This window comes from Clostridium fallax (assembly GCF_900129365.1).
Classification (GTDB): domain Bacteria; phylum Bacillota; class Clostridia; order Clostridiales; family Clostridiaceae; genus Clostridium_AH; species Clostridium_AH fallax.
Window position 1 is genome coordinate 115343 of the sequence record NZ_FQVM01000002.1, and the last position, 57671, is coordinate 173013.

Below are 57671 nucleotides of genomic sequence, written 5' to 3' on the forward strand. Positions count from 1 at the left end.
GATTGCTTTAAGTATAAACTTGTACAAGAACTACTTTTATTATTTTTCCAAAATTCATCATCAAATATGATAGGTGAGAATGTATCATATTTAATTTTCTTTTCTGATATATATTTAGTAATTTTATCAGAAGAAGTAAATAGATTATGAGGAGGAGATAGTTTATTTTCTCTCCAAAAGTAACTAGCATTTTTTATTTCATCTATTGTTTTTGAAGAGGTATCACTTGATATAGAAGCTAGAGCTTCTTCACTACCGCCACAATGAGCTATAGGAAGATTATATTCATTAGATATATCAAGAAAATAAGGTCTTATACTTCTTATAGGACCTATTTTATTTGGCTGATTTTTATAAAATAAAGCTAAAAAACGAGGTATTCCTCCTTCAGCTAAAGTTTCATATACAATTTCAGCTTGTGATAGACCAGATTGAGGTCTTGCAGCTTTAGAATTTTCTATAATAGCCATAAAGGGAATGTTATTTTTACTATTATCATTTAGTAGACTTCCTGAGTAAGGAGATATATTATCTATTAAAGATTTAGGCGCTGATTTATCCTCTGATATTGCAGGAGGAGCCTCTCTTCTATATATTACAGGGCTTGTTTCTTTTGGCTTTTTAGATCTTTCTAAGGAACATCCTAAAAATGTAGTTGAAACTATTATAGGTATTAATACCAAAGCTTTATTCATATATATCACTCCTACTATATTAGTTAATATTAATATTTATTAGTGATACAAAATTTTTATGATAATATTAATAAATTTAATATTTATTAATATTAACTTTAAAATATATTATTTTTATGATAAAATTTTTATTTTTATTAGTAATAAAAAATAAATTTTAAATATTTATTTTATGAAATGAAATTTTAATTTTGCTATATTAGTAAAGACAATATTTGTATCTAATAATATATTTTTAGTGTTTATGTCAACATAGAGAAATATTCAAAAAAACGAAAAAAAAGAAGAATGAGTGATGTAAAACAAAATACTATGGAAAGAATCTATAATGTAAAATTGCTATAAAAAATATTGTGAAGTATAATAAGTCGGTACAATATATAGTGTTGTGGGGGTAGTGAGTATGCTAAATGTTGTAAAACGTGACGGTAGAGAAGTAAATTTTAATGCTGAGAAAATTGCAAAAGCAATAAGAGGATCAGCTAGAGAAATAAGATATAATTTAAAAGAGAGTCAAGTATTAGACATTGTACAAAAAGTTATTAATTATATAGAAATGTCCGAAAAAGAAAAAGTTACTGTTGAAGAAATTCAAAATTTAGTACAAAAAGCTTTAAGAGATATGGGATTTTCAGAAATAGCTATTGCATATTCTGCATATAGAACTGAAAGAACAAAAGTAAGAGAAATTAAATCAGATCTTATGAAAGCTATAAGTAAAATCGGTGTTGAAACTGATAGAGATAATGCTAATGTAGGAAATAATTTCTCATCAAAGCTTTTAAGAATAGCATCAGAATCAAATAAGTGGCATAATCTAGCTATAATGCCAAAGCATTTAGCTAAGGCTCATGAAAATGGAGATGTTTACTATCATGATTTAGATAGCTATAATTTAACAACAAACTGTCTTCATATTCCAACAAGGGAAATGCTTGAAAATGGATTTAATACTGGATATGGAACAATAAATAAACCAAGAAGAATAGAAACAGCAGCAGAACTTTCATGTATACTTCTTCAATCAACACAAAATGATATGTTTGGAGGTCAGTCACATCCTGACTTTGATAATGATATGGCTATTTTTGTTGAGCCAACAAGAAAAGAAGTCAGAGAAGAGTTAGTGGAATTAGGTATAGAGGAAGAAAAGCTCGAAGAATTAGTTGAAAAAAAGCTTAGAAAAAGAGTTGCTCAAGCTATGCAAGGAGTAGTTTATAATCTTAATACAATGCATTCAAGAGCAGGTTCTCAAGTGCCTTTTAGTTCAATTAATATAGGAATTCCACATTCTGAAGATGCTGCTTTAGTATGTGAAGTATTTTTAATAGAGTATGAAAAGGGATTAGGAAAGGGAGAGCAACCGATTTTCCCAAATATAATCTTTAGAGTAAAAGAAGGAGTTAATAGAGAAGAGGGAGATCCTTATTTTTATTTATTTAAATTAGCTTGTAGAGTTGCAGCTAAAAGAATGAATCCAACTTTTATGAATATAGATGCGGACTTTAATAAGGAATACTATGATAAGGGATATATGCCAGCTACTATGGGATGTAGAACTTATATAATGAAAAATGTAAATGGAGATCATGGATGTAAAGGAAGAGGAAACATAGCTCCAACTACAATAAATTTACCAAGGATAGGAATATTAGCAAAAGGTGATGAAAAGGTATTTTTTCAATTATTAAAAGAAAAACTAGATCTTGCAAAAGAATCATTAATGCATAGATATTCAATTCTTAAAAACTTAAAAGTAAAAGATTTACCTTTTGTTGCAGGACAAGGACTTATGAAGGGCGCAGAGGGACTAGGTTCAGAAGATTCAATAGAGCCAATATTAAAACAAGGAAGTTGGGCTATAGGATTTATAGGACTTGCAGAAACTTTAATAGCTCTAACAGGTAAGCATCATGGTGAAGATAATAAATCTAAGGATTTAGGAATTAAGATAATTTCTTTTATAAGAGATTATACAGATAATCTAACAGAGGAAACTAAGCTTAATTGGAGTACTTATGCAACACCAGCAGAAGGATTATCAGGTAAATTTATAAAGCAAGATCAAAAAAGATTTGGTAAAATAGAAGGTGTTACAGATAAGGATTATTATACAAATTCATATCATATACCTGTTGGTTACCCTATATCAATAAGAAAGAAGATTGATATAGAAGCACCATATCATAAATTATGTAATGGTGGACATATAAGTTATATTGAAGTAGATGGCTCACCAGAAGATGAAGATATAATGAATATAATCCATTATGCATATAAGCATACTAATATAAGTTATGTAGGTATTAATTTTCATATAAGGTATTGCAAAAATTGTGGTACTTATTTAAATAATGGAGAAAGTAAATGCACAAACTGTGGAAGTTATGATATACAGGGTATTTCAAGAGTTACTGGATATTTAAGTTTAGATGAAAGATTTGGTCCAGGTAAATTCGAAGAAAGACAAGATAGAGTAACTCATACAGAAAATCATGTTAATACTTATAATTAATATTTGATAAAATAACTAAAATTTTTAATAGAGATTAATGCTATATAGAAGCTTTAATCTCTTTTTTATATAATTTAAATTATTAATAAAGAAACAATTATATTTTAATAAAAATTAATAAATATGGGATGTGATATTTTGAATAATAAGGAGCTAAGATTAGCTGGTATAACTTATGAAAGTCTCGTAAATGGACCTGGAATAAGAAGAGTGTTTTTTGCTCAAGGTTGTAAACATAATTGCAAAGGATGTCATAATCCTGAAACACATGACTCTAACGGTGGAAAAATATTTAATATAGATGATCTTGTTAGAGAGGTAAAGGATGACTTTATTATTAAAGGAGTCACTTTTAGTGGAGGAGATCCTTTTGAGCAGGCAGAAGGATTTTACTATTTAGCAGAAGAGCTTAAAAAACTTAAAATAAATATATGGTGTTATACTGGATATACTTTTGAGTACATATTAAAAAATAAAATTAATAGGGCTTGCTGGAATAAGCTACTTAACAGTATAGATATATTAGTAGATGGAAAGTTTGAAGAAGAAAAGATGAATGAAACATTAAAATTTAGAGGTTCTAGTAATCAAAGAATTATAGATGTAAAGGAAAGTATTAAGTTAGGTAGAGTAATAACATTAGATTATTAAAAAGTCGGTAATTTACCGACTTTTTTACTTCAATAATAAGTTTTTTATTTATATAGAGTAATATTAAATATAAATTTTATCCACTTATTTTTTATTTATAATTGAGAGATTTGTGGATTATTTATCTAACTTGTGGATAATTTAGAGAAACTTATTAACTTCATTTACAAATAAAGTTGGTGATTCTATAAATGGAAAATGACCACAATTTTCAATAAATATTAGTTTGCTATTAACTATATCATTCTTAAAATTATATGCAAAATCTAAAGGTATAGTGGAATCTTTTATTCCCCAAATTATTAATGTAGGGATTTGTATATTTTTTATATTATCTTTTATTAAGTTTGTATCATTCATTTTAAAAATCTTTTCTATAGATTTAGTGCTTAAATTTAAATTATTATATAGATTTTCCTCAAATATATCATAATCTAATGTTTTTTTATGAAAGAATTGAAAAGAGTATTTCAATAATTGAACAGGATAATTTAGATATAGTGGTTTCATAATAAATCCTGGAATATTTGATTTACTAATACTTTCATAACCTGAACTATTTACAAGTATAAGTTTATTTATATTGTTTTGAAAATCTAAACATAAATTTAGTGCTACCTCTCCACCTTCAGAATGGCCCAAAACAGAATAATTGGTATACCCTAAATAATTCATAAGGGAGTTACAAATAAAAGCCATATTCTTCTTTGAGTAATCTATATCAGAATCTTTATCAGAAAGTCCAAATCCTATAAGATCTATAGATACAACCTTATGATTAATACTTAATTCATTAGCAATGTTATCAAAGTCTTTAGAGGATTGAAAAAAATCATGTATTAATAATATGGGAGATCCATTTTCGCCAAACTCTTTATAATTTATATTTATATTATTTAATTTTATTTGCTTTGAGTTTGTTGAGTTAAGGGAATATGTATCTATAATAAAAAGATTACCTATAAAACTTATTATGGCAAAAAGTATTATAGTTATAGATAAAAAAGTAAATAAATTTTTTATAAGGGTTTTCATTTAAAAACTCCCTTCATATTTTTAGAATTTATATTTCTATAAATATTATACAAAATTCAATTAAAAATTGGAAATAATAAAATATTGTGCTATAGTATGGATAAATACTGAATATTATGAGAATTTATATTAAGAGGTGATTTTATGAAAATAACATTTAATAATTTTTCATGTTTACAAGGGGATGGAGTTATAGTTCCTATTTTAGAGGATAAATTAATTACACCTAATGATGAAATTAATAATATGTTAGCTCATCTTAAAGACTCAGAGAAATTTGAAGGTAAAAAAGGAGAGATTTTTACTTTTACAAGAACTTGTGGCGAAGGAAAAATTCAAGATATTATAGTTGTAGGCCTTGGAAGGGATAAAGAACTTAACAATGAAATAATAAGAAAATCTTTAGGTTCTGCTTGTAAAAAAGCTATAGCATTAAAATGTAAGAAGGTATTTATTAAGATTATAAATTCTACAGTTATTAGTGAAAAAGATATTATAAAAAGCATGGTAGAAGGATTAGGTCTTGCAGAGTATAGCTTTAATAGATACAAAAAGGATAAAAAAGAAAATTCTTTAGATTTTACATTAGGAAATACAGAAAAAGAAAATCAAGAAGATAATAAGATAAATGAATATATAAAAGAAGCTAAACTTTTAGTTGAAGCTACTATTATAGCAAGAAATTTAACTAACGAACCAGCAAATATTTTATATCCAGAAACATTAGTTGAAAGAGTAGGAGAAATAGGAAGAGAAAGTGGTTTTGAAGTTGAAGTCTTTGATGAAAAGCAAATAAAATCATTAAAGATGGATGCTTTTCTTTCAGTTGCAAAGGGTTCTGATAACCCACCTAGATTAATAGTTATGAGATACAATGGAAATCCACAAGACAGTAATATATTAGGTCTTGTTGGTAAGGGATTAACTTATGATTCAGGTGGATATTCTATTAAACCAACAGATGGTATGGTAACTATGAAAGGTGATATGGGTGGAGCTGCTTCTGTTATAGGTACAATGTCAGCTATTGCTAAAAGTAATTTAAGGATTAATGTAGTTGCTGTAGTTGCAGCTTGTGAAAATTTAATTTCTGGAAGAGCTTATAAACCAGGAGATATAATTGGATCTATGGCTGGAAAAACTATAGAAGTTTTAAATACTGATGCAGAAGGAAGATTAACTTTAGTAGATGCTGTAAACTATATAATAGAAAAGGAAAATGCTGACGAAGTTATAGATATTGCAACATTAACTGGAGCTGCAGTAGTTGCTTTAGGAGATAAAGTAACTGCAGTGGTTTCAAATAATAATGAATTTTATAATGAATTAGAAGAGGCAGCTAAGGTTACAGGAGAAAAGTTCTGGAGATTACCTTATTTTGATGAATATAAAGAACAAATAAAATCAGAAATAGCAGATTTAAAAAATCTTGGTGGAAAGTATGGTGGAGCAATAACTGCTGGAGCATTTGTTGGTGAGTTTGTAAAAGATAAGCCATGGCTACATCTTGATATAGCTGGTACTGCATGGGCAGATTCAGCAAGTGAATATTCAATAAAAGGTGGAACTGGAGTCCCAGTTAGAACAATATATCAATTAATAAAAAATAGACAAAAATAGGATTATATTAATTAAGGATTTCTAAATATATGAAAAGGAGTATCTTTTGATGAAAAAATTCATTAAAAGATACTCTTTTGTATATGAATAATTAGAATTCACATTGTCCAGTTGTTCTTGGGAATGGAATTACATCTCTTATATTTGACATACCAGTTATATACATTATTAATCTTTCAAAACCTAGACCATATCCTGAGTGAACAGTTTCACCGTATTTTCTAAGTTCTAAATACCACCAATAGTCTTCTTTATTTAAGTTAAGCTCTTCAAGTCTCTTTTCAAGAAGATCAAGTTTTTCTTCTCTTTGGCTACCACCTATTATTTCTCCAATTCCTGGAACTAAGCAGTCCATAGCAGCAACTGTTTTTCCATCTTCATTTAACTTCATATAGAATGCCTTTATTTCTTTTGGATAATCAATAACAAAAACAGGCTTTTTAAATATTTCTTCTGTTAAATATCTTTCATGTTCTGTTTGAAGATCTATACCCCACTCAACTGGATATTCAAATTCTTTTTGAGAATTCTTAAGTAAGTTTACAGCTTCAGTATAAGTAACTCTACCAAAGTCTGAGCTCACAACGTGATTTAATCTTTCCAATAATCCTTTATCAATAAATTGGTTAAAGAATGCAAGTTCCTCAGGACATTGTTCCATAACGTATTTTATAACGTATTTTAACATATCTTCAGCTAATTCCATATTGTCTTGAAGATCAGCAAAAGCCATTTCAGGTTCTATCATCCAGAATTCAGCAGCGTGTCTTGCTGTGTTTGAATTTTCAGCTCTAAATGTAGGACCAAAAGTGTATATATTTCTGAAAGCTAAAGCATAACATTCACCATTTAATTGACCAGAAACTGTTAAGTTAGTTTCTTTACCAAAGAAATCCTTTGAATAGTCTACAGCACCATTTTCAGCTAAAGGAGGATTTTTTGGATCTAGAGTTGATACTCTAAACATTTCTCCTGCACCTTCACAGTCACTTCCTGTTATAAGTGGTGTATGAACATATACAAAGTTTCTTTCATTAAAGAACTTGTGTATAGCATAAGCTGCAACTGAACGTACTCTAAATACTGCTGAGAAAGCATTACTTCTTGGTCTTAAATGAGCAATTGTTCTTAAGTATTCAAATGTATGTCTTTTCTTTTGAAGTGGAAAATCAGAAGATGACATACCCTCTATTGATATTTCTTCTGCATGTATTTCAAATGGTTGCTTTGCATCAGGAGTAGCAACTAATTTACCTGTAACTGCTATAGATGAACTTATAGGTAATTTTGAAACCTCTTTAAAGTTATCAAGTTTTGAATCAAAAACTATTTGAACGTTTTTAAAGAAAGAACCATCATTTACTTCTATAAAACCAAAGGCGTTTGATGATCTTAAAGTTCTTATCCATCCTGAAATTTTTACTGTTTTATCAAGATAATCATTAGTATTTCTATATAATGATTTTACTAATATTGATTTTTCCATTTATAAATCCTCACTTTCATAATAAATTGCAATAAAAAAACCCTTCATCCCATAATGGGACGAAAGGTATAATTTCGCGGTACCACCCAAATTGTCATTATAAATGACCAACTCGTAAGCACAAAATGCTGTTCATAAATTAACGGTATGAACCCGTCTAAGCCTACTTGTTATAAATTATAAGGTTCGGTTAGAAACTCAGAGATGTTTTTCAACATAGGCTTTGTGTAAACCTCTCACCATCGTTTACTCGCTGAAACTTAGTCCTAAATTTACTCTTCTCATCATAGTTTATACTTTTATAAAGTTATGAATATATTAATTTTACAACAAAATTTTAATATTTGCAAACAATATATAATAAATATATAAGTATATTATGTATGTTAGCAGGGGAATATACTATTTATGAATGAAATATTAAAATCTAAACTTAATCAAGTAAATATAGTAAAAAAAACATTAATTTACTGTGAGGATAAAAATTTAAAAAGTATTACAGTTGAAAAATTAAAAGAACTACTTTTAGAAATAGAAAAGCTAATATTTTCAAGTGATAAGAAAGATAAATGTAGAATTATTGAGATAAAAAGGGAATTTACTTTAAAAGAATTGGTTAAATACAATGGTCAAGGTGGAAAGAATGCTTATGTTGCAATAAAAGGAACAGTATATGATTTAACATCAGAGAAGTCTTGGATAAATGGAGTCCATCATGGTTTAATTGCAGGAAAAGATCTTACTGATGAATTTATGAAGTGTCATAAAAATGATATAAACTTAAAAGATTTAAATATTATAGGAACTATAAAGGAATAAAATTTTACAGAAAAAAATTTATAAATATATAAAAAGATATGAGCTAGCTCCTTTTTCTAATATAAACTTTAAAAAATATTATATAGAAAAAGGAGTATCTCTAAAGTTACCATTTATTTTAAAATAAAAGAGAATATTTTTATTCTAAACCAGTTCTATAAGAGTTAATAAGAGAACTAGGAAAATTTTTCATTTCCATATCTTTTATTGTCTTATGGAAATCATATGAAAGCTCTTTTATTTCTATTTTTGTATTTGTATCTTTATTTAAGTCTATAATTACATAAGTAGAATTTGGTCTTCCTATCTTAGGTTTTCCTACACTACCGTCATTTATAAGAATCTTATTTCCGAAATTTTTAGTGTAAGGTATGTGAGTATGAGCACAAACTAAGATATCTCCTTTAAAATTATTCATGATTTCATCTAAGTCACTTTTATTTTCTAACATATATTCATTAATTGCTCTAGGGCTACCATGTACAAAAGTTATAGTTTTATCTTCAAATTTTAAAGTGATGTTTTCTGGTAAAGAAGCTAAATAATATCTGTTAGAAGCTCTAAGCTCTTCTACAGTCCAAGGAAGTGAAAATGAGTTTATTGTTGTATCTCTTATAAATGTAAATCCATTATCTACAACTGATGCATCATAGTTTCCTTTAAGACAGATAATATTTCTTCTTCTTATCATAGCTATGACTTCATTAGGATGTGGACCATAACCTACTAAATCTCCTAAGCAAATTATTGTGTCTACTTGCTGATTATCAATATCCTCTAAAACCTTAGTTAAGGCATATATATTTCCATGTATGTCTGATATAACTGCTATTTTCATCTAAAGTCTCCTCTCAACTTTCAAATTAATAATATTATATCATCAAAAGATGCTATAAAGCTTTTAAAAAAATTAATTTAAAAAATATTTAAACCTTTATATTAATGTTATAAACAGATATAATTTTATTATAGATAGATTTTTTTGGGAGAGGAGAAAGATTTATGAATAAAAGTAGAATAAACAAAGTTCTTTGCTGTATGGAAAAAGAGGGATTAAAACAAATGATAGTTTCTTCCCCAGCTGCTATATTTTATTTAACAGGTAAATGGATTGAGCCTGGAGAAAGAATGCTTACATTATACATAAATGCTAAAGGGGATAAAAAATTAATTATAAATAAGTTATTTCCAACAGAACCTCAAAGTGGGCTAGATTTATTATGGTACTCAGATATAGAGGATCCTATAGAATTATTAAGTACTATCATAGATAAAAATGATGTATTAGCTGTAGATAAAACTTGGCCAGCACATTTTTTAATAAAACTAATGGATAAAAAAGCTGCAAGAGGATTTGTAAATGGATCACCAATAATAGATAGGGTAAGAATGATAAAGGATGCAGAAGAAATCGAATTAATGAGAAAAGCATCTTTAATAAACGATAAAGTTATGGGAGAAATTTTTAAAGAGATTTCAAAGGATAATAGCGAAAAGAAAATGTGTTCATTATTAGGAGAATTTTATGAAAAAGAAGGAGCACAAGGTTTTTCTTTTGAACCTATAGTTGCATATGGAGCAAATGGAGCAGATCCACATCACAGTAATGATAATTCATTGCCTAAAAAGGGTGACTCTATAACTATAGATACAGGATGTAGAAATAAATTTTATTGTTCAGATATGACAAGAACATTTTTCTATGGAGAACCATCAGAAGAAAGCAAAAAGGTTTATGAGATAGTAAGAGAAGCTAATTTAAGAGGTATAGAAAAAGTAAAAGCAGGAGTTAGATTCTGCGATATTGATAAAGCTGCTAGAGACTATATAGAAAGCTTTGGATATGGAGAATATTTTACTCATAGAACTGGTCATAGTATAGGTATTGAAACTCATGATTTTGGTGATGTAAGTTCTATAAATAAAGAGCAAGTAAAACCAGGAATGATATTCTCAATAGAACCAGGAATATATCTACCAGGTAAAGTAGGAGTAAGAATTGAAGATTTAGTTGTAGTGACAGAGGATGGCTGTGAAGTTCTAAATCATTATACTAAAGATTTAATAGTAGTAGAGTAGTAAAATAAAAGTAATAGGATATGTTGCTAAATGACTAAAATTAGTTATTGTAACTCTCTTTTTTAATAAAACTATAATAAAATGGCTTAGGATTAAATCTTATATTTTGTAAAATTAAATAAAAGCAACAAAGTTTTACTTTGTTGCTTTTATTATTTTAACTCTTATGCATATATATTTCTTTATTATTTAAATAATATTCCAGCTATTGTAGCTGTCATAAATGTAGCAAGTGAACCACCGATAAGTGCTTTCACTCCAAGTTTAGCTATTATAGGTTTCTTTTCTGGTGCTAAACCACCTATACCACCGATTTGAATAGCTATAGAACTTATATTAGCGAATCCGCAAAGAGCGAATGTTAATATAGTAACTGTTTTAGGTTGTAAAACTGACATTTTTTGAACTAAGCCAGTGTAAGCTATAAATTCATTAATTGCAAGTTTTTGACCTAATAATTCTCCAGCAGTTATTATATCTGATCCAGGAACACCCATTAAGAATGCTATTGGAGCAAATAATCTACCAAGGATCCAATCTAAGCTAAGTTGAGGGAATCCAAATAATCCACCACAAGCACCTAATATTGCGTTAATAAGAGCTATTAAAGCAACGAATGCTAAAAGCATAGCAGCAACGTTTAATGCTAATCCTAAACCATCACTAGCACCTTGAGCAGCAGCTTCAATAACGTTAGCCTTTTTCATATCAACATTAAGTTCAGCACCAGCTTTAGTAGCTGATTCTTCAGTTTCAGGAACCATTATCTTAGCTAAAACTAATCCAGCAGGAGCAGCCATAATACTAGCTGCAAGAAGTTGACCAGCGTCAACACCCATAGCAACGTATCCAGCCATAACTCCACCGGCAACAGTTGCCATACCACCTACCATAATAGCCATTATTTCAGATTTAGTCATGGTAGCTATGTAAGGTTTTATTAATAATGGGGCTTCAGTTTGACCTAAGAATATATTACCAACAGCACTTAAAGTTTCAGAACCACTTGTTCCTAATAACTTAGCTATACCTGATGATATAACTTTAATTACTGCTTGCATTATTCCTAAGTGATAAAGTATTCCCATTAATGCTGAGAAGAATATAATAGTTGGTAATACTTGTAATGCAAATATCATACCATAAGTTTTTTGATCCATAAGATTTCCAAATAGGAATCCACTACCTTCTTTAGTAAAGTCTAATAGTTTAGTTATGGCATCACTTAAAACTTGGAAGACCATTCTTCCAGGAGGGAACTTTAAAATTATTAGTGCGAATACAACTTGTAGGCCTAATCCAGTAAAAACAAGTTTCCAATTTATCTTTTTCTTGTTTTCAGATAATAGAAAAGCTATACCAATTAGAACTACTAATCCGATTATACCTATAAATTTATCTAAAAATATGTTCACTTCATTTGTACTCCTTTTTCTTAAATTTGAGTTTCTTAAAAATTTTAGTGATGGTTAGTGTATTAAAGTTCTTTTATTATATTAGTCATAAGAGTTATAAACTTATCTTTCACTAATGCTGAAGTTTCCATAACTTCTTCGTGATTTAAAGGTTGAGCTAATATTCCAGCTGCCATGTTAGTCATACATGAAACTCCAATAACCTTCATTCCACAGTGATTAGCGATAACAACTTCAGGAGCAGTTGACATTCCAGCAGCGTCTCCACCTAATATTCTAGCCATTCTTACTTCAGCAGGAGTTTCGTAAGTTGGACCTGAGAACATGCAGTAAACTCCTTCTTGAAGATCTATGTTAAGTCCTTTTGCAATCTCTTTAACTCTGTCTCTTAAATCTTTATCATAAGCATTTGACATATCAGGGAATCTAGTTCCAAACTCATCTAAGTTCTTACCTAATAAAGGATTAACTCCACATAAGTTTATGTGATCTGATATAAGCATTAAATCTCCAGGTTTATAACTTGTATTAACAGCACCAGCAGCGTTAGTTACTATAAGAGTTTCAACTCCTAAAAGTTTCATAACTCTAACTGGGAAAGTTACTTCATTCATTGGATATCCTTCATAGAAGTGGAATCTTCCTTGCATTGCAACAACTTGTTTTCCTTGGAAAGTTCCGATTACTAATCTTCCAGCATGACCTTGAACAGTTGAAACAGGGAAGTTTGGAAGTTCTTCATAAGGATAATATTCAGCATTTTCGATTTGGTCTGCTATAGCACCTAATCCTGAACCTAATATTAAACCTAACTCTGGTTTGTACTTAGTTTTTGATAATATAAAATCAGCAGCTTCTCTTATTTTTGTTGATAAATCCATTTTATTCACCTCATAATATAATTTATTAATTTAATTTTTTATTAACTTAATTGTTTTATTTAATTATTTCGTTTAAGAAACTCTTACCATTCTTGATTTTTTCAGTATCAAATATATCACATACTGTTTGACCTATATCAAAGAATCCAGTTCTTTCTCCCATGTTGTGGTTAGCTTTTAAAGTTTTACCATAAGCTAAGAATGGAACATATTCTCTAGTATGATCTGTTCCAGGGTATGTTGGGTCACATCCGTGGTCAGCAGTTATAAATAAGACATCATTTTCATTCATATTTTCTATTATTTCTGGTAATCTCTTATCAAAATCTTCTAATCCTTTACCATAAGCAGCAGGATCATTTCTATGTCCCCACTTCATATCAAAGTCTACTAGGTTAGTAAATATTAAACCTTTTTTATTTTCTTTTAAGTAATCTATAGTTTTATCAACACCGTCCATGTTGTCTTTAGTGTGTACAGCATCAGTTATACCTTGGCCAGAGAAGATATCTTCTATTTTACCAACACCCATTACACTTAATCCTTTTTCTTTTAGCATATCAAGAGTTGTTTTATATGGTGGTAATAAAGCATAATCTCTTCTATTAGGTGTTCTTGTGAAATTTCCTGGAGTTCCTACAAATGGTCTTGCGATTACACGAGCAACTGAATGGTCGCCAGTTAACATTTCACGAGCTATCTTACAATATTTATATAAATCTTCTAATGGAACGATTTCTTCATGAGCAGCAATTTGGAAAACGCTGTCTGCTGAAGTATAAACTATAAGAGCACCAGTTTCCATATGTTCTTTACCAAGTTCATCTAATATAACTGTTCCAGATGATGGCTTATTTCCTATAACTTTTCTTCCAGTAAGTTTTTCAAATTTTTCTATTACTTCGCTAGGGAATCCGTTAGGATAAGTTGGGAAAGCAACCTCTGATTCTATTCCAACCATTTCCCAGTGTCCTGTTACAGTATCTTTACCGTTTGATTTTTCATGTAATTTACCAAAGCAACCTATTGGTGCATCACATTTATCAATATTTTTCATTCCGTCTATATTTCCAAGACCTAATTTAACCATGTTAGGTAAGTTTAATCCTTTGTTAAATTCAGCAACGTGACCTATAGTATTTGCGCCCTCATCGCCATATTTCTTAGCATCAGGAAGAGCTCCCATGCCTACGCTATCTAATACAATCCAAACTACTCTATTAATCATAACAATCACCTTTCATTTCTCTAAATTATTTAAAAGTATTTTACCCATTATAGTGTTAATTAATAATAAGTAAGAGAACTTGTAAAAAAGTTCTAAAATTTGAAAGCGGTTACTTAAATATCATTAAACAACTTTGAAGCTGCTTATTATTTTATAAGTTTTTCAGAACCTAGAAGAACTAGTTCTGGTGTTAAGGTTATCTTTTTAAGTTCTAAATCTTCTGGTTTTTGTAATGAATCTAATAGAAGATTCATTCCTATTCTTCCAAGCTCAATGCTTGGACCATTTATATGACTAATTTTTAATCCTAAGATATTTAAAAGATCAATTCTATCAAAGGATATTAATGACATATCATCTGGAATTTTATAGTTACTCTCAAAAAGTGCATTAATACAGCCAAGAGTCATTAAGTTATTACTTACGAAAATAGCAGTTGGCTTTTCTTTTAGACTTAAAATCTCTTTAGTAAGGTTATATCCACTTTCTTGTCTATAATCACCATAAAAAATATATTGAGGATCTAGAGGAATGTTGTTCATAATAAGAGCCTTCTCATAGCCTAAAAGTCTATCCTTTGCAGGTTTTGAACTCATTCTACCAGTTATTATCGCTATTTTTTTATGACCTTCTTTTATTAATGCCTCTACTGCGTCATAAGAACCTTTGATATTATCAACAAAGATTCCAGAAAAATTAGAGTATTTTAGTTGTCCATCAACTAAAATTACTGGAATTCCTAAACTATTAAGAGTTTTTAAATATTCACTATTTACATCGTTATCTGCAGATGTTGGAGATATTATTAATCCTCTTATTCTTTGTTCCCTTAAAGCTTTTATTGATTTAAGTTCTTTTTTTATAGATTCATTAGAATCACAAAGAATAATATTAAGATTAGTATTATCTGCGACTTCACTAATTCCTCGTATAACTTCTCCAAAAAATGGATTTGCTATATCAGGAACAATTACTCCTATTGTTGAAGTTTGATTTTTTGACAAACTTCTTGCTATTGCGCTAGGTGTATAATTAAGTTCCTTAATAACAGCTAACACTTTTTTTCTAGTTTCATCTTTTACATACCCAGAGTTATTTAGAACTCTTGATACTGTGGCTAGAGAAACACCGGCCATTTTTGCTATGTCGTTTATTGTTACTGCCATGTCTCTACCCCCCTTTAAAAGATATTATAATGTATACATTATAATATTGAAACAAATATTTCTAAAAAATGAACAAAATAATTAATTGAAAAGCTCATTGAAAACGCTTTCCATTAATAAAGATACAGTATTTTATAGAATAAATCAATAGATAAAATTGATAATTTTTTGTGAACTTACATTAAATAAATTAAATTGCAACTAAAAAAAATGCGAAGAATGGCGATATAACAAGAAATATAATAAGTTGCAGAAAATAATAATAACCATAAAATTACTATAGAAATATCAAATAAATATTATAGGTGTTATATATAATACCTATTGGATTAAAATTTATTGTAAAGATATTGTTATCTTGTGTTATAAAAAATCTTTGATAATAATAATAAAGAGTTTAAATTATGTAACTTATTTATAAGAAATTTATATTATTAAAATAAGGAGAAATTTATTATGAAGAAGAAATTAAAAATGATAGTATTCCTTTTTATTATTATATTTTTTCTATTTGAGATTTATATTTTTTCTGTTCCTATGATTTTAGCACCTAAAAAAAGTGATGCTATTATAATTTTAGGCTGTAGAGTAAATGGAGAAACTCCTAGTAAATTTTTAGTTGATAGAACTATGGAAGGAGTTAAACTATATAAAGAAGGATATGCTCCTTATATAATAGTATCTGGTGGTCAAGGGGATAAGGAGAATATATCGGAAGCGGAATGTATGAAAAGAATATTAGTAAAGGAAGATATACCTGAAGATAAGATAATATTAGAGGATAACTCTAAAAATACTAATGAAAATATAAAAAATTCATCAAAGATAATGAAAAATGAAGGATTTAAAAGTGCTATATTAGTTTCAAATAGATTTCATTTAGGAAGAGTAAAGATGTTAGCTAATAGATATAAAATAGATGGTAGTTATACAGGAACATTTAATACTAAATATCAATATTTACTTCATGAAATTTTTGGGGCTATTAGAGAAATTCCTGCTATAATTAAAGATTTTATTATAAGATGTTAATAAATATATTATTTATAATAAAAAAATAAAGGTGTATGAAAGCATAACATAAACTTTCATATACCTTTATTTAATATTATTTCAAAAATAGTTCTCCTACCTTTACAACATCGCCAGCTCCTACAGTTAGTAGAAGGTCTCCTTCTTTTGCAATGTCCTTTACATAATTACAAGCTTCTTCATGTGAATGAACATTGGTACACTTAATACCCTTAGCTCTTAATGCATTACCTAATTCATCAGAACTAACTAAGCCAGTATCTTTTTCTCTTGCAGCATAAATGTCCATTAAAACTAATTCATCAGCTTTATCAAAGCAGTTTGTAAATTCATTAAATAAGCTTTTTGTTCTTGTATAAGTATGTGGTTGGAAGACACATATAATTCTATTGTGATCTATTTTTTCAGCTGTATTTAAAGTTGCGTTTATTTCTACTGGATGATGTGCATAATCATCTATTACTGTAATATTATTTTTGGTGCCTTTAAGTTCAAATCTCTTATGGGCATTTTTAAAGGACTCAAGACCCTTAATAATATCATCATTAGAAATACCAAATATTAATCCAACACATATTGCAGAAAGGGCATTTAATATATTATGTTTACCTGCTGCATTAAGATGAAGTGTGAATAAATTTTCGCTATCTTTATAAACATCAAAAGTAGGGCATCCAGCTTTATCAAAGACTATATTTTTAGCAGTTATATTTCCATTCTCTAGACCATAGCTTAAAATATTACATTCAGCTTTATCTAAAATTTCTCTAACTCTAGAATCATCTCCATAACCTATAAGATATCCATCTTTAGGAATTAACTTAGAGAATTTTTCAAAAGCTTTTTGTATATGATTTATATCTTTATAATAATCTAAATGGTCAGCATCTATATTTAATATAATGCCTATATATGGATAAAACTTTAAAAAGGATTCTTTATATTCACAAGCTTCGGTAATAAAATATTCACTATTACCAATTCTGTAGTTACCTTCTATAACATCTAAATTTCCACCTACTAGTATTGTAGGATCTACATTGGCTTGTAGTGCTATATGAGAAATCATAGATGTACATGTAGTTTTTCCATGAGTTCCTGCAACAGCTACATTATACTTATGACCTTTCATGATTTGTCCTAAAAATTCAGCTCTATCCATCATGCTTATGTTTAATTTTTTTCCTTGTTGAATCTCAGGATTGTCACTTGAAATTGCAGCAGTATACACTATAAGGTCAACATTTTTTATATTTTCAGCCTTATGACCTATGTATATTTCAGCACCTTTTTCTTTTAATTTATTTGTAGTTTCTGATTCCTTAGCATCAGAACCTGAAACTTTATAACCTCCATTTAAAAGTACAGCAGCTAAACCACTCATACTTACTCCGCCAATACCTATAAAATGAACTTTTTTATGTTTATCTTTAATAAAATCGAATGACAAAATATCAACTCCTTTTTAGATACCATCTTTTATATATCATTTATAATTATATACATTTTTTAAAAAATGAACACAATTAAAGGATAGATTTACAATAATTTTATGAAAAAGATGTAAAAATGGTTACTTAAAATTATTTATTTTTTAATATGAATTAAATTTATGATAAATAGAAATCATAAATTTATGAAAGAGGTGATTAATATGAATAAAAATAAGATTAGAAACAATGTTACAGATGATGGAGAAAGAAGACAAAGAATTAAGGAACATCAAAACAATAAAAGAGAAAAACAAAATCCTGCAGAATATAAAGATTTTGAGGGAAATGAAATTAAATAATTAAAATTTTAGCCATTATTAGCTTTTATGAAAGTTAATAATGGCTTATTTTATATTAATTATAAGTAAGCTTTTATTAAACTTATGCATAAAATATATTAAAAATTAGTATAAATATATAGTTAATTTTTAATATATTTAGAATTATAGTTTAATAAAAACAAATATAATATATTTAAATTAATGAAATTTAATACCATAAATCAATAAAAATAGGTAATATTTATGAATAATTTTGAATAATATAATAAGTATGAAGTTTATATGATGAGAAGAATAAAGCAATAATATGAAAAGAAGAGTTAAAATAATTTATATATCAAAATAAAGATTACAAGAGGTTTTTCAAATATTAAGAAAGTTTGTAAAAAATATATTGCTATGCTATATTCAATTATAATTAATAAAATATTATAAACTTAAAAAACAAGGGGGTTTTTTATAATGGATTCTGGGCCTGTCGGGAGTATGCTGATACAGTTAATGTTAATTGTTATTTTAATTTTGGTGAATGCATTTTTTGCATCAGCAGAATCAGCTATACTTTCTATCAATAAAAATAAAATAAATTCTTTAATAGATAAAGGAGATAAGAGAGCAAAAGATTTATTAGCTATTATAGAGGAACCAAACAGCATTTTACCTACCATACAAGTTGGTATTACAACTGCAGGTTTTTTAGCATCAGCTATAGCTGCTACTACAATCTCTAATAGCTTGGCTTCGATTTTAAGTAGAAATAATATTCCGTTTAGTAATACTATATCTATGATTTTCATAACATTAATGCTTTGTTATGTAACATTAGTTTTTGGAGAAATTATTCCTAAAAAAATGGCAATTAAAAATCCAGAAGGAATAGCTTTAAATTCTATGAAGCCAATTAAGATAGCTTATATTTTGATGAGACCTTTTATTAAGATTTTATCTTTTACATCTAATGCTTTATTAAAAATTATCAATATTAAAGAAACTCCAAGGGAAGAAAAGGTTTCTAAAGATATTATTAAATCATTAATAGAGACTGGTGAGGAACAAGGCGCCTTAAATTCTTCTGAAAGAGATATGTTAGAAGGTATAATTGAATTTGATAACAAAATGGCAAAAGAGGTCATGACTCCTAGAACTGAAGTATTTAGCTTAAGCGTAGATGCACCTATAAGAGAAATATCTTCAAAATTATTGTATGAAAATTTCTCAAGAGTTCCAGTATATGAAAAAGAGATAGATAATATAATTGGTATTCTTTATATGAAAGACTTTTTCTATGAGGCAAATAGAAGTGGAATAGACAATATAGATTTAAAGAAGATACTTAGAAAACCATATTTTGTTCCACAATCAAAGGCTATAGATGAGCTTTTTTTCGAATTAAAAGATAGTAAAAATCATATGGCTGTATTAATAGATGAATATGGTGGATTTTCTGGTATTGTTACTATAGAAGATTTAATAGAAGAAGTTATGGGAGATATTTTCGATGAGTATGATGAAGCTCAATGCGATATAAAAAAGATAGATGAAAAAACTTATGTTGTAGACGGTCTTTTATCTATTAATGAGTTGAATGAAAGGTTAAATGTCAATATAGAAACTGATTGCTTTGAAACAATAGGTGGATTTGTTGTAAGCTTAATAGGAAATATACCTAAAAAAGATGAAAGCAAAAAGATAAAATATGAAGACATTATTTTTGAAGTTGAAGAAATTAGTTCGAAAAGAATTGAAAAGATAAAACTTTGCTTAGCAGATTAAAATTAATATAAATAAAAAGCTTGTAGAATTCTACAAGCTTTTTATTTATTAATCCATTGTATGTATAAAATCATAAAAAGAGGGTTAAAATAAATAGTGGACAGATAGAAAAATCGCCTAAATATAATAAATACCAATGAAAGATATTGATATTAATATTAATATTGAATACAATATGAATAATAACATAATTATTTATAAGATAATTCGTGATATAAATTTATATATGTAGGTGATGTTGGTGGAAAAATTAAGTAGAAATAGCCGTGTAGTCGCTATTACAAAGATTTTAATAGAGAATCCTAATAAAGTAATTGGATTGAACAGATTTTCGGAATTATTAAATGCAGCAAAGTCTACTATAAGTGAAGATTTGGTAATAGTTAGAGAAGTTTTAGAAAAGTTAAATATGGGAAAAGTAGAGACTATATCTGGAGCTGCTGGAGGAGTAAAGTTTATTTGTGATATAAGTGAAAACGATAAGTTAGACTTTGCAAATGAATTATGTGAAATTTTAAAGAATAAAGAAAGAATTGTTCCAGGAAATTTTATTTTTATGACTGATCTAATGTATAATCCTCAAATAATAAGTAGGGCAGGTAAAATTCTTTCTACATACTTTATAGGAAACGAGATAGATTATGTTGTAACAGTTGAAACCAAAGGTATTCCTCTTGCTTATGAAGTAGCTAGAAATTTAGGGGTGCAACTTGTAATTGCAAGAAGAGAAAATAAAATAACAGAAGGTTCTACAGTTACAATTAATTATGTTTCAGGATCATCAGGAAGAATTCAGCAAATGACACTTTCAAAAAAATCATTAAAATCTGGAAGTAAGTGTATATTCATAGATGACTTCATGAAGTGTGGTGGAACTGCGAAGGGGATAAAAGATTTATTAAAAGAATTTGATAGTGAACTTATTGGAATTGGTGTTTTGGTAGATAACATAATAGCAGAGAAGAAGCTAGTGAATAACTATGTTTCTATAGTTGAACTTTCAGGGGTAGATACAGATGGAATTGTCAATATGACACCATCAAAGTTTGTTAAATAAAAAATTTTCAAAAAATTCTAGTAAGAAAAAGAGGATTTTTTATTTTAATATAGAAATATATATCATAAAAGCAACTGGAGGTGTAGTGAAGTGCAAATCACAGACGTTAGAATCAGAAAAATTGCTACTGAGGGAAAAATGAAAGCCATAGTATCAGTTACATTTGATAACGAGTTTGTTGTTCATGACATTAAAGTTATCGAAGGTCAAAATGGATTATTTATAGCAATGCCTAGTAGAAAGACTCCAGACGGAGAGTTCAAAGATATTGCTCATCCAATAAATACTGATACTAGAGAAAAAATTCAATCAGCTATTCTAGCTGAATATGAGAAGGCTAAAAATTCAGAAGTAGAAATAAGTGAAGAATAAATAAAAGGAAGTTTAAACTTCCTTTTATTTTTTTTTATATTTTTCTAAAAAAACTCATAAAAAGACATAAAAGACGAAAAATATTAAATAAATTCAATTTATAGTTTATGTATACCCTTTCAATGGTTGAAATACTTTCGGTAATAAAATATAATTAAATAGGTGAATTTGTATCGGCTTTTTTTAAATTAAATTGTATACTCTATTTGCCAAATGTTTATCACAAAGAGGTGATTTAATGTATAAATGTGCTATGATATTAGCAGCAGGTCAAGGAAAGAGAATTAAATCAGACCTTCCAAAGGTATTACATAAAGTTTGTGGTAAGGAAATGGTTAATCATGTTATTGATACTATGAGAGCTGCAGAACTTGATGATGTAAATGTAATAATAGGAAAAGGTGCGGAGCTTGTTAAAGAGAGAACTGAAAGTAGAAAAGTTTCTTATTCTTTACAAACTGAACAATTAGGAACAGGTCATGCTGTAAAGTGTGCTAAGGAGTTCTTAAAAGGTAAAAAAGGAGTAGTAGCTATTTTTACAGGAGATGCTCCACTTATTATGGAGGATACTGTAAAAAATTTAATTGATACTCATATATCAAACAATAACTATGCAACTATACTAACTTCTGTAATAGAAAATCCAACAGGATATGGAAGAATAATAAGAAATAAAAATAATGAAGTAGAAAAAATTGTTGAGCATAAGGATTGTAATGAAGCTGAATTAAAAGTAAATGAAATTAATGCAGGTATGTATTGTTTTGATATAGAGGAATTAATGTTATCTTTAGATAAACTTTCTAACAATAATGCTCAAGGAGAATATTACCTAACAGATGTTATAGGAATATTAAGAGCAGAAAATAAGAAAGTTGGAGCGATGATAACTGACTTTCAAGAGACTATAGGAGTTAATTCAAGAGTAGAGCTTTCTATTGCTGAAGGTATATTAAGAAAAAGAATAAACAAAAAACATATGGAGAATGGAGTTACAATTATAGATCCAAATAGTACTTATATAGGTGCTGATGTTGAGATTGATAAAGATGTAATAATTTATCCAGGTAATGTTATAGAGGGAACAACGAGAATAGGGTACAATACAGTGCTTTATCCTAATTCAAGAATTAAAGATAGTATTATAGGAGAAGAAGTAGAAGTTCAATCTTCTGTAATATTAGATAGTAATATAGGAAATAACACTACAGTAGGACCATTTGCTTATATAAGACCTGAATCTAATATAGGTAATAATGTGAGAATCGGTGATTTTGTAGAGGTTAAGAAATCAACAATAGGTAATAATACAAAAGTATCACATTTAACTTATATCGGAGATGCTGAAGTTGGCAGTGGATGTAATTTTGGATGTGGAACAGTAGTTGTTAACTATGATGGAAAAACAAAGAATAAAACTATAATAGGTGATAATGCATTTATTGGATGTAATACAAATCTTGTATCACCAGTAGAAGTTAAAGATAATACCTATATAGCAGCTGGATCTACTATAACTAAAGAAGTGCCAGAAGGAGCTTTGTCAATAGCTAGAGCAAAACAAGTGAATATAGAAGGTTGGGTTGAAAAAAAACGACTAAATAAAAAGTAGTAAATAACAAATTAAAGCTTTGATAAAATTTAAGGAGGGCTTCATAAATATGATAACTCATGGCAAAAATATTAAAATTTTTACTGGAAATTCACATCCAGAATTAGCAAAGGAAATTGCGGAATTCTTAGGTGTTCCAGTAGGAGAGGCTAAGGTTAGAACTTTCAGTGATGGAGAAATCTGCGTAGACATTAAAGAAACTGTTAGAGGTGCTGATGTGTTTGTAGTACAATCAACTAACTCACCAGTAAATAATAATCTTATGGAATTATTAATTATGATAGATGCTTTAAAGAGAGCATCAGCAGGTAGAATAACAGCAGTAATACCTTACTATGGATATGCAAGACAAGACAGAAAGGTTAAGTCAAGAGATCCTATTACTGCAAAACTTGTAGCTGATATTATAACAGCAGCAGGAGCAGATAGAGTGCTAACAATGGATCTACATGCGGCTCAAATTCAAGGATATTTTGATATCCCTGTGGACCATTTATTAGGTGCACCAATACTTGCAAAGTATTTTGTAGAAAAAGGATTAGAAGACAGAGATGATGTTGTTGTTGTATCACCAGATTTAGGAAGTGTTACAAGATCAAGAAAGTTTGCTGATAGATTAGGAGCACCAATAGCTATTATAGATAAGAGAAGACCTAAAGCGAATGTTTCAGAAATAATGAATATCATAGGAGATGTTAAGGATAAAACTTGCATCCTTGTAGATGATATGATAGATACAGCTGGAACAATTGCTAATGCAGCTAATGCTTTAAAGGATTTAGGTGCTAAAGATATTTATGCTTGCTGTACTCATGGTGTATTATCAGGACCAGCTTTTGAAAGAATAAATCAATCAGCTATTAAAGAATTAGTAATGTTAAATACAATTGCATTACCAAATAGAGATGATCTTCAAAAGTTTACATCACTATCAGTAGCTCCATTAATTGCTGAAGCTATCCAAAGAATATATGACGACCAACCATTAAGTAAATTATTCGAAGTGTAATAAGTATAATAAAAAGACCATCTTATTTTAAGATAAGATGGTCTTTTTATATTTGTACATTTATTGATAAATTTTTATGACAATGAATAATTTGTAACATTTTATTAAATGTATATAATGAATAAAATAAATATGTTAAATTTAATATATGATATAAAGAATAATAAGGAGTGTTTAGAATGGATGGAGTATTAGGCAAAATTTTAATAGTAGATGATGATGAAAATATATGTGAAGTTATAAATATGTATCTTCAAAGTGGAAACTACGATACTAAGGTAGTTCATAATGGAAAAGCTGCTGAAGAAGCATTTTTAGATTATAAACCAGATTTAGTGTTGCTTGATATGATGCTACCAAATGTTGATGGAATAGATGTATTAAAGTGGATAAGAAGGGAAAGTGAAACCCCTGTTATAATGCTTACAGCAAAGGGAGAAACTTTTGATAAAGTTTTAGCTTTAGAGCTAGGAGCAGATGATTACATAGTAAAACCTTTTGAACCAAAAGAAATGATAGCAAGAGTTAAGGCTGTTATGAGAAGATATACTGCAGATTCAACAAGCAAAGAAACTTTATATTTTTCAGATCTTGTTATTGATGCAAATTCATATAGTGTTGTATATAAAGGCAATGAAATCAAAATGCCACCTAAAGAGTTTGAATTACTTTATTATTTAGCTAGCAATAAAAATAGAGTATTTACAAGAGAGCAACTTTTATGTGAAGTTTGGGGATATGATTATCCAGGAGATTCAAGAACTGTAGATGTTCATATTAAAAGGCTAAGAGAAAAGTTACATGAGGGACCAAATTGGCAACTGGAAACTGTTTGGGGTGTTGGATATAAGTTTGAGGTGAAATAGATGAAAAAGAATAGTTTGGTTGCAAAGTTATTAGGAACATTTACGTTAATCATAGGTATAAGTTTTATAATAATTGCAACTACACTTTCAGTATGGTTTCAGAACTATTTCTTTAATCAGAGAAAGATTCAATTAGATAATCAAGGAAAGCCTATAGCAGCAGCCTATATATCTCACTTAAAACATCCAAACCCTAATTTAAATGAACTTATGTCCATAATGAATGTAGTTAGTAATTCAATTGAATCAGATATAGTATTAGTAGATAGCATGGGGTATGTTTATGCAGTAACAAATCCTTTATATAAGGATTTAGAGTTTACTCGTCTTAATATGAGGATGGATTTGCTCTCTAAAGGTCATTCATATGAAGAAAAAGGTATACTTAGTAAAAAGGTAGATCAAGAAGGTTATATTTATTATAAACCTATATTTTATGGAGATACTTTTAAGGGAGTAATAGTTACAGTAACACCTTTAGAGAAAATAAAAGCGCCACTTAGAAAAGTATATGCTATTGTTTGGATAACAGCACTAATGGCATTAATAATTTCAACTATAATCATTCGATATGTAGCTCAAAAAATGTTAGTAAAACCTATAGGAGAGATAAATCTTGCAGCAAAGAGGCTTGCTAAAGGTGATGTAGATAAAAGAGTTGTTATAAAATCTAATGATGAAATTGGAGAGTTAGCATCTTCTTTTAATACTATGGCAGATTCTATCCAAAAGGTTGAAAATAATAGAAGAGAATTTATTTCTAATGTTTCTCATGAATTAAGATCTCCAATAACTTCTATAAAGGGATTTATAGCTGGAATTTTAGATGGAGTAATTCCTAGGGATAAAGAAAACTATTATTTAAAAATAGTTTACGAGGAGATTCAAAGATTAACAAGATTAATAAATGATCTTTTAGATTTATCTTCAATGCAAGCTGGAAAACTAAAACTAAATATTTCTGAATTTAATATAAATGAGCTATTAAAACAATGTGTTATGAGTACAGAGCAAAAAATAAAAGATAGGAAATTAAGAGTTGATGTTGTTTTAGAAGGTGAACATTTATATGTTAAGGGAGATAGAGACAGAATAGTGCAAGTAGTTACTAATTTAATAGATAATGCTATAAAGTATGGGTATGAAAATGGAAAGTTACAAGTTAAATCAAAAACAAAAGGTGATAAAGTTTTAGTTAGTGTATTTAATGAAGGGGATACTATGTCAGAGGAACAAAAAAAGTTAATATGGCAAAGATTTTATAAATCTGATAAATCAAGAACCAATAAAATAAGTACAGGATTAGGATTGCCTATAGTAAGATATATTTTAACTTTGCATAATCAAGATATTTGGGTTGAAAACGAAAGTCAGGGAAAAGGCGTTATCTTCACATTTACTTTAAGCAAAATTAATTAGGGGCTACATAGGAGGTGCTACGTGGAAGAGGATAAAAAGAATACGAAAGTGAGCTTTTTAAAGAAAAATAAAAATACAAATGAAAATAATGATGAAGGTGTTATAAATTTTAAACAAACAAGAGGCAAAGGAAAAAGAATCAAGTATGCAACATTGATTACTATTATAGTAGCAATTTCTACTTTTTCTGGAGCTGTTGCTGGCGGAGTTATAGTTGAGAAAAGGTATGGATTAAAACTTCAAGATGAGAATAAAACAATATTTCAAATAGTAGATACAAGAAAGGGGTCACAAGCTCTTAGAGATAATCAATTAACAAGAGCTATAAGTAAGGTAGCACCTTCTGTTGTAACTATTAGTGATAACGAGGAAAATATATTAAAAGGTGAAAATTCCTGTAGTGGAATTATATTTAGAGAAGATGGATATTTACTTACAAGTTATTCAGCTATATCAAAGCTAAATAATATAGTAGTTAAATTACCAGGAATAGGATCTAAACCCTTTAATGGAAAACTTATAGGATATGATGAAGCTTCTGATTTAGCAGTAATAAAAATCGATGCAGATAGATTAAATGCTATAAAATGTGCAGAAAAAGATAGTGCAAGAGAGGGAGAGGTCGTATTAGCTATAGGGAATAATGTAGGTAATGAATATGTAGGTTTTGTAACTTCTGGTATAGTAACATGTACTAATAAAATTATAGAAGTAGGAAAATCTGATTCTGCAGATAAAAAAAATTATAAAACAATTCAGTCTAACGCCATAGTTAATAAGGAAAATAACGGTGGTGTTCTTGCTGATGTAAATGGAGAAATCTTAGGAGTTAACAGTACTTTTTTAACTGAAAAATATTCTAGTGAAGGATTAAGTTTGTCTATAGATATAAGTGAATGTAAAAATATTGTTGAGTCAATAATAAAATTTGGAGAAGTTAAGAGAGCTGTTTTAGGATTTGAAGGAGCTGATGTGAATAAAACAGAGAACTCTAATATAGAAGGGGTCTATGTTCAAACAATAAATCCAGATAGCAGTGCAGGAAGGGCAGGTTTAAGACCTACTGATATAATAATAGAGCTAGATGGAAAAAAAATTAGAGGCTTAGATGATATTATTAATATATTATCAAATCATAAGGCAGGAGATACCTTAAGTTGTAAGATTATAAGAAATGGGGATATTCAAAATATTAGTATTCCTTTATTAGACAATGATGAAAATATCAAACAATAGGGTTATTATTAAATAATACTTTTAATTTAAGATAGAAACATTATCAAATTTTACATAATCAATATGATTTGGTAGTGTTTCTATTTATTTTTCATTAATATAGTATTAATTTAAATAAATTTATAAAATTTTAAGTGGAAAATAATGATATTTATTAACATATACATAAAATTTTGTTTTAATTAAAGAAAATAGTATTATAATAATTATATGATTTTATTAGAATTTAAAAGTTATAGTTATTATGGAGGTAATATATGTATTTAATAGTTGGGCTAGGAAACCCAGGAAAACAATATGAAGGAACAAGACACAATATTGGATTTGATGCTATTGATTATTTAGCAAATAAGTATAATATTGATATAAATAGGGAAAAATTTAAAGGTGTATATGGAGAAGGATTAATTGGAACAAGCAAAGTAATTTTACTAAAGCCAACTACATATATGAACTTAAGTGGAGAAAGTATAAGAGAAGTTGTGAATTTTTACAAATTAGAAGAAGAGGAGATAATAGTCATATATGATGATATTAGTCTTCCAGTAGGAAAAATGAGAATAAGGCCAAAGGGAAGTGCTGGAGGTCATAATGGTATAAAAAGTATTATAGGAAATATAGGAAGTGAAGTTTTCCCAAGAATAAAAATAGGTGTAGGACAACCACAGCATGATTTAGTTTCACATGTTTTAGGTAAATTTGAAGTTGAAGATAGAAAAATTTTAGAGAAAGTTTTACCAGCAGTTGGAGATGCTGTAGATTGTATTATAAAAAAAGATGTAAAAAATGCTATGAATGAATTCAATGGATTTTCAGTAGAGTAAGTAGAGTTGAGGTGATGTTAGGAATGAGGCTTGAAGGGCTTATGGCACCTTTGAAAACTTATAATGGTTTTCAAGAAATAACTGATCATATAGGAAAAAATGACTATCCAATTTCTATAACTGGATTATCAGATTCAGGTAGAGATTATTTTATAAATGGTATATTTGAAGAAAATGATAAATCTATAGTTGTTGTAACTCATAATGATATAGAAGCTAGAAATTTTTATGAAGACTTATCATTATACACAACAGAGGTATATTATTTTCCAACGAAGGAAATGGTATTTTATAATATAGACGCTATTTCTGGTGATGTTAGATGGGCTAGATTAAAAGTAATTAATGAGATTTTAAATAATAAAAAGAAGAAAATAATTGTAACATCTATAGAAGCTTTTGCAGCATATTATACACCTATTAATCTTTTTAAAGATCATAGTTTTACAATAAAGATTGGAAAGGACTTAGATTTTAAAGAATTTTCAAAAAAATTAGTTGAAAGTGGCTATGAACGAATGGAAATAATAGATGGAAAAGGTCAATTTTCTATAAGGGGAGGAATAATGGATATATTTCCCCCTAATTCGTCATGTCCATATAGAATAGAGCTTTTTGGTGATGAAGTAGACTCCATAAGAACCTTTAATATAGACAGTCAAAGAAGTATAGATAAAGTTAAAAAAATAGAAGTATTTGCAGCTAAAGAAATAGTTCTTTCTAAAGAATCTATAGATAGAGCCATAAGCAAAATGGAAGATGAATTAAATCAAATTATAACAACTAGAGACAATACAGATGTAGTTGAAAGAATTAGAGAGATAGTAAAAAATAATGTAGAAAATCTAAAAGAAACTTGGACTTTTGAGACTATAGATAGCTATTTACCTTATTTTTTTGAAAAAGCATCTACTTTTTTTGATTATATAAAAGATTATATAATGATAATTGATGATAGCAAAAGATGTAGTGGAAAGTTAGATAGTACTTTATATGAATTTCATCAAAACTATGAGGCTTTTCTTGAAAGAGGTAATATATTGCCTTCTCAAGGAAATCTTTTATTAAATAAAGAATCTATAATATCTAATATAGGTAATGGTAAGGTTTTACTTATAAATAGTCTTGATGATAATAATGATTTTATAAGGCCTATGGTTAAAAAGGAATTCCATCAAATTACATCTAATAATTATCAAGGTAACTTAGAACTTTTAATAGAAGATATAATAGAAAAAAAGAAAAAAGGATATAAAACTATTATATTAGCAGGTACAAGACCTAGAGGAGAAAGACTAGTAGATACTTTAAGAGACAGAGAAATAGAAAGCGTTTATAAGGATAAAATAAATGAAATTAATTTTGGTGAAGTTGTAATAACCTTTGGTAATCAACTAAAGGGATTTGAATATCCTGATTTAAAACTTTGTGTTATTTCTGATAAAGAAGTATTTGGTGAAGCTAAAAGAAAAATTAAGAAGAAAAAAAATAATAAAAAAGGTGTAGCAAAGATTAAAACCTTTGCAGAATTAAATTTAGGAGACTATGTTGTACATGTAAATCATGGAATTGGGGTATATAAGGGTATTAAGCAAATAGACTCCGCTGGACATAAAAGAGACTATTTAGATATTGAGTATGCAAAAGGTGATAAATTATATGTACCTGTTGATCAATTAGATTTAATTCAAAAATATATTGGTAGTGAAAGTAAACAGCCTAAAATAAATAAATTGGGTGGAAATGATTGGAATAAAGCTAAAGCTAAAGTTAGAAAATCAATAAATGAAATAGCTAAAGATTTAGTTAAATTATATGCTACAAGATCTACTCTTAAAGGGTATAAATTTTCAAAAGATACTCAGTGGCAAAGACAATTTGAAGACGAATTCCCATTTGAGGAAACACCAGATCAGTTAACTTCATTAGAAGAGATAAAGAAGGATATGGAATCAGACAAGGTTATGGATAGACTTCTTTGTGGAGATGTTGGTTATGGTAAAACAGAAGTAGCTGTAAGAGCTGCATTTAAAGCTGTTATGGAAGGCAAGCAGGTAGCTTTTTTAGTTCCTACAACAATACTTGCAGACCAACATTATAAAAATATGAAAAAAAGGTTTTCTGATTTTCCAGTAAAAATAGAAATGGTAAGTAGGTTTAAAACTGCCAAGGAGCAAAGAGAAATATTGAAATCTGTAAAAGAAGGAAATGTTGATATATTAATAGGAACGCATAGATTAGTTTCAAAGGATATAGATTTTAAGGACTTAGGATTATTAATAGTAGATGAAGAGCAAAGATTTGGAGTTACTCAAAAGGAAAAAATAAAAAATTTAAAAAAGAATGTAGATGTATTGACTTTAAGTGCTACCCCTATACCAAGAACTCTTCACATGTCGTTAACTGGAGTTAGAAATATTTCTGTTATAGAAACTCCTCCAGAGGAAAGATATCCTATACAAACATATGTTGTAGAACAAAATGATCAATTAATAAGAGATGCTATATTAAGAGAAAAAAATAGAGGGGGACAAATATTCTTTGTTTATAATAGGGTAGAAACTATTCAAGAAATGGCAGAATACCTAAAAAATTTAGTGCCAGAGTGTAAAGTTACAATAGTACATGGACAGATGACGGAAAGACAATTAGAAAAAGAAATGATAGCTTTTATGAATGGCGATTATGACATACTATTGTGTACTACAATAATAGAAACTGGAATAGATATACCAAATGTTAATACAATGATTGTTTATGATGCGGATAAAATGGGACTTTCTCAGCTTTATCAATTGAGAGGAAGAGTAGGAAGATCAAATAAAATTGCATATTCTTATTTCGTTTATAAAAAAGATAAAATCCTAACAGAAGTAGCGGAAAAAAGATTAAAAGCATTAAAAGATTTTACAGAATTAGGTTCTGGATTTAAAATAGCCATGAGAGATTTAGAAATAAGAGGCGCAGGTAATATGATGGGTTCTGCTCAACATGGTCATATGGCTGCTATAGGATATGATTTATATTGTAGAATGCTTGAAGATACTATAAAGCTTATAAAGGGAGATATAGATAAGGAACCTGTAGAAACTACCATTGAATTAAAAGTGGATGCTTATATACCGTCAGAATATATTGAAGATGAAATACAAAAGATAGAAATTTATAAAAAAATTGCTGCTATAGAAAGCTTAGAGGAGTATATAGATGTTAAAGAGGAATTAGAGGATAGATATTCAACAATACCTCAACCAGTTTATAATCTTATGGATATAGCTTATATTAAGGCAAAGGCTAAGGAAATGGGAGTAGAAGAAATAAAAGAAAAAGGAAATGAAATTGTATTCCAAATAGAAAGTAGAGAAAGAGTTAAAAATGATTTATTTAAGACACTCCTAGATCAATATAAAAATAAAATTTTGCTTAAGTTTGGAGAGAAACCAGCTTTTATATATAGACTAAAAGATGTTAAGAAAGAGGATCTGCTTTCAGAGCTTAAGGATCTAATAGATAATATTGTAAAATTAAACAAATAAATTGAAATTAATTATTTATATTGATATACTAAATATTGTTTAGGGAAAATTAGGGGTATTATTATAAAATAAATAAGAAAAGCGAGGGAATAACAGTGAAAAAAGTAAAAGGCTTAATAGGTGCCGCGATGGTAGCTGTTTTTGCATTTTCTTTAGCAGGATGCAAAATGATACAAAAAACTCCAGAGGCTATAAAAAATACAGTAGTAGCTAAATTAGACGGACAAAAAATAACATTAGGTGAAGTTGATGATAAAATGCCAGGAGTTATTAGTCAAATAAAACAAAAATATGGAGACAATTATGCTTCAAATGAAGAGGCTGTTAAAGCATTAGCTAATCAGAGAAAAACTACTTTAGATAATATGGTTATGGAAGATGTTCTTGTAAAAGAAGCTGAAAAGTTAAAGTTAGTTCCATCAGATGAAGAATTAAATAAAGAAGTAGATCAAAAGATTGAAGATTTAAAAAAGATTTATGGAACTGAAGAAGCTTATAATAAAGCTGTAGAGAGTGCTGGCTATAATAATGATACCTTAAAAGATTTTTTAAAGAAACAAATAATAGCACAAAAGGCTATGGATTATGCAGTTAAAGATGTAGATGTAACTGATGAAGATGTTCAAAAATATTATGATACTAATAAGGACTCTCAATTTACAGAAAAGCCTGGTGCCAATTTATCACACATCTTAGTAAAAACAGAAGATGAAGCTAAAGATATAAAGAATCAATTAGATAATGGAGCAGATTTTGCATCATTAGCTAAAAAATACGGTACAGATGGAACAAAAGATAATGGGGGCTCATTAGGATTTGTAGAGTATGATTCACAAAATTATGATAAAGATTTCTTAGCAGCAGCTAAAAATCTTAGTGAAGGACAAATTTCTGAACCAGTTAAAACTCAATTTGGATGGCATATAATAAAAGCTACAAACATAAGAAAAGATGCAAAAGTAACACCATTTGATGATGTTAAGAGTAAAATAAAAGAGTTCTTAACTAATCAAAAGAAGAGTGAGACATTTAAGAAAACTTATGATGAATGGAAAAAAGAACTTGGTGTTCAAGTCTATGATGATAAATTAAACGAAGTATATTAAAATTAATAAAAATTAAAAGAAGCTATATTTAATGAATTGTTAAATTTTCATTAATATAGCTTCTTTTGTTTTAATTTAATGGGCATATATGTATAAGTGTTTTAAGAATATTCATTAAAAAATAATAATTAATCAATAAAAATATAGTGATAGAATTACATAAATTACAAAATAATATAAAGATAGTTAAAATAGATATTATTTTGAAACTAAAAACTATAAAAAACTATAAAATTTTTTCTGTAAAATTACCAAAGAAGGAAAATGGAATAGTTGTTGTAAATGATTAAAGAGTTATAATTTTCATATATGGATTATTAATATATCTAATTGGCCAAATAGTTATATTAAGTTTTAATAAAATTTAAATTGAACTAATTGGAGGAATTAAAATGAATAGAAATCTTGAAGAAAAAAGAAATAGGACAATAGCAGTGGGTCCTAATAAGAATAGAAAAATAAGAGCTCCTAAAATCGACAAGACAGCTATAAGTCCATATAATCGTTATTGTGATGGATATGGAATGCCAGGAGCTTATGGAAATGGTTATGTATCAGTTCTTAAGGTATCAGTTGGTACTGTTAAAAAAACAGATGATACATTATTAGATGGTATAGTTTCATATGATAGAGCAGAGATTAATGATGCTTATGTTGGTCAAATTAATATGCTAACAGCTTCATCATTTTGTGGAGTTGCAGGACAAGTTTGGGGTCATGATTTAGCAACACATGAATCAATAGAAAATAATGAAATAGAACCACTTTTTGAAATGACTCAATTTGATGGAACTCCTCTTAAAGTTTATGATGCAAAACCATTATTAGAAGCTGGTATTGAACTTTTTGGTACTGAAAAGAATAGACGTTTTACAACAGCACCAGGAGCTCATGTAATATGTGCAAATAAAAGTGCTACATCTTATAGACCTAAAGAAAACAGACCACTAAAAGATGGTGAATCATATGGAGTATGGTCATTCATAGCATTATCATTATCAAATGATAGAGATCATTGTGCAGACTTATTTATAGAAGATGCAGGTCTTTGGACAAAGAATGATAATCCGGAAGATTTAAAGAAATTTTTGGAAGATCATAGAAAAGCTGTTGCTTGGTCAGTTGTAGAATGTGGTAAAGACTCTCATGTACTTTTTGAAAGAACATATATTGGATTTGCATATGTAATAATGAAACCAGGAGAAATAGGAAATGCTTTAACTTGTGCACCATATGTAACATTAGCAAGAGATGCAGTTCCAGAAAGTGGATTCCCAAGTTTAAATCAAATAACTCTTTCAGAATGGTTAGAAGATATGAAGTTTGATTCTTTAACAGGATACAATAAAAAATAATATTGAAAACTTTTACTATAAAACTTAGGAGGTCTTACTTATGAGCGACAAAAGTAGTTGCAATAATAGTAGTAACCGTAGTGAAAGTAGAAAATTAGGTGTAATTGCCCTTGCAGGTGTAGTAATAAGTGCTATGATGGGTGGAGGTGTATATAACCTTCCTCAAAATATGGCCCAAAATGCTTCAGCTGGAGCAATTTTAATTGCATGGATTGTAACCGGTATTGGTATGTGGTTTATAGCGAATACATTTAGAATTTTAGCAGCAGCAAGACCAGATGCTACAACAGGTATATATACATATGGAGAACTTGGATTTGGAAAATTTACAGGTTTTTTAATGGCTTGGGGATATTGGATTTGTAACTGTTTTGCTAATGTAGGTTATGCAGTTCTTTTAATGGATTCCCTAAATTATTTTTTTCCACCATATTTTAAAGGTGGAAATAATATATTATCAATTGCATGTGGTTCATTAGTCCTTTGGATTATATATTTTGTAGTTTTAGCTGGTGTTAAACAAGCTAGTTTTTTAAATATTATAGGAACAATAGGTAAATTAGTACCATTAGCTATATTTTTGTTATTAGTAGTTATTGCTTTTAAAACTTCAATTTTCTTTACAGATTTTTGGGGGTTAAAAACTGTAGTTAAGGTACATGATACTGCTTTAGGTGGTCTTTTACCTCAAGTTAAAAGTACAATGCTTGTAACTCTTTGGGTATTTACAGGAATAGAAGGAGCTGTAGTTGTATCAGGAAGAGCTAAATCACAAAAAGATGTTGGTAAAGCAACCTTTTTAGGATTTTTAACTTGTCTTTTATTGTATACAGCACTTTCACTCCTACCATTAGGTATTTATTCTCAAGGAGAAATATCAAAAATGGCACCACCATCAACAGCAGCTATATTGATGGATCTTATTGGAAAATTGGGAAGCATAATAATGAATCTTGGAGTCATTATTGCAATTTTAAGTTCATGGTTAATTTGGACTGTAATGCTTTCAGAGCTTCCTTTTGCAGCAGCTCAAGGAGGAACATTTCCTAAGATATTTACAAAGGAAAATAAGAATGAGTCACCTTCATTTTCACTATTTGCATCTACTATTGTTATGCAAATAATATTAATTCTTGTTCATTTTGCAGGCAATGCTTGGAATATGATGTTAAGTATAACAAGTGTTATGGCATTACCTTGTTATCTTGTTTCAACACTATATTTATTTAAAATAGCATATAAAAATTATCAATATCCAAGTGATATATTTGCAGGTCGTAAATATGCTATAGTTACAGGAATACTTGGATCATTGTATGGAATTTGGCTTATATATGCAGCTGGATTAAATTACTTATTAATAGCTATTTTAATTTATGCTATAGGAATTCCTGTATTTATGAAGGCTAGAAAAGAAACAGATTCTAGCAAACCTGAATTTACAAAGGTTGAGAAATACGGAGCTATTGCTTTGATTATAGTTGGTGTAATTGCTTTAGTATATTTATTTAAATTTATGTAGTGATTTTTATTAAAATATTAAAAAATACAAGATATAAAAATAGAGCTAATTTTTAGCTCTATTTTTATTTTTTTATTAAAAAAAATAAATTGTTATCTACATGTTTTTAAAAAGGATATCTTAAAATAATTTGGATTAAATATATTTAAGTGATAAATATAACCATACTGTGTATAAAATTTCTAATCTGAAAAATACTATTAATACAAGAATTAAATTGTTTAGAAACAAAGGAGGAGTAGTTAATGAAAGCTACAGGTATAGTTAGACGTATAGATGATCTTGGTAGAGTTGTTATTCCTAAAGAAATAAGAAGAACTTTAAGAATAAGAGAAGGAGATCCACTAGAAATATTTACAGATAGAGATGGAGGTGTAATATTAAAGAAATATTCACCTATAGAAGAGTTAACAAACTTTTCAAAAGAATATGCAGAATCATTACATCAAGTTACAGGAAGTATAATTTTAATTGCTGATAAAGATGCATTTATTTCTGTTAGTGGAACATCAAAAAAAGATTATATGGAAAGAAAAGTTTCTAATGAATTAGAAAAGATAATGGAAGATAGAAAAACAATACTTTTAGATGGAGCAAACAAAAAAGTTATTCCATTATATTATGATGATAGAACTGATGATAAATACTCATGCCAAGTTATATCTCCAATAATAGCAGAAGGAGATGCTATAGGTGCAGTAATAATATTATCAAAAGAACCAAATGAAAAGTTTGATGAATTAGAAATGAAGTTAGCAGAGACAGCATCAGCTTTTTTAGGAAAGCAAATGGAACAATAAATTTAAATTTTAATTAGTAATTAATATATTAGGAATAATACCTCCAAATCAGAAATAAAAATTAAAGTAAGGCTACTTGTGATTTGGAGGTGTTTTTTATGGAAAAACAGTCACTGATAAAAGGAAGTATTATATTAGGATTTGCAGGTATATTAGCAAAAATATTAGGAGTATTTTTTAGATGGCCTATTATAATGCTTTTAGGAGATGAGGGAGTTGGATATTATCAAATGCCTTTCCCTATGTATATGATATTTATTGCCTTTGTGGGAGGTATACCAATAGCGATATCTAAATTAGTATCAGAATCTATTGCTAGGGGAAATGAGAATGAATCCTTTGAAATAATGAGACAAGCTCTTATTTTTATAACCATACTAGCTTTAGGAATGAGCACTATTTTAATTATAGGTGCTAAAACTATAATTAATTTTTTAAAGTGGGATCCTAAAGTTTATTTTTCGTTTATAGCTATGGCATTAGCTCCCTTAATGGTGTCCTTTGTAACAGCTTACAGAGGGTTCTTTCAAGGTATGCAAAATATGTATCCTACAGCCATATCTCAAGTTTTAGAACAGGTTGGAAGGGTATTAGCTGGTGTTGGTTTAGCATGGGTTTTATTGCCCTATGGAATAGGATATGCAGCAGGAGGAGCTGCTTTAGGTGCAGGAATAGGTGGGATTTTAGGAGGATTATATCTTCATATTAAATATTCTAAAATAAAAAGAAGATCTAAAGTTAAAGTTAAATTTATAAATAAAAAAATAATGGACAAAATATTTAAAATTGCAGTTCCTATAGGGTTAGGTATGTTAGTTTCTAATCTAATGACTTTAGCTGATTCTATTTTAATACCCCAATTATTATTAAAAGCTGGATTTTCTAATAATGAAATAACGGTATTATTTGCACAATTTTCAGGAAAAGCAAATGTTTTAGTTAACTTACCATTATCTTTATCAGTAGCTTTAAGTTCTTCTTTAATACCTATAATTGCAGAACATTATGCTTTAAAACAGTTTAGACAATTAAAAAATAAAATAACTATATCAATGAAATTTTCTTTTATAATAGCATTTCCATCATTTTTAGGATTATTTTTTCTAGCTAGACCTATTTTAGATTTAATATTTCCAGGACAAGGATCAGGATATGATATATTAAAATATTTATCAATATCTATTCCTTTTATAATAATATGTCAAACCACAACTTCTGTACTTCAAGCTTGCGATAAGTTAAAGCAACCAATAATATTTTTACTTTTAGGAGTTATTATTAAAGTTATACTAACTATATATTTAGTTCCTATAAATACATTGGGAATATATGGAGCTATAATTGCGACTATAATTGGTTATAGCATACCGGCAATGCTTAATTCTTTATACATGAAATTTATGATAAAGAATGAATTAATGGAAAAAAACATAGATTATTTTGATGTTATGGCAAAACCAGCAATGGCTTCTTTGATAATGATAATATCAGTTATGTTTAGTTATATATATATTATAGGAGCTGGGAAATCTATGAAAATAGCCTCCTTGATTTCTATTTCTTTGGGTATTATTATATACTTATTACTTATATTGATTTTAGGTATATTTAAAAATGATTATATAAAAAATAAATTTAATAAAAGATGAAATACATTAAAAAGGAGATAAAATATGATAAAGATAGTAGGGTTAGGACCAGGAGATCCAGCGGCGTTAACTCTTGGAACTATTAAAGTTATTAAAGAAACAAAAGATGTATTTTTTAGAACGGAAAAACATCCAACGGTAGATTATCTAAAAGAAGAAGGCATAGACTTTAATACTTATGATTATGCCTATGAGGAAAGTAAAAGTTTTGATGATGTTTATAAACTTATAGCGGAAGACCTAATAAAAAAGTATAAGGACCATGGAGAAATTATATATGCTGTTCCAGGACATCCATTAGTTGCAGAAAGATCTGTAATAAATTTAATTAATTTATGTAAAGAACAAAATATAGAGTATAAGATATTACCAGCTGTTAGTTTTGTTGATGCTATGATGGAAAGTTTAAAAATAGATCCTATTGAAGGATTAAAAATTATAGATGCTTTTGATATGGAAAGTCAAATTTTAGATAAAAGAATAGGAACAATAATAACACAGGTATATAATCCCTTTATAGCATCAGAAGTTAAGTTAAGATTACTTGATTACTATGATGATGAAACAGAGATTTATTATGTAAGAGCGGCAGGAATAGAGGGCTTAGAAAGTATAAGAAAGATTCCTCTTTATGAGTTAGATTGGCAAGAAGATATAGATTACCTAACATCAATATATATACCAAGAGATGTAAATAATAAAAAAGACTTTTATGATTTATTAAGTATAATAGAGAAATTAAGAGGGGAAGATGGATGTCCTTGGGATAGAGAACAAACTCATGAAAGTCTTAAAAAAGCTATGATAGAAGAAGCTTATGAGGTTGTAGATGCTATAGAAGAAGAGGATGATAATGGACTTATAGAAGAATTAGGAGATGTTCTTTTACAAGTGGTTTTTCATAGCGTTATTGGAAAAGAAGACGGATATTTTAATATATATGATGTTATAGAGGGCATATGTAATAAAATGATAGAAAGACATCCTCATGTATTTAATGAGGAAAAAATAGACACAGCTGATGAGGTGGTAATTAAATGGGATGAAATCAAAAAGAAAGAAAAAAATATAGAAACGATAACAGGGGAAATGAAAAGTATAGCAAATGCTCTTCCAGCTTTAATAGTATCAGAGAAAATACAAAAGAAAGCTAAAAAAGTAGGATTTGATTGGAATCATGTAGATGATGCAATAAGTAAAGTGTATGAGGAATTAAATGAGGTTAAAGAGGTATATAATGGAGAAAACATGGAAAAAATAGAAGAAGAGGTGGGAGATTTATTATTTGCCTGTGTCAATGTCTCTAGATTCCTAAACGTAGATAGTGAACTAGCTTTAAGAAAGACTATCAAAAAATTTATAAGAAGATTTAGTTTCATAGAAGAAACAGCAAAAGAGAAAAATAAAAAATTAGAAGATATGACTTTAAGTGAAATGGATGAATTATGGAATTTAGCTAAAAGCACAGAAAAATAAAGCTTTATAGAAGGATTTTACCGTTCTATGAAGAATATATAACACAAAGAAAGTTATCCATTATATATACTGTATTGTAAAAAATACATATTTCTATAGACTATATAAAAAACAGGATATATAATATGATAATGTAAGTTATAGTTGGTACTATTGTTTATTACACACTATAAAAGGCTTAATATGTTGAATTTTAAGGAGGATGTAATCGTGAATAAGGCAGAATTAATAACAAGCATGGCTGAAAAGAGCAAATTAACAAAGAAAGATGCAGAATTAGCATTAAAATCTTTCATAGAAAGTGTTGAGGAAGCTTTAGAAAAAGGTGAAAAAGTTCAATTAGTTGGATTTGGAACTTTTGAAACTAGAGAAAGAGCTGCAAGAGAAGGAAGAAATCCAAGAACTAAAGAAGTTATACAAATTCCTGCTTCAAAGGTTCCAGTATTTAAAGCTGGTAAAGAGTTCAAAGAAAAAGTTAATAAATAATTAATGCTAAAAATTTTAGAGCCCGAGAATTCCTCGGGTTCTTTTATAAATATTTAGTTTAATAAGACGATTTATTAAGGAGCAAAAATATGAGATTAGATAAGTATTTAAAAGTATCTAGAATAATAAAAAGAAGAACTGTTGCAAAAGAAGCTTGTGAAGGTGGAAGAGTTAGTATAAATGGAAAAGTAGCCAAACCTTCAGTAGATATAAAGGAAGGCGATATAATAGAAATTTCTTTTGCAAACAAAAAAATTAAAGCCAAAATAAAGAATATTTCTGAACATGTAAAAAAAGAAGATGCTAAAGATATGTACGATATATTAGAAGGTGAAGAGGATAAAGATTAATAAATGATATTTAATTGCTAATAGGGATTGGACTTAAGTTAAACCAATCTCTAATTTTATATACTGTTATTTATGTTATAAAAGCTGAATATATAATTTTAAAATTACATATATTTTATTATAGTAACATAAATAAGGGAGTTTTTATGGAAAATAAAAAAGATATAAAATTAGAAAATAAAAAGAGCAATTTAACTTTAGAAAGTAGAAAAAAGCTATTATTAACAGGTGTAGTTGAAGTAATTAGCTTTGATGAAGAAAAAATTCTTTTAAATACACAATTAGGAATGCTTTCTGTAAAAGGAAGTAGTTTAAAGATGAATAAATTAGATGTACAAAATGGTGATGTTGCAATAATGGGTAGTATATATTCAATGGTTTATTCTAGCCATGAAGTAAAGAAAGAGAAAAAAAGCATAATTAAGAGATTATTTAAGTAGGTGATTTTATGTTATTGCCTATTTTAGATCAATTCAAAATAGTATTATATAGTTTAATTGCAGGAATCATAATAGGAATTTTATTTGATATTTATAAATTATTTAGAGGATATAGAGTTCCCAAAATAATTGAAGTTATAGAAGATATATTATTTTGGATTTTATGTGCTATAATTGTTTTTACCTTTCTTTTATATACGAACTATGCTTTTTTTGGTATGTATGTGTACTTATTTATTGGAATTGGATTATTATTATACTTAAAAACTTTAAGCAGTTATATTTTTAAAGTGGAAAGAACTGTAGGAAAGGGTGTAATAAAGGGAATTAGGATTTTTGGAAAGAATATATCATACGGTTTTAGAAGTACTTTTACTAAGAAGAAAAATAATAGACCATTGGAATAAAAAATCACTTGAACAAAGATAACTAAGAGTTTAAAATAAATATAAATGAGTAATTTTGCCAAAGAATTTTAAAAGGGGCTAAATTATATGAAAAACAAATTAACAATAAATAAAATAGTGATAATAGTACTTATAGCTATTTTTTGTTTTAGTTTTATAAGACAAGAAATAGCTATGAATAAAATACAAAAGCAAATTAATGAAAAGCAAGAAGAATTGCAAAAATTAAAAGAAGCTAATGAAGAGCTGAAAAATGAAGCTGATACTATATCTAGTGATCAGTATATTGAAAAGCAGGCTAGGGAAAGATTAGGAATGATTAAGCCTGGTGAAAAAGTTGTAATAGAGGAAAAGGGGCAATAGTTTAAAAATTATATGCTCAAAGTAATGGTTATTATTTTAATAACATATATTTTAATATTTTTAAGGAGGAGTCTTGGTAACATGACCTTAAAGGCAGGAAACATTTTAGAGGGTAAAGTGGTTAACATCACTAATTTTGGAGCGTTCGTTGAGGTTGACGGACAAACAGGTCTAGTTCATATTTCAGAAGTTGCAGATTCATTTGTAAAAGATATAAGACAACATCTTAAAGAACAAGACAAGGTTAAGGTTAAAGTAATTTCAATTGACGATAAGGGAAAAATAAGCTTATCAATTAAACAAGCGAATACTCAAAGAAAATCTGTTAAACCGGTTGAAATAGATTGGAGCGTAGAAAAGAAAAAGGCAAGTAATACACAAAACTTTGAGGATATAATGTCAAAATTCTTGAAAGACAGTGAAGAAAGATTAGCTGATGTTAAAAAACATCAAGAATTTAGAGCAAAAGGCAGAAAAAGCTTAGGTTAATTAAATGCAATAATTGAATGTTACTAGCATGGATTTTATAAAATCCATGCTTTTTATATATTTTTTATATAAATTTTAAAGGATAATTAATATTATTATATAAATAAATAAAATTTTTTTAAAAAAGTGTTGACATTAATATGACCATACCTTATAATAAATCTTGTCGTTGAGAGGCGACAGCAAAAAACAAAATGTGCTGGAGTGGCGGAACTGGCAGACGCACAGGACTTAAAATCCTGCGATGCTAAAACATCGTACCGGTTCGATTCCGGTCTTCAGCACCATAATAACGCGGGGTGGAGCAGTTGGTAGCTCGTCGGGCTCATAACCCGAAGGTCGTAGGTTCAAGTCCTGCCCCCGCAACCAATGTGGCGGAATAGCTCAGCTGGCTAGAGCATTCGGTTCATACCCGAAGTGTCGTAGGTTCAAGTCCTATTTCCGCTACCACTTTTAAAAGTAAATACCGTGCTGGAGTGGCGGAACTGGCAGACGCACAGGACTTAAAATCCTGCGATGCTAAAACATCGTACCGGTTCGATTCCGGTCTTCAGCACCATAATAACGCGGGGTGGAGCAGTTGGTAGCTCGTCGGGCTCATAACCCGAAGGTCGTAGGTTCAAGTCCTGCCCCCGCAACCAATGTGGCGGAATAGCTCAGCTGGCTAGAGCATTCGGTTCATACCCGAAGTGTCGTAGGTTCAAGTCCTATTTCCGCTACCACTTTTAAAAATAAATAATATGCTGGAGTGGCGGAACTGGCAGACGCACAGGACTTAAAATCCTGCGATGCTAAAACATCGTACCGGTTCGATTCCGGTCTTCAGCACCAAAAGAGATTCATATATGAATCTCTTTTTTTTATTTAAAAATAAAGATTAATATTATAATAATGTAATTTTAGTCAATAAAGCATTTTATGAATACAAGATATTGGCAAAGTAAATTTATTGTTATAAGTATATTTGTAAAATATGTAGAAAAAAATCTTACAATAAAGAAAAAATATGAAAAAAATTATTATAATAAAATATGATAAAAATATATCCCAAAATATCTCTATACAATATTAAGAAATGACAAAAATAAAAAAATAATTATAAATAAAAAAACATTTACAATATCTATAAAAATCTATATATAATAAAAAATTTAGAAAAATATATTTTAATGTCTTAAAGAAAAAATAATTCACTACATCTTATTACATTTATTTCCAAAAGACTTTGTTATAATAAAATTACAGTTTTAAAAGGGGGAGGAGATATATTGCAATATGGTGTAGACGTTTCAACATATAAAAGAACAGATGATAAGAATAAAACTCAAAGAAACAAGACTAAAGTTTTAGCGTCTCCTATAAGAATAGTTTTTAGTTTTATTGGAGCAATTTTTATTAGTAGAGTAGCAATAACAGTAAATATAGACACTTTTGAAAACATCGCACCTTTTGGAATAGCATATATATTAGCTTATAGTAATAGAAGGGATAAAAAGGAAAGTTTAATAGCGGCTGTAGGGGTTTTATTAGGATATATTACTATGTTTAATAGATTAGAAGATTTACCAATGTATATATTAATTGTAGCTGCAGTAGTAATATTTCAAAATATACCAATAAGACTTCATAGTAAACTTTTTGAGTATAGTAGCTTTTTTGTTATATTTATTTCCATGTTTTTATTTAGAGCTATTATAAATAACTATAGTTTCTGGGTAAATATAGTTACATCTATTATACAAACAGTAGTTATATATCCTATATATTATATGATTAAATATGCTGTAAGTTGTATTGATGACATGAATACTAATCATTATTATACATCAGAGGAGATTGTAAGTATTTCTCTTTTGGTATGTTTAATAATCTCTGGAGTTGGAGATTTAGGAGTTTTAGGGGTAAGTTTTAGAAATATAGTTTCTTTAGTATTCATAATAAGTATAGGTTATATAAGTGGTACTTCAATTGGGGCGGCGGCAGGAATAAGTTTAGGTATGATAGTTGGAATTTCAACAAATAATATGATGCTTTATATAAGTGTATATGGAATTTGTGGACTAGTTGTTGGAATATTTAAAGATACTGGGAAAATATTATCTCTTATTTCTTATCTTATAATGTATTTTATATTAATTATGTATTCTAAAAATTTTGAAGCTTTTAGAATTATTGAAGCTGTTTTAGCTTGTGGAATATTTGTTTTAATTCCATCGTCTTTATACAATAAATTATCTTTAGAGTTTGATAGTGAGAAGAAACAAGATAAATTAGGGGAATTACATTTTAATAAAATAAAGGAAGAGTTCTCAGTAAAACTTAATAACTTTACAGAGGTTTTATCTTGTATATCCGTTGTTTTAAATAAACTAGTAGATAATGATAAACTTTTATTAAAGAATAAAGGGACAGCCATGATAGAAAACTTAGCAGATAGAGTTTGTGGAAGTTGTGATATGAAGCAGATGTGCTGGAAAAGAGAAATTCATGCTACTTATGAAGCATTTGGAGAGCTTATAAGAAATCAACAAGAAGGAAGAAGGGATTTTCCAGAGATATTAAGAAAAAAATGTATGAGAGAACATGCTCTTATAAAACAAGCTGAAGAAATAGTGAATAATCATGTAATGAATGAAATGGTAAGAAAGAGAATGAGTGAAGGAAGAAAACTTTTATCTGGACATATAAATAACATGGCAATAACAATAGGAGAAATTGCAGATGATTTTAATAAGGATATAAATATATGTAGTGATGTAGAAAGAGCTATAAAAAAGGAATTAATAAAAAACAATTTTCCATATGAAAATATATTGTGTTTCGAAGATAAACATGGAAGAATTAATATAAAGGTTATAATGGATAATTGCCATGGAGAACAAAAATGTGTTAAAGATTTACTTCCTATAATAAATAATTCAATAGGAAGAAACATGAGTATAGGAGGGGAAGGATGTAATATAGATCCAAAGACTAGAAATTGTACTGTACTTATTGAAGAAGCTCCAAAATATCATATATCATCTAATGTATCTTTAGCTTGTAAAGATGGTGAAAAGTATACTGGAGATAGCTATAGCTTTGGTAAGGGTAAAGAAGGGAATTATATGGCTGTACTTAGTGATGGAATGGGATCAGGACCAGAAGCAGGAGCAGAAAGTAAAGCTGCTGTAGAACTTATAGAAAAGTTTACTCAAGCTGGATTTGAAGATCTAACAGCGATAAATACAGTGAATTCAATTATGACAATGAAGTTTTCAGAGGATGAAAAGTTTGCTACATTAGATATGTATAATATAGATTTATATACAGGAAAAACTACTTTTATGAAAGTTGGAGCAGTAGAGAGTTTTATTAAAAGAGGAGATAAGATTTTTGTAATAGAATCTAATACACTTCCTTTTGGAGTATTAGATAAACCAGATATTGATATTACAGATAAAAAGGTAGTTAATGGAGATATAATAGTTACAATCAGTGATGGAGTTTTAGATGTAGGAGAAGATAGAGGAGCTAATTATAAATGGATAATAGAGTTTTTAAGAGAAAGTAAAATAAAAAATCCAAAAGAGCTAAGTGCAGATATATTAAATAAAGCAATAGAATTAAATGGTGGTAAAAGTAAGGATGATATGACTGTTATGGTATCTAAAGTTTATGCATTATATTGATAAAAATAAAAGAGGTGTTTCTTTTTTTAGACGCACCTCTTTTAAAATATTCAATTACATTATTTACGATTTGTTTAACAGGGTGTAAAGTTTATATTACTAAGAGGTTTTTCTATTAAGACTTTTTAGATATTATGTTATAATGAGTTATTAAAAATGTAAAATTTCAAATAAATCAAATAGGAAGTGTTTAAATTTGAGGCAAAAGATAATAGAATATATAAGGCAATATAATATGATAAAGAATGGGGATAGAGTTTTAGTTGCATTATCTGGAGGACCAGATTCAATTTGTTTATTACATATATTAAATTCTTTAAAAGATATATTAAATATAGAAATATTCGTAGCTCATGTTAATCATTGTTTAAGGGGTGATGATGCAGACGAGGATGAAAGGTATGTAAAAGAGTTTTGTGAGAAATTGCAAATTCCTTGCTATATAAAAAAAGCTAATATAAATAAAATAGCAGAAGAAAGAAAAATATCATCAGAAATGGCAGGAAGAGAAATAAGATATGAATTTTTTGATGAAATCTTTAAAAATGAAAATCTTAATAAAATAGCAATAGCTCATAATGCTAATGATCAAGCTGAAACTATTTTGATGAGGATAATGAGAGGAACAGGATTAGAAGGTCTTATAGGAATAAAACCTATAAGAGATTATAAATACATAAGACCAATATTATGCCTTACAAGAGATGAAATAGAAAAATATTGTGAATCTAACAATTTAAATCCTAGAATAGATAAAACAAACCTTGAAAATATATATTCAAGAAATAAAATAAGATTAGATATGATTCCTTATATTAAAGAAAACTTTAATAGTGATATAGTATCAACATTAAATAGATTAGCTTCTTTATCAGCTATAGATCAAGAATATATTGAGGGTGTTTGTGATGAAAAATATGAAAGATTTTGCAAAGAATATAGGGAATCCATTACTATAGATAAAGGAGCTTTTAAAGAAAATAGAGCTATTTTATCTAGAATAATTAGAAAAGTTTATATAAAGTTAAATGGTAATGGATATAATTTTGAAATGAAGCATATAGATGATATTGTTTCTTTACAAAAAGGGGAAACAGGAAAAGAAATTCATTTACCTAATGATATAATTTGCAAAAATATATATGGAGAAATAAGTATTTATTTAAATAATAAAAAAAATGATTTTAAATTAGATGAGATATTTATATCAAAAAATCAGCTAAAAACTTTAAAAAACATTAATTTATTAGAAAAAATAGGGTATGATATTTGTATTGATATTTTTCCTAATAAATCAATACAATTTGATAATAATTCTTTAATAAAGTACTTTGATTATGATAAGATAAAAGAAGGAATAACCATAAGAGCCAAAAAGGATGGAGATAAGATAATTCCTTTAGGAATGAATGGATCTAAGAAAATAAAATCTATATTTATAGATGCAAAGATTCCAAAAGAAGAAAGAAATAAAATTCCTTTAGTTTGTTTTGATCAAGAAATAGCTTGGATCGTTGGATTAAAGGTAAGTAATCTTTTTAAAGTTAGTAAAAAAACTCAAGATATAATAAAAATAAAATTTATAGAAAGGAAACGCTGAGATGAGAGAGGATATAAAGGAAATATTATTTACAGAAGAACAAATTATTGAAAAAGTTAAGGAACTAGGTGCTCAAATAAGTAAAGATTATAAAGGAGAGGATCTTTTAGTTGTAGGTATTCTAAAAGGCTCAGTAATATTTGCATCAGAACTTGCAAAAAATATAACAATACCATGTGAATTGGACTTTATGGCTGTTTCAAGTTATGGAAAAGCTTCTGAAAGTTCTGGCGTAGTTAGAATTTTAAAAGATTTAGATAACCATGTAGAGGGCAAAAATATATTAATAGTTGAAGATATTGTAGATACTGGATTAACTTTAAGTTATTTATTAAAGTATTTAGAGGATAGAGGAGCTAAAAGTATAGAAATAGTATCCCTATTAAACAAAGAAGCAAGAAGAAAAGCTAATATAGATGTTAAATATTTAGGATTTAACGTTCCAGATGAATTTATAGTAGGGTATGGTATAGACTATGCAGAGAAGTATAGAAATCTTCCTTACATAGGAATATTAAAAAGAGAAGTTTATGAAAAGAACAAATAGAAAATATTGTAAAATGAATAGCTATATGCTAAACTTTTATAGTAATTATTAAGAGAGGGGGACTTTAAATGAAAAAATTTTCAAGCTTAACGGCTTGGATTGTAATAATGATATTTGTTGTAATTTCAGCAGTTTTTTTAGTAAGAAGTGGCGAAGCGGGTAGTAATATACCTTATAGCGAATTCCAACAAAAATGGATTAATAGTGAAGTGAAAAATATTCGCGTAAAAGAAGATAAGATGACTGTTGAAGGAACTTTAACTAATAATAAAACCTTTAATACATTTGTACCAGTAGATACTTTGAATATGCTATTAAAAGATTATCCTAAAGAAGATGTAAAGGTAAGTTTTGATCCGCCTACTAATATATCTGTTTGGGTACAAATAATTCCTACTGTACTTATGGTAGTTTTAGTCCTAGGGATATTTTTTGTATTTATGCAACAATCACAAGGTGGAGGGGGAAATCGAGGTGTAATGAACTTCGGTAAAAGTAGGGCAAAAATGGCCTCTCCAGATAGAAAAAAAGTTACATTTAATGATGTAGCAGGAGCAGATGAAGAAAAAGCAGAATTAGAGGAGATAGTTGACTTTTTAAAGCAACCTAAAAAATATATTGATATGGGTGCTAGAATTCCTAAAGGAGTGCTTCTTGTAGGGCCTCCAGGAACAGGAAAAACACTTCTAGCAAAAGCAATAGCAGGAGAAGCTGGAGTGCCATTTTTTAGTATTTCAGGATCAGACTTTGTTGAAATGTTTGTTGGAGTAGGTGCTTCAAGGGTTAGAGATTTATTCGAACAAGCAAAGAAAAATTCTCCATGTATAGTTTTCATTGATGAAATAGATGCTGTTGGTAGACAGAGAGGAGCCGGAGTAGGCGGTGGACATGATGAAAGAGAGCAGACTCTTAATCAGTTACTAGTTGAAATGGATGGATTTGGAATAAATGAAGGTATCATTATGATAGCTGCTACTAACAGACCAGATATATTAGATCCAGCACTTTTAAGACCAGGCAGATTTGATAGACAAATATTAGTTGGAGCTCCAGATGTAAAGGGAAGAGAAGAAATATTAAAGGTTCATACAAAAAATAAACCTTTATCTTCAGATGTAAATCTTAGTATACTTGCTAAGAGAACTCCAGGATTTACAGGAGCAGATTTAGAAAATCTATCTAATGAAGCAGCTTTATTATCTGTTAGAAGAAATAAAAAAGTTATTGGTATGGATGAAATGGAAGAAGCTATCACAAGGGTAATAGCAGGTCCAGAAAAGAAGAGCAAGGTAATTAGTGAACATGACAGGAAGCTAACTGCGTATCATGAGGCTGGTCATGCAATCACAATGAGACTTTTACCAAATTCAGATCCAGTTCATGAAATAAGTATAATTCCGAGAGGAATGGCTGGAGGATACACAATGCATTTACCAAAGGAAGATAGATCATATACATCTAAATTAAAATTAAAAGATGATATGGTAGGTCTTTTAGGTGGAAGAGTTGCAGAAAAGATTATAATGGGTGATATAAGTACCGGAGCTAAAAATGATATTGATAGAGCAAGTAATATAGCTAGAAGCATGGTTATGGAATATGGTATGAGTGATTTACTTGGACCAATATCCTTTGGAGGAGATCACAACGAAGTGTTCTTAGGAAGAGATATTGGAAGAAGTAGAAACTTTAGTGAAGAAGTTGGATCTGAAATAGATAAAGAAATAAAGAGATTTATTGATGAAGCATATGTTAAGGCAGAAAATTTATTAACTGATAATATCGATAAACTACATGCTGTTGCACAGGCTTTATTAGAAAAAGAAAAGCTTGAAGCAAGTGAATTTGAAGCTATATTTTCAGGTAAAAGCTTAAAAGAAGAAGTAAATAATGTAGAACCACAAAATATATAAAATAAAAACCAGTTCTTTTAAAGAGAACTGGTTTTTATTTTATATATGGATAATTATCTTATATTAATATTTGCTTTTATTGGTATAATTATAAATATAATATGATTAAATAAGTGGGGTGTTTTTATGAAAAATGATATTACTATAGCACAAGAGGCTAATATGAAACCTATTGCCGAAATAGGTAAGAAGTTAGGACTTTCAGAAGATAGCATAGAATTTTATGGGAAATATAAATGCAAAATATCTTTAGATGAATACAAGAAAAATAATTCTAAAGATGGAAAATTAGTTTTAGTAACGGCAATTAATCCTACACCAGCTGGAGAAGGAAAATCCACTGTTACAGTTGGCTTAGGTCAAGCTTTTAATAAGATAGGTAAAAAAGCTGTAATAGCTTTAAGAGAACCTTCACTAGGTCCAGTTTTTGGTATAAAGGGAGGTGCAGCTGGAGGCGGATATTCTCAAGTAGTTCCAATGGAGGACATAAATCTTCATTTTACAGGTGATATGCATGCTATAACATCAGCAAATAATCTTTTATGTGCAGCAATAGATAATCATATTCATCAAGGAAATGAGCTTAAAATAGATTCAAGAAGAATAACTTTTAAAAGAGTTATGGATATGAATGATAGGGCTTTAAGAAATATAGTAGTAGGAATGGGTGGTAAAGTTAATGGCTTCTTAAGAGAAGATGGTTTTATGATAACTGTAGCTTCCGAAATTATGGCCATTTTATGTTTAGCATCTGATTTAGAAGACTTAAAGAAAAGAATGGGTAATATACTAATAGGATATAATTTAGATGGAAATCCTGTATATGCAAAGGATTTAAAAGTTGAGGGAGCTATGGCTCTTTTAATGAAGGATGCAATTAAACCTAATTTAGTACAAACCTTAGAAAATACTCCTGCTATAATACATGGAGGACCTTTTGCTAATATTGCCCATGGATGTAATTCAATAATTGCAACAAAAATGGCTTTGAAATTAGGGGAAATAGCTGTTACTGAGGCAGGCTTTGGAGCAGATTTGGGAGCAGAAAAGTTTTTTGATATAAAGTGTAGATATGGCAATTTAAAGCCTGACTGTGTAGTTTTAGTTGCAACAGTAAGAGCTTTAAAGCACCATGGTGGAGTTAAAAAAGAAGATCTTAATAAGCCAAGTGTTGAAGCTTTAGCAAAAGGAATTAAAAACTTAGAAAAGCAAATAGAAAATATCAGAAAATTTGAAGTGCCTGTAGTTGTAGCTATAAATAAATTCATAACTGATAGTGATGAAGAAGTTAAATATATAGAAGATTTTTGTAAGGAGAATAAAGTGAAGGTTTCTCTAACAGAAGTGTGGGAAAAAGGCGGAGATGGAGGAGTTGATTTAGCAAATAAAATCATTGAAACTATGGATAAAGTTAAAAGTAATTTCAAGCCTATTTATGATGAAAATTTATCTATAAAAGAAAAAATATCAATTATTGCCGAGGAAATTTATGGGGCTAAATCTGTTGAATATTCTCAATATGCTTTAAATCAAATTAGCGAACTTGAAAAATTTAAATTAGATAAATTACCTATTTGTATGGCTAAAACTCAATATTCTCTTTCAGATAAACCAAATTTATTAGGGAGACCTGAAGGATTTGGCATCAATGTAAAAGAAGTAAGAGTATCTAATGGAGCTGGCTTTATTGTAGTTTTAACTGGAGATATTATGACAATGCCAGGACTTCCAAAGGTTCCAGCAGCAAATAAAATGGATATAAATGAAGATGGAAAAATAATTGGATTATTTTAAAGTCTTACAATAAGCTGTATAAAGAATTTATTAAGATAGGGTTATTAAGAATCCTATTATTGAAGTTTTTCATAATATTAATATTATTTAAAGAAAACACTACCAAAATTTATTTAATAAAATATTTTGGTAGTGTTTTTTAATTTATATAATATTGGAATAATTAAGTATATATTTATTATTTGTATTTATTAGTTATATATATTAAAATTTATTAGCACAATAATATTATAAATTTTAGAGTAGATTTATCAATTTATAATATAGCTTTAAAAAAATATTAAATATACAAATACATAATATTTTTAAATTGGGAAAAATACTGATTAAAAATTCCTGATTTGATAAAAGCTTGACAAAAAAACCTAAGTTGCTAAAATTAAATTGTTAAAATTAAATAAAACTATATAGAAGAGACAAAAGTTGTGGCAGCTTCAAGGCTGCTTTTAATTATATTAAGGTGGTGCAACATATGGTATTGTTAGTAGATGTAGGGAATACAAATATAGTTCTTGGTGTAAGAAAAAATAATCAATATATAGCTTGTTGGAGATTATCAACAGATGATAAAAAAACTTCTGATGAATATAGTATTCAAGTTATGGATTTATTTCATCAAAGTGATTTAAATCCTAAAGATGTAAAGGGAATAATAATATCCTCTGTAGTCCCTAATATAATGTACTCTCTAGAGCATATGCTTAAAAAATGTTTTAATGTAAGCCCTATTATAGTAGGACCTGGAATAAAGACAGGAGTTAATATAAAATATGATAATCCAAAAGAGGTAGGTGCTGATAGAATTGTAAATGCTGTAGCAGTTCATGAAATATATAAAAGATCTGCTATAATAATAGATTTTGGTACAGCTACAACTTTTTGTGCATTAACTAAGGAAGGAAATTATCTTGGTGGTAATATATGCCCCGGAATAAAAATATCTTCAGATGCATTATTTACAAGAGCAGCAAAACTTCCAAGAGTTGAGCTTGAAATTACAAAGACACTGATATGTAAAAACACTATTAACAGTATGCAAGCAGGTATAATTTATGGTTATGTAGGGCAAGTAGAGTATATAGTAAATAGAATGAAAAAAGAAATGATATCTTTAGGTGAGAAAGAACCTTTTGTAATAGCAACAGGAGGTTTAGCAAAATTAATAGCTAACGAAACAGATGCAATAGATAAAGTAGATGGACAATTAACATTAGAGGGACTAAGTATACTTTATGAAAAAAATAAAGAATAAGGAGAGTAGATTTTCCTATGAAGATTGGGAATATTGAATTTAAAAATAATGTATTCCTTGCACCTATGGCTGGAGTTACTGACATATCCTTTAGAGGATTATGTAAGGAGATGGGGTGCGGTTTAGTATATACGGAAATGGTAAGTGCTAAAGCACTTTATTATGGAAGTGAAAATACAAAAGAACTTTTAAGAATCTCAGAAGAGGAAAAACCAGTAGCAGTTCAGATGTTTGGAAATGAGCCTGAAATAATGGCTTATGCTGCAGAAAAGTTTTTTGTTCCTAACGATGATATATGTGTTATTGATATAAATATGGGATGTCCTGCTCCTAAAATAGTTAAAAATGGAGAGGGATCAGCTTTAATGAAAAATCCTAATCTTGCAAGAGAAATTGTAAGAAAGGTAAAGTCAGTATCCCAAAAACCTGTAACAGTAAAATTTAGAAAAGGTTTTGACTCAGAAAATATTAATGCAGTAGAATTTGCAAAGTACATAGAAGATGGTGGAGCAGATACTATTGCAGTGCATGGTAGAACAAGAGAGCAAATGTATGAAGGAAAAGCTGATTGGGATATAATAGGTAAAGTAAAAGAAGCTGTATCTATACCTGTAATCGGAAATGGTGATGTTTTTACACCAGAAGATGCAGAGGAAATGATTAAACAATCTAATTGTGATGCTATAATGATTGCTAGAGGTAGCATGGGAAATCCATGGTTATTTAAACAGATAAAACAAAAATTAAATGGTGAAAAAGTTACAGAACCAAAGGCAATAGATAAAATAGATATGTGCATTAAGCATTATAAATTAGCACTAAAATATGATGGCGAATATAAAGCTATAAGAGAAATGAGAAAGCATGCTTCTTGGTATATAAAAGGATTAAAAAACTGCACAGATATTAAAAATTTAATTAATACAAAGACAACTAGTAAAGAAGTACTAGAAATATTAGAAGAATATAAAAATATACTATAATAATAAAAATATATGATATAAAGTATTTTAAGATTATATTATTATGAATATAATTATTTAATAAAAACCATAATAACAAATAAATAAATCTTTAATATAAAAATATTATTAAATCTTAATCTACATTTATAAAATAATCACTTTATATTATAAGAAAATATAATATTCAGTGTTATAATAAATATTAATGCATAGAATTATACAAGACATTAGTAAATAAAATAATACTTTTTATTTATTCATTAAATAATAGATTATAAAAATGTTGACATATAAATATAATTACATCTATAATATTTAAATAAATTTTAAAAAGTATGTTAATTTCATAAATTATGATATATTATAATAGTATGATTATCGAAGGGGAGAAAGATATGAGCGAAGCAAAAAAGTATATTATGACCTATGAAGGTGTAAAGAAATTAGAAGAAGAATTAGAATATTTAAAAACAGTTAAGAGAAAAGAAATAACTGAAAAAATAAAAGTTGCATTAGGTTATGGAGACTTAAGTGAAAACTCAGAGTATGATGAAGCTAAGAACGAACAAGCTTTTACAGAAGGAAGAATTCTTCAACTTGAAAATATGCTAAAGAATGCTGTCGTTGTAGATGAGTCAGAAATATCAACAGATACAGTTTCAATTGGAACTACAGTTAAAGTTAAAGATTACGAATTTGATGAAGAGGTAGAGTATACATTAGTAGGTTCAGCAGAAGCTGATCCAATGAATGATAAAATATCAAATGAATCACCAGTTGGGGAAGCGCTAATTGGTAAAAAAGTTGGAGATGTAGTTGAAGTAAATGCACCGCAAGGCATAATAAAATTAGAAATTCTAGAAATTAAAAGAGTGTAACGGAGGGATTATTAATGTCAAATGAGGAAATAAACATTGCTGAACAAGAAGCTCAGTTTAATGAACAAGAAAAGTTAAGAAGAGAGAAGCTTGCTGCGTTAAAAGATGCGGGCAAAGACCCATTTGATGTATACAAAGTAAATAAAACACATAACTCAATTGAGGTTAAAGGTAACTTTGAAGAATTAGAAGGAAAAGAAGTTACTGTTGCTGGAAGACTTATGTCTAAAAGAGGACAAGGAAAAGTAGTATTTGCTGATCTTTTAGATAGAGATGGAAAGATTCAGTTATTTGTAAAAATTGATGCAGTAGGTGAAGAAAATCTTAAAGCCTTTAAAGCTTTAGACCTAGGTGACTGGTTATGTGCTACAGGAGAAGTATTTAAAACTAAAGCTGGAGAGGTATCAGTTAAGGTTAGTAGTTATGAATTAATCTGTAAATCTTTAAAGCCATTACCAGAAAAGTGGCATGGGTTAAAGGATCCAGATTTAAGATATAGACAAAGAGAAGTAGATATAATCACTAATCCAGAAGTTAAAGATACTTTTATAAAGAGAGTTAAAATAATAAAAGCTATTAGAGAATTCCTTGATAATAGAGGATACATGGAAGTTGAAACACCTATACTTTCACCTATAGCTGGTGGTGCTGCTGCTAGACCATTTATAACACACCACAATGCTTTAGATATAGATATGTATTTAAGAATTGCTACTGAGCTTTATCTAAAAAGATGTATAGTAGCTGGTTTTGAAAAAGTATACGATATGGGTAAAAACTTTAGAAATGAAGGAATAAGTGTAAGACATAATCCAGAGTTTACTATGATAGAATTATATGAAGCTTTTGCAGACTATAAAGATATGATGGAAATAATGGAAAATCTAATTGCTTATGCAGCACAAAAAGTTCTTGGAACTACAAAAATAACTTATCAAGGAACTGAAATAGATTTAACACCACCATGGAGAAGAATAACTATGGTAGATGCCGTTAAAGAATATGCAGGTATAGACTATAACAACTTTAAATCTGACGAAGATGCTCAAGCTATAGCTAAAGAAAAAGGCTTAGAGTTTAAGAAGGATCTTAAGGAAGTAACTAAGGGAGAAGTTCTTAATGCTTTATATGAAGAATATGCAGAAGAGCATATGATTCAACCAACATTTATAATGGACTATCCAGTAGAAATTTCACCTCTAACTAAAAAGAAGAGAGGAAATGAAATGTTTACTGAAAGATTTGAAGGATTTATATTTGGTAGAGAAGTATGTAACTCTTACTCAGAGTTAAATGACCCAATAGTTCAAAGAGAAAGATTTGAACAACAAGCTAAGGAAAGAGAGCTTGGAGATGATGAAGCATACGTTATAGATGAAGAGTTTATGAGCGCTCTTGAAACTGGTATGCCACCAACAGGGGGATTAGGAATAGGTATAGATAGAATAATAATGTTCCTTACTGATGCAGCATCAATAAGAGACGTAATTTTATTCCCAACTATGAAACCACAAAACTAATTAGAACTAAATAAATATAACTTATTTACATAAAAGGAGCTTTATCAAAATTTAATTCATATGCAATATATAGTAATGTATATATATTACTATAATTGTTAGTGGAGAGTTGTTATGATATAGCTCCTTTTAATTTTAACAATGAATAAATTAAAAACAGTAAAGAATTAAAATTAATCCTAAAAACAATTTTATTTAATAAAAATACACAATATAAATAAAACATAAAAAAACTTAAAAATTTTTTAAAAAATACTTGCAAAAATAATATTTGATGATATAATAATAAATGTAGAAACGTTCCGCAGTAGCTCAATGGTGGAGCACTCGGCTGTTAACCGATAGGTTGGAGGTTCGAATCCTCTCTGCGGAGCCAATTTTCTAAGTGTAGTAATGCGATGTCATTGCTTTTTTTATTTTATATGAAATTTTAAGGTCAAGATTAAAACAGATATTTATAAATCTATTTTAATTTTGACCTTTTGTATATTGCAATTTAAAGAGAGAACTTACTACAAAATAAATTCCAAAGGTTCTCAATAGGTATTGAAAGATGACTTAAAGCTAATTTTATATTTAATGGAATTATAGTAGCATAACCATTATTACCATAATATAAACCAGGATCAGCTTCTAAGTAATGAAGTATTATAATTACTGCATAAGTTAATATGGATATCGGGTTATTATATGTTACAAGGGGTTGAACAGCATTTCCGTTAGATATTGTTAAGTTTAGTGATGGAATATAATTTATATCTGAATCTTCTAATGTAAAGTCTCTTGATAATATATTATGAATGAATTTATTTATGCTTTTGTCTTTGTGAATTATAAAATCTTTATCATAGCTTATCTTATTGTCCAAAACTTCTTGAATATAAAGTCCTAATATAAAATTATAAAAACTTATTTCATAGTTAGTATAAAGGGTGCTTTTGGTAGATGAAGTATTAATAGGTGAAGTAGATAAGAAGCAATAAACTCT

At 28.3% G+C, this 57671-nt stretch carries 49 protein-coding genes, 8 tRNA genes and 1 other annotated feature (2 of these 58 running past the window's edge); of the genes, 47 read left to right on the top strand and 10 right to left on the bottom strand.

Annotation, left to right across the window (positions count from 1 at the left end; all coding sequences use genetic code 11):
- A protein-coding gene (locus tag BUA70_RS01850) for a DUF3048 domain-containing protein (protein ID WP_083573430.1) crosses the window boundary here: on the bottom strand, nt 1-695 show its 5' portion. Its footprint begins 355 nt before the window's first position; 695 of the gene's 1050 nt are visible here — the first part of the coding sequence; it begins with the start codon at nt 693-695; the stop codon falls past the left edge of the window.
- Between the two features lie 403 nt (nt 696-1098).
- Between BUA70_RS01850 and BUA70_RS01855 the strand changes: the two genes are divergently transcribed.
- Complete coding sequence (locus BUA70_RS01855; RefSeq protein ID WP_072892531.1) at nt 1099-3210, top strand: anaerobic ribonucleoside triphosphate reductase; 2112 nt, start codon at nt 1099-1101, stop codon at nt 3208-3210.
- A 138-nt stretch (nt 3211-3348) separates the two neighbouring features.
- Nucleotides 3349-3861, top strand: coding sequence for an anaerobic ribonucleoside-triphosphate reductase activating protein (nrdG, locus tag BUA70_RS01860; protein WP_423236778.1), 513 nt, complete (start codon nt 3349-3351; stop codon nt 3859-3861).
- 141 nt (nt 3862-4002) lie between these two features.
- Here nrdG and BUA70_RS01865 read toward each other — a convergent pair whose 3' ends face one another.
- Nucleotides 4003-4896 carry an alpha/beta fold hydrolase gene (locus BUA70_RS01865; protein WP_072892533.1) on the bottom strand — a complete coding sequence of 298 codons (894 nt, stop codon included), beginning with the start codon at nt 4894-4896 and terminating at the stop codon, nt 4003-4005.
- 144 nt (nt 4897-5040) lie between these two features.
- On the opposite strand from BUA70_RS01865, the gene BUA70_RS01870 reads away from it, so the two are divergent.
- The gene (locus BUA70_RS01870) at nt 5041-6516 is read left to right on the top strand and encodes a leucyl aminopeptidase (protein WP_072892534.1); all 1476 of its coding nucleotides are present in this window, start codon (nt 5041-5043) and stop codon (nt 6514-6516) included.
- 91 nt (nt 6517-6607) lie between these two features.
- Here BUA70_RS01870 and asnS read toward each other — a convergent pair whose 3' ends face one another.
- Complete coding sequence (gene asnS, locus BUA70_RS01875; RefSeq protein WP_072892535.1) at nt 6608-8002, bottom strand: asparagine--tRNA ligase; 1395 nt, start codon at nt 8000-8002, stop codon at nt 6608-6610.
- 52 nt (nt 8003-8054) lie between these two features.
- Nucleotides 8055-8299, bottom strand: a binding site (T-box leader).
- Nucleotides 8300-8410: 111 nt separating this feature from the next.
- Here asnS and BUA70_RS01880 point away from each other — a divergent pair.
- Nucleotides 8411-8821, top strand: coding sequence for a cytochrome b5 domain-containing protein (locus BUA70_RS01880; RefSeq protein ID WP_072892536.1), 411 nt, complete (start codon nt 8411-8413; stop codon nt 8819-8821).
- Nucleotides 8822-8960: 139 nt separating this feature from the next.
- Here the strand turns inward: BUA70_RS01880 and BUA70_RS01885 are convergent, their stop codons facing one another.
- Nucleotides 8961-9659 (bottom strand): metallophosphoesterase family protein, encoded by a 699-nt coding sequence (locus tag BUA70_RS01885; protein ID WP_072892537.1) that lies wholly within the window; start codon nt 9657-9659, stop codon nt 8961-8963.
- 164 nt (nt 9660-9823) lie between these two features.
- Between BUA70_RS01885 and BUA70_RS01890 the strand changes: the two genes are divergently transcribed.
- Nucleotides 9824-10900, top strand: a complete 1077-nt coding sequence (locus BUA70_RS01890; RefSeq protein WP_072892538.1) for a M24 family metallopeptidase — start codon at nt 9824-9826, stop codon at nt 10898-10900.
- A gap of 185 nt (nt 10901-11085) precedes the next feature.
- On the opposite strand, the gene BUA70_RS01895 is transcribed toward BUA70_RS01890, so the two are convergent.
- The 4 genes from BUA70_RS01895 to BUA70_RS01910 all read right to left on the bottom strand — a co-directional run bounded on the left by BUA70_RS01895 (nt 11086) and on the right by BUA70_RS01910 (nt 15590).
- Nucleotides 11086-12315 (bottom strand): NupC/NupG family nucleoside CNT transporter, encoded by a 1230-nt coding sequence (locus tag BUA70_RS01895; protein ID WP_242977365.1) that lies wholly within the window; start codon nt 12313-12315, stop codon nt 11086-11088.
- 62 nt (nt 12316-12377) lie between these two features.
- A complete protein-coding gene (locus tag BUA70_RS01900) occupies nt 12378-13196 on the bottom strand; it encodes a purine-nucleoside phosphorylase (RefSeq protein WP_072892539.1) in 819 nt (272 codons plus the stop codon).
- Nucleotides 13197-13251: 55 nt separating this feature from the next.
- The gene (locus BUA70_RS01905; protein ID WP_072892540.1) at nt 13252-14424 is read right to left on the bottom strand and encodes a phosphopentomutase; all 1173 of its coding nucleotides are present in this window, start codon (nt 14422-14424) and stop codon (nt 13252-13254) included.
- Between the two features lie 146 nt (nt 14425-14570).
- Nucleotides 14571-15590, bottom strand: coding sequence for a LacI family DNA-binding transcriptional regulator (locus BUA70_RS01910; protein WP_072892541.1), 1020 nt, complete (start codon nt 15588-15590; stop codon nt 14571-14573).
- Nucleotides 15591-16046: 456 nt separating this feature from the next.
- Between BUA70_RS01910 and BUA70_RS01915 the strand changes: the two genes are divergently transcribed.
- A complete protein-coding gene (locus BUA70_RS01915; RefSeq protein ID WP_072892542.1) occupies nt 16047-16622 on the top strand; it encodes a YdcF family protein in 576 nt (191 codons plus the stop codon).
- A 76-nt stretch (nt 16623-16698) separates the two neighbouring features.
- On the opposite strand, the gene murC is transcribed toward BUA70_RS01915, so the two are convergent.
- On the bottom strand, nt 16699-18072 hold the full coding sequence (gene murC, locus BUA70_RS01920) for a UDP-N-acetylmuramate--L-alanine ligase (protein ID WP_072892543.1): 1374 nt from the start codon (nt 18070-18072) through the stop codon (nt 16699-16701).
- A 204-nt stretch (nt 18073-18276) separates the two neighbouring features.
- Here murC and BUA70_RS13005 point away from each other — a divergent pair, with 204 nt between their 5' ends.
- From BUA70_RS13005 to BUA70_RS02115, 41 genes are all read left to right on the top strand, one after another.
- A complete protein-coding gene (locus BUA70_RS13005; RefSeq protein WP_159429628.1) occupies nt 18277-18414 on the top strand; it encodes a clostri-philic family protein in 138 nt (45 codons plus the stop codon).
- A 444-nt stretch (nt 18415-18858) separates the two neighbouring features.
- A complete protein-coding gene (locus tag BUA70_RS01925; RefSeq protein WP_072892544.1) occupies nt 18859-20169 on the top strand; it encodes a hemolysin family protein in 1311 nt (436 codons plus the stop codon).
- A 241-nt stretch (nt 20170-20410) separates the two neighbouring features.
- Nucleotides 20411-21226, top strand: coding sequence for a pur operon repressor (gene purR / locus BUA70_RS01930; protein ID WP_072892545.1), 816 nt, complete (start codon nt 20411-20413; stop codon nt 21224-21226).
- A gap of 90 nt (nt 21227-21316) precedes the next feature.
- On the top strand, nt 21317-21598 hold the full coding sequence (gene spoVG / locus BUA70_RS01935) for a septation regulator SpoVG (protein ID WP_072892546.1): 282 nt from the start codon (nt 21317-21319) through the stop codon (nt 21596-21598).
- Between the two features lie 238 nt (nt 21599-21836).
- Nucleotides 21837-23210, top strand: a complete 1374-nt coding sequence (gene glmU / locus BUA70_RS01940; RefSeq protein ID WP_072892547.1) for a bifunctional UDP-N-acetylglucosamine diphosphorylase/glucosamine-1-phosphate N-acetyltransferase GlmU — start codon at nt 21837-21839, stop codon at nt 23208-23210.
- A 49-nt stretch (nt 23211-23259) separates the two neighbouring features.
- Complete coding sequence (locus BUA70_RS01945; RefSeq protein WP_072892548.1) at nt 23260-24219, top strand: ribose-phosphate diphosphokinase; 960 nt, start codon at nt 23260-23262, stop codon at nt 24217-24219.
- Between the two features lie 179 nt (nt 24220-24398).
- Entirely contained in the window at nt 24399-25085 is a 687-nt protein-coding gene (locus tag BUA70_RS01950; RefSeq protein ID WP_072892549.1) for a response regulator transcription factor, read from the top strand.
- Nucleotides 25086-26504 (top strand): sensor histidine kinase, encoded by a 1419-nt coding sequence (locus tag BUA70_RS01955; protein WP_072892550.1) that lies wholly within the window; start codon nt 25086-25088, stop codon nt 26502-26504. It begins immediately after the preceding gene.
- Nucleotides 26505-26525: 21 nt separating this feature from the next.
- A complete protein-coding gene (locus BUA70_RS01960) occupies nt 26526-27740 on the top strand; it encodes a S1C family serine protease (protein ID WP_072892551.1) in 1215 nt (404 codons plus the stop codon).
- A 257-nt stretch (nt 27741-27997) separates the two neighbouring features.
- Nucleotides 27998-28564, top strand: a complete 567-nt coding sequence (gene pth, locus BUA70_RS01965) for an aminoacyl-tRNA hydrolase (RefSeq protein WP_072892552.1) — start codon at nt 27998-28000, stop codon at nt 28562-28564.
- 23 nt (nt 28565-28587) lie between these two features.
- A complete protein-coding gene (gene mfd / locus BUA70_RS01970; protein WP_072892553.1) occupies nt 28588-32100 on the top strand; it encodes a transcription-repair coupling factor in 3513 nt (1170 codons plus the stop codon).
- A 95-nt stretch (nt 32101-32195) separates the two neighbouring features.
- On the top strand, nt 32196-33206 hold the full coding sequence (locus BUA70_RS01975; RefSeq protein ID WP_072892554.1) for a peptidylprolyl isomerase: 1011 nt from the start codon (nt 32196-32198) through the stop codon (nt 33204-33206).
- Between the two features lie 146 nt (nt 33207-33352).
- Entirely contained in the window at nt 33353-33496 is a 144-nt protein-coding gene (locus BUA70_RS13010) for a hypothetical protein (protein ID WP_159429629.1), read from the top strand.
- 102 nt (nt 33497-33598) lie between these two features.
- Nucleotides 33599-34561 carry a histidine decarboxylase, pyruvoyl type gene (hdcA, locus tag BUA70_RS01980; protein WP_072892555.1) on the top strand — a complete coding sequence of 321 codons (963 nt, stop codon included), beginning with the start codon at nt 33599-33601 and terminating at the stop codon, nt 34559-34561.
- Nucleotides 34562-34601: 40 nt separating this feature from the next.
- Nucleotides 34602-36083 (top strand): basic amino acid/polyamine antiporter, encoded by a 1482-nt coding sequence (locus tag BUA70_RS01985; protein WP_072892556.1) that lies wholly within the window; start codon nt 34602-34604, stop codon nt 36081-36083.
- Nucleotides 36084-36328: 245 nt separating this feature from the next.
- Nucleotides 36329-36883 (top strand): stage V sporulation protein T, encoded by a 555-nt coding sequence (gene spoVT / locus BUA70_RS01990; protein WP_072892557.1) that lies wholly within the window; start codon nt 36329-36331, stop codon nt 36881-36883.
- A gap of 98 nt (nt 36884-36981) precedes the next feature.
- Nucleotides 36982-38532: a putative polysaccharide biosynthesis protein gene (locus tag BUA70_RS01995; protein WP_072892558.1), complete on the top strand. Its 1551-nt coding sequence runs from the start codon at nt 36982-36984 to the stop codon at nt 38530-38532.
- A gap of 24 nt (nt 38533-38556) precedes the next feature.
- Entirely contained in the window at nt 38557-40008 is a 1452-nt protein-coding gene (gene yabN / locus BUA70_RS02000; RefSeq protein WP_072892559.1) for a bifunctional methyltransferase/pyrophosphohydrolase YabN, read from the top strand.
- Between the two features lie 210 nt (nt 40009-40218).
- Entirely contained in the window at nt 40219-40494 is a 276-nt protein-coding gene (locus tag BUA70_RS02005) for an HU family DNA-binding protein (protein WP_072892560.1), read from the top strand.
- A gap of 89 nt (nt 40495-40583) precedes the next feature.
- Nucleotides 40584-40844, top strand: a complete 261-nt coding sequence (locus BUA70_RS02010) for an RNA-binding S4 domain-containing protein (protein ID WP_072892561.1) — start codon at nt 40584-40586, stop codon at nt 40842-40844.
- 146 nt (nt 40845-40990) lie between these two features.
- Nucleotides 40991-41284, top strand: coding sequence for a sporulation protein YabP (gene yabP, locus BUA70_RS02015; protein ID WP_072892582.1), 294 nt, complete (start codon nt 40991-40993; stop codon nt 41282-41284).
- A gap of 8 nt (nt 41285-41292) precedes the next feature.
- A complete protein-coding gene (gene yabQ / locus BUA70_RS02020; protein ID WP_072892562.1) occupies nt 41293-41691 on the top strand; it encodes a spore cortex biosynthesis protein YabQ in 399 nt (132 codons plus the stop codon).
- Nucleotides 41692-41778: 87 nt separating this feature from the next.
- Nucleotides 41779-42054, top strand: coding sequence for an FtsB family cell division protein (locus BUA70_RS02025; protein WP_072892563.1), 276 nt, complete (start codon nt 41779-41781; stop codon nt 42052-42054).
- Nucleotides 42055-42135: 81 nt separating this feature from the next.
- On the top strand, nt 42136-42543 hold the full coding sequence (locus BUA70_RS02030; protein WP_072892564.1) for a S1 domain-containing RNA-binding protein: 408 nt from the start codon (nt 42136-42138) through the stop codon (nt 42541-42543).
- Nucleotides 42544-42741: 198 nt separating this feature from the next.
- A tRNA-Leu gene (locus tag BUA70_RS02035) sits at nt 42742-42830 on the top strand.
- 6 nt (nt 42831-42836) lie between these two features.
- Nucleotides 42837-42912, top strand: a tRNA-Met gene (locus tag BUA70_RS02040).
- A 4-nt stretch (nt 42913-42916) separates the two neighbouring features.
- Nucleotides 42917-42993 (top strand) — tRNA-Met (locus tag BUA70_RS02045).
- A 20-nt stretch (nt 42994-43013) separates the two neighbouring features.
- Nucleotides 43014-43102, top strand: a tRNA-Leu gene (locus BUA70_RS02050).
- A 6-nt stretch (nt 43103-43108) separates the two neighbouring features.
- Nucleotides 43109-43184: transfer RNA gene (locus tag BUA70_RS02055), tRNA-Met, on the top strand.
- A 4-nt stretch (nt 43185-43188) separates the two neighbouring features.
- Nucleotides 43189-43265, top strand: a tRNA-Met gene (locus BUA70_RS02060).
- A 20-nt stretch (nt 43266-43285) separates the two neighbouring features.
- Nucleotides 43286-43374, top strand: a tRNA-Leu gene (locus tag BUA70_RS02065).
- 437 nt (nt 43375-43811) lie between these two features.
- Nucleotides 43812-46214, top strand: a complete 2403-nt coding sequence (gene spoIIE, locus BUA70_RS02070) for a stage II sporulation protein E (RefSeq protein ID WP_072892565.1) — start codon at nt 43812-43814, stop codon at nt 46212-46214.
- A 196-nt stretch (nt 46215-46410) separates the two neighbouring features.
- The gene (gene tilS / locus BUA70_RS02075; protein ID WP_072892566.1) at nt 46411-47814 is read left to right on the top strand and encodes a tRNA lysidine(34) synthetase TilS; all 1404 of its coding nucleotides are present in this window, start codon (nt 46411-46413) and stop codon (nt 47812-47814) included.
- Between the two features lies 1 nt (nt 47815).
- Nucleotides 47816-48361, top strand: coding sequence for a hypoxanthine phosphoribosyltransferase (hpt, locus tag BUA70_RS02080; RefSeq protein ID WP_072892567.1), 546 nt, complete (start codon nt 47816-47818; stop codon nt 48359-48361).
- 68 nt (nt 48362-48429) lie between these two features.
- On the top strand, nt 48430-50274 hold the full coding sequence (gene ftsH / locus BUA70_RS02085; RefSeq protein WP_072892568.1) for an ATP-dependent zinc metalloprotease FtsH: 1845 nt from the start codon (nt 48430-48432) through the stop codon (nt 50272-50274).
- Nucleotides 50275-50400: 126 nt separating this feature from the next.
- Nucleotides 50401-52068, top strand: coding sequence for a formate--tetrahydrofolate ligase (locus BUA70_RS02090; protein ID WP_072892569.1), 1668 nt, complete (start codon nt 50401-50403; stop codon nt 52066-52068).
- A gap of 472 nt (nt 52069-52540) precedes the next feature.
- A complete protein-coding gene (locus BUA70_RS02095) occupies nt 52541-53320 on the top strand; it encodes a type III pantothenate kinase (protein ID WP_072892570.1) in 780 nt (259 codons plus the stop codon).
- A 17-nt stretch (nt 53321-53337) separates the two neighbouring features.
- Nucleotides 53338-54303 (top strand): tRNA dihydrouridine synthase DusB, encoded by a 966-nt coding sequence (dusB, locus tag BUA70_RS02100; protein WP_072892571.1) that lies wholly within the window; start codon nt 53338-53340, stop codon nt 54301-54303.
- 377 nt (nt 54304-54680) lie between these two features.
- Entirely contained in the window at nt 54681-55163 is a 483-nt protein-coding gene (gene greA, locus BUA70_RS02105) for a transcription elongation factor GreA (protein WP_072892572.1), read from the top strand.
- Between the two features lie 14 nt (nt 55164-55177).
- Nucleotides 55178-56683, top strand: coding sequence for a lysine--tRNA ligase (gene lysS, locus BUA70_RS02110; RefSeq protein WP_072892573.1), 1506 nt, complete (start codon nt 55178-55180; stop codon nt 56681-56683).
- 301 nt (nt 56684-56984) lie between these two features.
- Nucleotides 56985-57059: transfer RNA gene (locus tag BUA70_RS02115), tRNA-Asn, on the top strand.
- 120 nt (nt 57060-57179) lie between these two features.
- Here the strand turns inward: BUA70_RS02115 and BUA70_RS02120 are convergent.
- Nucleotides 57180-57671: the 3' portion of a hypothetical protein gene (locus BUA70_RS02120; RefSeq protein ID WP_072892574.1), read on the bottom strand. It continues 132 nt past the right edge of the window; 492 of the gene's 624 nt are visible here — the last part of the coding sequence; the start codon falls outside the window, past its right edge; the stop codon is at nt 57180-57182.

Excerpts from the sequence above, each read along its gene's own strand:
- BUA70_RS01855 (WP_072892531.1), top strand. The coding sequence starts at position 1,099 with ATGCTAAATGTTGTAAAACGTGACGGTAGAGAAGTAAATTTTAATGCT.
- BUA70_RS01865 (WP_072892533.1), bottom strand. The coding sequence starts at position 4,896 with ATGAAAACCCTTATAAAAAATTTATTTACTTTTTTATCTATAACTATA.
- BUA70_RS01870 (WP_072892534.1), top strand. The coding sequence starts at position 5,041 with ATGAAAATAACATTTAATAATTTTTCATGTTTACAAGGGGATGGAGTT.
- asnS (WP_072892535.1), bottom strand. The coding sequence starts at position 8,002 with ATGGAAAAATCAATATTAGTAAAATCATTATATAGAAATACTAATGAT.
- BUA70_RS01880 (WP_072892536.1), top strand. The coding sequence starts at position 8,411 with ATGAATGAAATATTAAAATCTAAACTTAATCAAGTAAATATAGTAAAA.
- BUA70_RS01885 (WP_072892537.1), bottom strand. The coding sequence starts at position 9,659 with ATGAAAATAGCAGTTATATCAGACATACATGGAAATATATATGCCTTA.
- BUA70_RS01890 (WP_072892538.1), top strand. The coding sequence starts at position 9,824 with ATGAATAAAAGTAGAATAAACAAAGTTCTTTGCTGTATGGAAAAAGAG.
- BUA70_RS01900 (WP_072892539.1), bottom strand. The coding sequence starts at position 13,196 with ATGGATTTATCAACAAAAATAAGAGAAGCTGCTGATTTTATATTATCA.
- BUA70_RS01905 (WP_072892540.1), bottom strand. The coding sequence starts at position 14,424 with ATGATTAATAGAGTAGTTTGGATTGTATTAGATAGCGTAGGCATGGGA.
- BUA70_RS01910 (WP_072892541.1), bottom strand. The coding sequence starts at position 15,590 with ATGGCAGTAACAATAAACGACATAGCAAAAATGGCCGGTGTTTCTCTA.
- BUA70_RS01915 (WP_072892542.1), top strand. The coding sequence starts at position 16,047 with ATGAAGAAGAAATTAAAAATGATAGTATTCCTTTTTATTATTATATTT.
- BUA70_RS13005 (WP_159429628.1), top strand. The coding sequence starts at position 18,277 with ATGAATAAAAATAAGATTAGAAACAATGTTACAGATGATGGAGAAAGA.
- BUA70_RS01925 (WP_072892544.1), top strand. The coding sequence starts at position 18,859 with ATGGATTCTGGGCCTGTCGGGAGTATGCTGATACAGTTAATGTTAATT.
- glmU (WP_072892547.1), top strand. The coding sequence starts at position 21,837 with ATGTATAAATGTGCTATGATATTAGCAGCAGGTCAAGGAAAGAGAATT.
- BUA70_RS01945 (WP_072892548.1), top strand. The coding sequence starts at position 23,260 with ATGATAACTCATGGCAAAAATATTAAAATTTTTACTGGAAATTCACAT.
- BUA70_RS01950 (WP_072892549.1), top strand. The coding sequence starts at position 24,399 with ATGGATGGAGTATTAGGCAAAATTTTAATAGTAGATGATGATGAAAAT.
- BUA70_RS01955 (WP_072892550.1), top strand. The coding sequence starts at position 25,086 with ATGAAAAAGAATAGTTTGGTTGCAAAGTTATTAGGAACATTTACGTTA.
- pth (WP_072892552.1), top strand. The coding sequence starts at position 27,998 with ATGTATTTAATAGTTGGGCTAGGAAACCCAGGAAAACAATATGAAGGA.
- mfd (WP_072892553.1), top strand. The coding sequence starts at position 28,588 with ATGAGGCTTGAAGGGCTTATGGCACCTTTGAAAACTTATAATGGTTTT.
- hdcA (WP_072892555.1), top strand. The coding sequence starts at position 33,599 with ATGAATAGAAATCTTGAAGAAAAAAGAAATAGGACAATAGCAGTGGGT.
- BUA70_RS01985 (WP_072892556.1), top strand. The coding sequence starts at position 34,602 with ATGAGCGACAAAAGTAGTTGCAATAATAGTAGTAACCGTAGTGAAAGT.
- spoVT (WP_072892557.1), top strand. The coding sequence starts at position 36,329 with ATGAAAGCTACAGGTATAGTTAGACGTATAGATGATCTTGGTAGAGTT.
- BUA70_RS01995 (WP_072892558.1), top strand. The coding sequence starts at position 36,982 with ATGGAAAAACAGTCACTGATAAAAGGAAGTATTATATTAGGATTTGCA.
- yabN (WP_072892559.1), top strand. The coding sequence starts at position 38,557 with ATGATAAAGATAGTAGGGTTAGGACCAGGAGATCCAGCGGCGTTAACT.
- BUA70_RS02010 (WP_072892561.1), top strand. The coding sequence starts at position 40,584 with ATGAGATTAGATAAGTATTTAAAAGTATCTAGAATAATAAAAAGAAGA.
- yabP (WP_072892582.1), top strand. The coding sequence starts at position 40,991 with ATGGAAAATAAAAAAGATATAAAATTAGAAAATAAAAAGAGCAATTTA.
- yabQ (WP_072892562.1), top strand. The coding sequence starts at position 41,293 with ATGTTATTGCCTATTTTAGATCAATTCAAAATAGTATTATATAGTTTA.
- BUA70_RS02025 (WP_072892563.1), top strand. The coding sequence starts at position 41,779 with ATGAAAAACAAATTAACAATAAATAAAATAGTGATAATAGTACTTATA.
- BUA70_RS02030 (WP_072892564.1), top strand. The coding sequence starts at position 42,136 with ATGACCTTAAAGGCAGGAAACATTTTAGAGGGTAAAGTGGTTAACATC.
- hpt (WP_072892567.1), top strand. The coding sequence starts at position 47,816 with ATGAGAGAGGATATAAAGGAAATATTATTTACAGAAGAACAAATTATT.
- ftsH (WP_072892568.1), top strand. The coding sequence starts at position 48,430 with ATGAAAAAATTTTCAAGCTTAACGGCTTGGATTGTAATAATGATATTT.
- BUA70_RS02090 (WP_072892569.1), top strand. The coding sequence starts at position 50,401 with ATGAAAAATGATATTACTATAGCACAAGAGGCTAATATGAAACCTATT.
- BUA70_RS02095 (WP_072892570.1), top strand. The coding sequence starts at position 52,541 with ATGGTATTGTTAGTAGATGTAGGGAATACAAATATAGTTCTTGGTGTA.
- dusB (WP_072892571.1), top strand. The coding sequence starts at position 53,338 with ATGAAGATTGGGAATATTGAATTTAAAAATAATGTATTCCTTGCACCT.
- greA (WP_072892572.1), top strand. The coding sequence starts at position 54,681 with ATGAGCGAAGCAAAAAAGTATATTATGACCTATGAAGGTGTAAAGAAA.
- lysS (WP_072892573.1), top strand. The coding sequence starts at position 55,178 with ATGTCAAATGAGGAAATAAACATTGCTGAACAAGAAGCTCAGTTTAAT.